The 57,671-nt window shown below is 41.6% G+C and carries 46 protein-coding genes and 1 pseudogene (1 of these 47 cut by a window edge); 22 read left to right on the plus strand and 25 right to left on the minus strand.

Going from position 1 to position 57,671, the window contains the following annotated elements; all coding sequences use genetic code 11:
- Positions 1-56: 56 nt before the first annotated feature.
- On the minus strand, positions 57-1,619 hold the full coding sequence (gene gltX, locus EHS15_RS11330) for a glutamate--tRNA ligase (protein WP_135760678.1): 1,563 nt from the start codon (positions 1,617-1,619) through the stop codon (positions 57-59).
- Entirely contained in the window at positions 1,619-2,479 is an 861-nt protein-coding gene (locus EHS15_RS11335; protein WP_135760679.1) for a hypothetical protein, read from the minus strand. Before EHS15_RS11335 ends, gltX begins: the two co-directional genes overlap by 1 nt.
- An 80-nt stretch (positions 2,480-2,559) precedes the next feature.
- Between EHS15_RS11335 and EHS15_RS11340 the strand changes: the two genes are divergently transcribed.
- Positions 2,560-3,930: a DNA gyrase subunit A gene (locus tag EHS15_RS11340; protein ID WP_135760680.1), complete on the plus strand. Its 1,371-nt coding sequence runs from the start codon at positions 2,560-2,562 to the stop codon at positions 3,928-3,930.
- 3 nt (positions 3,931-3,933) lie between these two features.
- A complete protein-coding gene (locus EHS15_RS11345; RefSeq protein WP_135760681.1) occupies positions 3,934-6,066 on the plus strand; it encodes a toprim domain-containing protein in 2,133 nt (710 codons plus the stop codon).
- A 113-nt stretch (positions 6,067-6,179) separates the two neighbouring features.
- On the opposite strand, the gene EHS15_RS11350 is transcribed toward EHS15_RS11345, so the two are convergent.
- Entirely contained in the window at positions 6,180-6,518 is a 339-nt protein-coding gene (locus EHS15_RS11350; protein WP_135760682.1) for a TRL domain-containing protein, read from the minus strand.
- 2 nt (positions 6,519-6,520) lie between these two features.
- Complete coding sequence (locus EHS15_RS11355; RefSeq protein WP_135760683.1) at positions 6,521-6,877, minus strand: TRL domain-containing protein; 357 nt, start codon at positions 6,875-6,877, stop codon at positions 6,521-6,523.
- A 500-nt stretch (positions 6,878-7,377) separates the two neighbouring features.
- Between EHS15_RS11355 and lsa14 the strand changes: the two genes are divergently transcribed.
- The 3 genes from lsa14 to EHS15_RS11370 are packed head-to-tail and all read left to right on the plus strand — an operon-like array spanning position 7,378 to position 8,487.
- Entirely contained in the window at positions 7,378-7,818 is a 441-nt protein-coding gene (gene lsa14 / locus EHS15_RS11360) for an adhesin Lsa14 (protein ID WP_167884216.1), read from the plus strand.
- 4 nt (positions 7,819-7,822) lie between these two features.
- A complete protein-coding gene (locus EHS15_RS11365) occupies positions 7,823-8,155 on the plus strand; it encodes a TRL domain-containing protein (RefSeq protein WP_135760685.1) in 333 nt (110 codons plus the stop codon).
- On the plus strand, positions 8,152-8,487 hold the full coding sequence (locus tag EHS15_RS11370) for a TRL domain-containing protein (RefSeq protein ID WP_135760686.1): 336 nt from the start codon (positions 8,152-8,154) through the stop codon (positions 8,485-8,487). The genes EHS15_RS11365 and EHS15_RS11370 overlap by 4 nt, the downstream gene beginning before the upstream one ends.
- Before the next feature lie 96 nt (positions 8,488-8,583).
- Here EHS15_RS11370 and EHS15_RS11375 read toward each other — a convergent pair whose 3' ends face one another.
- The 3 genes from EHS15_RS11375 to EHS15_RS11385 are packed head-to-tail and all read right to left on the minus strand — an operon-like array spanning position 8,584 to position 11,106.
- A complete protein-coding gene (locus EHS15_RS11375; RefSeq protein ID WP_135760687.1) occupies positions 8,584-9,906 on the minus strand; it encodes a DUF445 family protein in 1,323 nt (440 codons plus the stop codon).
- 1 nt (position 9,907) lies between these two features.
- Positions 9,908-10,681, minus strand: a complete 774-nt coding sequence (locus EHS15_RS11380; protein ID WP_135760688.1) for an SDR family NAD(P)-dependent oxidoreductase — start codon at positions 10,679-10,681, stop codon at positions 9,908-9,910.
- Positions 10,678-11,106 carry a GNAT family N-acetyltransferase gene (locus EHS15_RS11385; protein ID WP_135760689.1) on the minus strand — a complete coding sequence of 143 codons (429 nt, stop codon included), beginning with the start codon at positions 11,104-11,106 and terminating at the stop codon, positions 10,678-10,680. Before EHS15_RS11385 ends, EHS15_RS11380 begins: the two co-directional genes overlap by 4 nt.
- Positions 11,107-11,157: 51 nt before the next feature.
- Between EHS15_RS11385 and EHS15_RS11390 the strand changes: the two genes are divergently transcribed.
- Both EHS15_RS11390 and EHS15_RS11395 read left to right on the plus strand, forming a co-directional pair.
- The gene (locus tag EHS15_RS11390) at positions 11,158-12,090 is read left to right on the plus strand and encodes a tetratricopeptide repeat protein (RefSeq protein ID WP_246052104.1); all 933 of its coding nucleotides are present in this window, start codon (positions 11,158-11,160) and stop codon (positions 12,088-12,090) included.
- Positions 12,091-12,102: 12 nt separating this feature from the next.
- Entirely contained in the window at positions 12,103-13,071 is a 969-nt protein-coding gene (locus EHS15_RS11395; RefSeq protein WP_246052106.1) for a DNA-processing protein DprA, read from the plus strand.
- Here the strand turns inward: EHS15_RS11395 and EHS15_RS11400 are convergent.
- Positions 13,061-14,095: a sodium:calcium antiporter gene (locus EHS15_RS11400; RefSeq protein ID WP_135760690.1), complete on the minus strand. Its 1,035-nt coding sequence runs from the start codon at positions 14,093-14,095 to the stop codon at positions 13,061-13,063. The two genes, EHS15_RS11395 and EHS15_RS11400, sit on opposite strands and share 11 nt — an antisense overlap.
- On the opposite strand from EHS15_RS11400, the gene EHS15_RS11405 reads away from it, so the two are divergent.
- The gene (locus EHS15_RS11405; protein ID WP_135760691.1) at positions 14,094-14,726 is read left to right on the plus strand and encodes a hypothetical protein; all 633 of its coding nucleotides are present in this window, start codon (positions 14,094-14,096) and stop codon (positions 14,724-14,726) included. The two genes, EHS15_RS11400 and EHS15_RS11405, sit on opposite strands and share 2 nt — an antisense overlap.
- 4 nt (positions 14,727-14,730) lie before the next feature.
- Here EHS15_RS11405 and EHS15_RS11410 read toward each other — a convergent pair whose 3' ends face one another.
- The gene (locus EHS15_RS11410) at positions 14,731-17,055 is read right to left on the minus strand and encodes a hypothetical protein (RefSeq protein ID WP_135760692.1); all 2,325 of its coding nucleotides are present in this window, start codon (positions 17,053-17,055) and stop codon (positions 14,731-14,733) included.
- Complete coding sequence (locus EHS15_RS11415; RefSeq protein ID WP_135760693.1) at positions 17,055-18,314, minus strand: valine--pyruvate transaminase; 1,260 nt, start codon at positions 18,312-18,314, stop codon at positions 17,055-17,057. The genes EHS15_RS11410 and EHS15_RS11415 overlap by 1 nt, the downstream gene beginning before the upstream one ends.
- 158 nt (positions 18,315-18,472) lie before the next feature.
- Here EHS15_RS11415 and EHS15_RS11420 point away from each other — a divergent pair, with 158 nt between their 5' ends.
- The 3 genes from EHS15_RS11420 to cutA all read left to right on the plus strand — a co-directional run bounded on the left by EHS15_RS11420 (position 18,473) and on the right by cutA (position 21,118).
- The gene (locus EHS15_RS11420) at positions 18,473-19,567 is read left to right on the plus strand and encodes a DegT/DnrJ/EryC1/StrS family aminotransferase (RefSeq protein WP_135760694.1); all 1,095 of its coding nucleotides are present in this window, start codon (positions 18,473-18,475) and stop codon (positions 19,565-19,567) included.
- Between the two features lie 105 nt (positions 19,568-19,672).
- Positions 19,673-20,746 carry a hypothetical protein gene (locus EHS15_RS11425; protein WP_167884217.1) on the plus strand — a complete coding sequence of 358 codons (1,074 nt, stop codon included), beginning with the start codon at positions 19,673-19,675 and terminating at the stop codon, positions 20,744-20,746.
- 57 nt (positions 20,747-20,803) lie between these two features.
- The gene (gene cutA / locus EHS15_RS11430; RefSeq protein ID WP_135760696.1) at positions 20,804-21,118 is read left to right on the plus strand and encodes a divalent-cation tolerance protein CutA; all 315 of its coding nucleotides are present in this window, start codon (positions 20,804-20,806) and stop codon (positions 21,116-21,118) included.
- Here cutA and EHS15_RS11435 read toward each other — a convergent pair.
- From EHS15_RS11435 to EHS15_RS11450, 4 genes are all read right to left on the minus strand, one after another.
- On the minus strand, positions 21,088-21,828 hold the full coding sequence (locus EHS15_RS11435; protein ID WP_135760697.1) for a glutathione S-transferase N-terminal domain-containing protein: 741 nt from the start codon (positions 21,826-21,828) through the stop codon (positions 21,088-21,090). The two genes, cutA and EHS15_RS11435, sit on opposite strands and share 31 nt — an antisense overlap.
- Positions 21,829-21,904: 76 nt before the next feature.
- Positions 21,905-22,888 carry a sigma-70 family RNA polymerase sigma factor gene (locus tag EHS15_RS11440; RefSeq protein ID WP_135760698.1) on the minus strand — a complete coding sequence of 328 codons (984 nt, stop codon included), beginning with the start codon at positions 22,886-22,888 and terminating at the stop codon, positions 21,905-21,907.
- Positions 22,876-24,012, minus strand: coding sequence for an NAD(P)/FAD-dependent oxidoreductase (locus EHS15_RS11445; RefSeq protein WP_135760699.1), 1,137 nt, complete (start codon positions 24,010-24,012; stop codon positions 22,876-22,878). The genes EHS15_RS11440 and EHS15_RS11445 overlap by 13 nt, the downstream gene beginning before the upstream one ends.
- Before the next feature lie 241 nt (positions 24,013-24,253).
- Positions 24,254-24,640 (minus strand): hypothetical protein, encoded by a 387-nt coding sequence (locus EHS15_RS11450; RefSeq protein WP_135760700.1) that lies wholly within the window; start codon positions 24,638-24,640, stop codon positions 24,254-24,256.
- Between the two features lie 166 nt (positions 24,641-24,806).
- On the opposite strand from EHS15_RS11450, the gene EHS15_RS11455 reads away from it, so the two are divergent.
- A complete protein-coding gene (locus EHS15_RS11455) occupies positions 24,807-25,940 on the plus strand; it encodes a HEAT repeat domain-containing protein (RefSeq protein WP_135760701.1) in 1,134 nt (377 codons plus the stop codon).
- 7 nt (positions 25,941-25,947) lie between these two features.
- A complete protein-coding gene (locus tag EHS15_RS11460) occupies positions 25,948-26,325 on the plus strand; it encodes a DUF2237 family protein (protein ID WP_135760702.1) in 378 nt (125 codons plus the stop codon).
- On the opposite strand, the gene EHS15_RS11465 is transcribed toward EHS15_RS11460, so the two are convergent.
- Both EHS15_RS11465 and EHS15_RS11470 read right to left on the minus strand, forming a co-directional pair.
- On the minus strand, positions 26,319-27,590 hold the full coding sequence (locus EHS15_RS11465) for a phospholipase C/P1 nuclease family protein (RefSeq protein WP_135760703.1): 1,272 nt from the start codon (positions 27,588-27,590) through the stop codon (positions 26,319-26,321). The genes EHS15_RS11460 and EHS15_RS11465 overlap by 7 nt on opposite strands.
- Positions 27,591-27,595: 5 nt before the next feature.
- The gene (locus EHS15_RS11470) at positions 27,596-28,444 is read right to left on the minus strand and encodes an SH3 domain-containing protein (protein ID WP_135760704.1); all 849 of its coding nucleotides are present in this window, start codon (positions 28,442-28,444) and stop codon (positions 27,596-27,598) included.
- 154 nt (positions 28,445-28,598) lie between these two features.
- Between EHS15_RS11470 and EHS15_RS11475 the strand changes: the two genes are divergently transcribed.
- Positions 28,599-29,462: a hypothetical protein gene (locus EHS15_RS11475; RefSeq protein WP_135760705.1), complete on the plus strand. Its 864-nt coding sequence runs from the start codon at positions 28,599-28,601 to the stop codon at positions 29,460-29,462.
- Positions 29,463-29,465: 3 nt separating this feature from the next.
- Here the strand turns inward: EHS15_RS11475 and sthA are convergent, their stop codons facing one another.
- From sthA to ilvC, 4 genes are all read right to left on the minus strand, one after another.
- The gene (gene sthA / locus EHS15_RS11480; protein WP_135760706.1) at positions 29,466-30,869 is read right to left on the minus strand and encodes a Si-specific NAD(P)(+) transhydrogenase; all 1,404 of its coding nucleotides are present in this window, start codon (positions 30,867-30,869) and stop codon (positions 29,466-29,468) included.
- A gap of 160 nt (positions 30,870-31,029) precedes the next feature.
- Positions 31,030-31,743 carry a tetratricopeptide repeat protein gene (locus EHS15_RS11485; protein WP_135760707.1) on the minus strand — a complete coding sequence of 238 codons (714 nt, stop codon included), beginning with the start codon at positions 31,741-31,743 and terminating at the stop codon, positions 31,030-31,032.
- 163 nt (positions 31,744-31,906) lie between these two features.
- Entirely contained in the window at positions 31,907-33,226 is a 1,320-nt protein-coding gene (locus EHS15_RS11490) for a thiolase family protein (RefSeq protein ID WP_135760708.1), read from the minus strand.
- A 28-nt stretch (positions 33,227-33,254) separates the two neighbouring features.
- Positions 33,255-34,256, minus strand: a complete 1,002-nt coding sequence (ilvC, locus tag EHS15_RS11495) for a ketol-acid reductoisomerase (RefSeq protein ID WP_135760709.1) — start codon at positions 34,254-34,256, stop codon at positions 33,255-33,257.
- A 177-nt stretch (positions 34,257-34,433) separates the two neighbouring features.
- Here ilvC and EHS15_RS11500 point away from each other — a divergent pair, with 177 nt between their 5' ends.
- From EHS15_RS11500 to EHS15_RS11515, 5 genes and pseudogenes are all read left to right on the plus strand, one after another.
- Positions 34,434-38,519 (plus strand): LamG-like jellyroll fold domain-containing protein, encoded by a 4,086-nt coding sequence (locus tag EHS15_RS11500; protein ID WP_135760710.1) that lies wholly within the window; start codon positions 34,434-34,436, stop codon positions 38,517-38,519.
- An 820-nt stretch (positions 38,520-39,339) separates the two neighbouring features.
- A pseudogene (locus EHS15_RS19520) lies at positions 39,340-39,618 on the plus strand (HAMP domain-containing protein); the annotation flags it as partial.
- Between the two features lie 72 nt (positions 39,619-39,690).
- On the plus strand, positions 39,691-40,536 hold the full coding sequence (locus EHS15_RS19400) for an adenylate/guanylate cyclase domain-containing protein (RefSeq protein ID WP_425460642.1): 846 nt from the start codon (positions 39,691-39,693) through the stop codon (positions 40,534-40,536).
- A 2-nt stretch (positions 40,537-40,538) separates the two neighbouring features.
- Entirely contained in the window at positions 40,539-42,971 is a 2,433-nt protein-coding gene (locus EHS15_RS11510; RefSeq protein WP_135760712.1) for a FecR domain-containing protein, read from the plus strand.
- On the plus strand, positions 42,961-44,139 hold the full coding sequence (locus EHS15_RS11515; protein WP_135760713.1) for a hypothetical protein: 1,179 nt from the start codon (positions 42,961-42,963) through the stop codon (positions 44,137-44,139). Before EHS15_RS11510 ends, EHS15_RS11515 begins: the two co-directional genes overlap by 11 nt.
- 38 nt (positions 44,140-44,177) lie before the next feature.
- On the opposite strand, the gene EHS15_RS11520 is transcribed toward EHS15_RS11515, so the two are convergent.
- The gene (locus EHS15_RS11520; RefSeq protein WP_135760714.1) at positions 44,178-45,923 is read right to left on the minus strand and encodes a PP2C family protein-serine/threonine phosphatase; all 1,746 of its coding nucleotides are present in this window, start codon (positions 45,921-45,923) and stop codon (positions 44,178-44,180) included.
- 163 nt (positions 45,924-46,086) lie between these two features.
- On the opposite strand from EHS15_RS11520, the gene EHS15_RS11525 reads away from it, so the two are divergent.
- Together EHS15_RS11525 and epsC are read left to right on the plus strand one after the other, a co-directional pair.
- On the plus strand, positions 46,087-46,686 hold the full coding sequence (locus EHS15_RS11525; RefSeq protein WP_135760715.1) for a glutathione S-transferase family protein: 600 nt from the start codon (positions 46,087-46,089) through the stop codon (positions 46,684-46,686).
- 144 nt (positions 46,687-46,830) lie between these two features.
- Positions 46,831-47,808 (plus strand): serine O-acetyltransferase EpsC, encoded by a 978-nt coding sequence (gene epsC / locus EHS15_RS11530; RefSeq protein ID WP_135760716.1) that lies wholly within the window; start codon positions 46,831-46,833, stop codon positions 47,806-47,808.
- Positions 47,809-47,981: 173 nt separating this feature from the next.
- Here the strand turns inward: epsC and EHS15_RS11535 are convergent, their stop codons facing one another.
- The 4 genes from EHS15_RS11535 to EHS15_RS11550 all read right to left on the minus strand — a co-directional run bounded on the left by EHS15_RS11535 (position 47,982) and on the right by EHS15_RS11550 (position 56,383).
- Positions 47,982-49,595: a family 2A encapsulin nanocompartment cargo protein cysteine desulfurase gene (locus EHS15_RS11535; RefSeq protein WP_135760717.1), complete on the minus strand. Its 1,614-nt coding sequence runs from the start codon at positions 49,593-49,595 to the stop codon at positions 47,982-47,984.
- On the minus strand, positions 49,582-50,517 hold the full coding sequence (locus tag EHS15_RS11540; RefSeq protein WP_135760718.1) for a family 2A encapsulin nanocompartment shell protein: 936 nt from the start codon (positions 50,515-50,517) through the stop codon (positions 49,582-49,584). Before EHS15_RS11540 ends, EHS15_RS11535 begins: the two co-directional genes overlap by 14 nt.
- A gap of 340 nt (positions 50,518-50,857) precedes the next feature.
- On the minus strand, positions 50,858-52,705 hold the full coding sequence (locus tag EHS15_RS11545) for an ABC-F family ATP-binding cassette domain-containing protein (RefSeq protein ID WP_135760719.1): 1,848 nt from the start codon (positions 52,703-52,705) through the stop codon (positions 50,858-50,860).
- A gap of 57 nt (positions 52,706-52,762) precedes the next feature.
- Entirely contained in the window at positions 52,763-56,383 is a 3,621-nt protein-coding gene (locus EHS15_RS11550; protein ID WP_135760720.1) for a PAS domain S-box protein, read from the minus strand.
- 174 nt (positions 56,384-56,557) lie between these two features.
- On the opposite strand from EHS15_RS11550, the gene EHS15_RS11555 reads away from it, so the two are divergent.
- A protein-coding gene (locus tag EHS15_RS11555; RefSeq protein WP_135760721.1) for a tetratricopeptide repeat protein crosses the window boundary here: on the plus strand, positions 56,558-57,671 show its 5' portion. 1,505 nt of this gene lie beyond the right edge of the window; 1,114 of the gene's 2,619 nt are visible here — the first part of the coding sequence; its start codon is at positions 56,558-56,560; the stop codon falls past the right edge of the window.

Raw genomic sequence — 57,671 nt, forward strand, 5'->3', positions numbered from 1 at the left:
CAAAAATGGGGATCCTCCCCTGATTTTGGGGAAAATCAGGGAAAAACTTTCCTGGATTAGGGCGCCAGACCTACGATTTTACCTAGGATCTCCATTCTCTTCTTTAATTTTTCCTGCCCTAGAAGGGTGAACAGAATCGGTAGTTCCAGTCCGTGGGATTTTCCAGTGGTGATGGAACGGATCGGCATAAACAAAGTTCTGCCTTTTTCTCCCGTTTTTTCCCCTACGGAGGCCATCAGATTTTTGTAATCGTCCGGGTTGTTTGGAGCAGCAGCAGTGATCGAGTCGTAAAACTCTTTCGCCACCTTCTTTCCGTTTCCTTCTAAGATTAGATTTTTGGCTTCTTCGTTTTCGAATTGAATGTCTTCTTGAAAAAACTCTTCGATGTAAGGTGGTGCTTGGATGAGTCTATCCAGGTACACTCTTACTGAATCCAAAATGGATAGAAGAGTAGGGTGTGTTCCCGATTTGTATTCCGCAGGTATGTTCGAGTTTACCAAAAAAGGAACCATTTCTTGACCCAATCTTTCTATGGGAACTTCCCGGATGAGTTTATTGGACATCCAGTTCAGTTTCGATTTCTGGTTTAAGTATTCAGATAATCCGATGGCATCTAACTTGTTAAAGTCGACAGTTTCCTTTTCTTCTTCTTTCAATTTTTTAAATACATCGAAGGTCGCAGGGGACTTGGAACATCTTTCAATATCGAATATGCTGCAAAGTTCTTCGTCCGGCATGTATTCTTTTCCGTCGGGAGAAGTCCAACCCAGTAGAGCCATATAATTTCTTAGAGTTTCGGAAAGATAACCTAAGTCTCTGAAGGCGAGAACCGATGTTGCTCCCGCTCTTTTCGAAAGTTTTTTACCGTCCGTTCCTACGATTTCACTTGCGTGAGCGAATCTAGGAAGAGGAAAACCGAATGCTTCGAAAATCAAAATTTGTCTAGGGGTGTTGGAAAGATGACCCACGCCTCGAATCACATGAGTGATTTTCATCAGAGCATCATCGATCACAACCGCATAATTATAAGAAGGGAAGCCGTCCGATTTAACGATGATGAAATCGCCGATCAGTTTCGATTCGAACTTCACCTTTCCTTGGATCATATCATCCACTACCACTAGTTTGTTAGGAGTTTTGAATCGAACCGTAAAAGGAGTTCCTTTGTTGATTTGTTCGTTGATTTCTGATTCCGAAAGTCCGGAACATTTACCGTCGTAAAGATAAGGAATTCCCATGGATTCCGCTTGTTTCTTTTTGCCTTCCAATTCTTCGGAAGAACAAAAACAACGGTATGCTTTTTTCTCAGAAATTAATTTTGCAGTGTATTCTTTATAAATGTGAAGTCGTTCGGACTGAGTGTACGGTCCGTGAGGGCCCCCGACTCCGGGACCTTCGTCCCATTCCATTCCCAGCCATTTAAGAGATTCTAAAATGATTTTGAAAGAAGCTTCCGTAGATCTGTCTTGGTCGGTATCTTCCACTCGGAGCAGAAACTTTCCTTTTTTCGCTTTTGCGTATAAGTAATTGAAGAGTGCGGTTCTCGCTCCTCCCACATGTAAAAATCCGGAAGGAGAAGGCGCGAAACGTGTGCGAACTTCTGTGTAAGGCGTAGTCATTATTTTTCCTCTTTTAGTAAAAAATTGCCGATTCTTCTCAATCCTACAGGCTCCCCTGGTTTGACGGAGAGTGCATTGGCAAGCGGTGGAACGAAAAAGACGCTGGTTTTAGAATCGGAATAAATTTGTTTATAGAACAATTTGTTCGGTTCCGACGAAAGAATCTCGAAACGGTTCTGGGAATATTCGTAATTAGGCGACTGCTTGGGAGATCCGTTCGTTTGTAACAGGGATTGGAATAGTGTGCTCGATTCTTTATCCGTTTCTCCCAAATCATGCTGCCAAATATAAGAAGAAAATTCTGTTTTGATTTGTTCTTCAACTAACAACGCTACATCGGAGCTCATTCGAAAGGTTTCCGTTTCCTGAATTTTGGATGGAACAGGTTTGAAGGCGGCCGCTTTTTGCAGAAGTTCCTCGATGGAATTTGCGGAAACTTCTCCTAGTTCTACGGATTTATAAGTTGTTTTGAAGTTTTTACTTTCTTTTGCATTCGAATACTGGCCCGATTTTTTTCTCCAAGAAAGTTTATATGTGAAAACGGAATCGTTTCCGAACTTTTCTTTGGCGGAAGTAAGGAATTCCTTGTCGAAAGCTAAGAAACTCAGCTCCCATTTTGTGATGAATTTCTCTTTTTCCAGTAGTTCTCTCTCGATCAAAACATGATGATTTGAGCCTTCCGAGAAGAATCTAGGGTTCAATTTTTTGGGAGATTTATTGTAAAGGATGAGTCCGAATTCCTCATCGAAAGTTCGTGTTTTCCCGAAAGATTTTAGGACAGAGCAACCTAGGATTGGAAAAAAAATCAGGATGCAGATGAGCCAATAAAAATAGGGTCTACCTTGAGCTTTGGGTGACATTGTTGGAGCCGTTCCGCCAGTCTAAAAAGGGAAAACGGCTTGACAAGTCAATTCACCCCTTCTCTGTGTCATTTGGTATCATGAAGAACGAAGATCAATATCCTAAACGTCCTTTTGAAGAACAAGTCCACGACGACCAAAGAAAATACTCCCGATATGTTTGCGATTCTCGCGCAATCCCGCATGAAATTGATGGCCTAAAGCCTGTTCAGCGAAGAATTCTCTGGGCTATGTGGAACTCGGACGCAAGAAATAGGCACACCAAAACGGTAAAAGTTGCCGGTCTTGCCATGGGATATCACCCTCATGGAGACAAATCCATCCAAGATGCGTTGTCCCAGATGGCACAAGATTTTACTTTCGCAAATAATTATCCTTTAGTGAGCGGAGAGGGAACATTCGGAGACGTTTTGGATCCTGGTGCGATCGCTTCTCCTCGTTATACGGAAGTGAAACTTTCCGATTTCGCAAAAGATTTAGGTTTTTTCGAGAGCCTTCCCGATATCGATTACGCGAAGAATTACGATGAAACGGAAGACGAACCGATTCATTTTGTGGGAAAAGTTCCTGTCGTTTTACTCAATAATATTCAAGGAATCGCAACAGGATTCCGTTGTTTTATCCCCGGTCATAAGCTCAGTGATGTAATCGATTCTCAAGTTTCCTATCTAAAGACGGGAAAAGCGAAGAAGATCACTCCTTGGTATAAGGATTACAAGGGAGAAGTTAAGTTATCCAAAAACGACAACGGTTCCACCGTTATGTCTACTACCTTCGCATTCAAGAAAGAAGACGGAAAAAACTTCCTCATCGGCGCTCCTATGAACTGGAACCGAGAGAAGGTAGTGAATTATTTGGATGATTTGATCGAGAAAAAGGACAATTGGCTGAAAGATTATGTGGATCATTCCAGCCAAACGTTTAAGATCGAATTGGTTGCCAAAAAGGGTGAAGAACCCAGTGAAAAAGAACTGAAAGAGTTGATTTCCAAGGAAAACAACGAAGTTCTTACGATCAACATCATCACACACGAAGGGAAACTGAAGAATCATACTCCCGAAGAAATCATTAAAAGATTCTGCGATTTCCGTAAAACACATCTTATTCGTAGATTCAAGAGGCTTGCCGGTCTCGAAAAAGAAAAGATCGATAGAAACTCGGAACTCATTCGTTTCATCAAGGAAAAATGGAACGAAAAAGTAACCGGAATCAAATCCAAAAAAGAATTCGAAGAAAAACTAAAAGCAGCAAAATTCGTCTACTTTGAATGGCTCACTACGATTCCTGTTTACCGAATGACTTTGGAAGAAGTTCGTAAATGTGAAGAAGCGATCGTAGAAGCTAAGACAAAATATACGGAATATACTTCTCTTCAGAAAGATGATAAAAAACTTACAGGATTTATGACTCAGGAACTCGACGAATTGAAATTAAAGTGGGATCCAAAATAATTTATGGCAGCAGCAAAACCGGAAAAAAATCAATCATCTAACGGCCGTAATTTTAAGAAACTTTCGAACGTAGAACACGTTCGTATGCGTACAGGGATGTGGCTCGGCCAGAATTCACTTTCCACATTCGAACAGCACTTTTTCACAAAAGACAGTTCGGGTAAATATGACATCACCCACGAAGAGCTGTCTGATATCCCTGCGAAGATCAAATGTCTCGACGAAGCTTGTATGAACTGCGTCGATGAATATCGTAAAAATTTGAATGATAAATCGATTCCTGAAAAGGATAAGATGAATAAACTCATCGTTCAACTTTCCACAGACAGAAAAAGAGTTACTATCGAGGACAATGGTCGAGGAATTCCTGCGGACAATGCGGAAGGTGTTTATCTTCACTTAATGTACGGAGAAAACTTCGATGATAAAGTGAAAGAAGATCATGTTGCCGGTCAGAACGGTGTGGGTATCTCCCTAGTAAGAATGGTGTCTTCCTTTTTTAAAGTGAAAACGATCAACAGCGGCAAAGCTTATAAAAAAATGTTTTCGATCCATGAAGACGTGAAAAAAGTCATCCGCAGTTTCAAACTCTCCAAAGACGATCAGGAAAGAGTGTTTTTGTATTACGATGAACACGGTCATTTTACCGATTGTCCCGAATTGACTCCTGAGCAAATCAAACAATTAAAAGGCCCTTCCGATAAAACGGGAATGACTGCCGTTGTGGAGAACGCCAAAAAAGAAGACCACGGAACCACCGTGGAATTCGAATTGAATCCTGCTTATTTCAATAATCTGGATACTTCATTTAATATTAATTTGGTGAAACAATACCTGCAAGATATCGCCATGTCCAACCCCGGTTTGGAAGTAGTATTCATCCATAAGTCCGGCAAGGAAAAATATAAGTTCAAAAAAGGTTTTGATGAGATTTTCAGCAATTCCGATATGATCTATTATAAGATGGATTATGCGGACAAATCGTCCGCTTCCCAAATCAATATGGATACGTATGCGGTTGTGGGACAAAACAAAACTCTTACTTGGGTGAACTCCATTTTCTGTCCTCAAGGCGGTTCCGCTATAGAGTATTTGGAAAACAGACTTTGCGATGAGGTTCGCAAAAAATCCCAAATCGTTTCTCTGGAAAAAAAGCTGAACACTCAGTGTACTAGAAACGATGTGAGAAGCTGCTTTCACATGTATGTCAACTTACGTATCTTAAATCCTCGTTTCAAATCTCAGGATAAATCTTATTTGATCAACGATTTGAATGAGGACATTCGAAAGGCCGTGGATAAACATTTGGATAAACTTCTGAAGAAAACCGGCTTGATCGAAGAAATCAAGATGGTGATGGAGCGTAGAACCCAGCTAAAACAGCTTGAGGACGCTCAGAAAGGCCTCAGAAAGGCTTCCAGAAACAATATCCCTAAGCTGATGCCTCCTACTGGCAAACCGAACGATCCAGGCCGTGTTTTGTTCGTTGCGGAAGGGGATTCTGCGATCGCAGGTTTGCGTCCTGCCAGAAACCCTAAATTGCACGGACTATTCCCTTTGCGAGGGAAACCTTTGAATTGTAAGGGGATGTCTTTGGCAAAAGCCATGCAGAACGAAGAGCTAAAGAACATCGTAGCGATTTGCGGTTTACCTTTGGACACAAAGGTAAAATCTATCGATGAACTTCATTATGATAAAATCAGCATCATCACGGATGCCGATTTCGACGGTTATGCGATTCGCTCTTTGATGTTGTCTTTCTTTTACGAATATTGGCCTGAACTTTTCGATTTGGGTTTTATCAATATTTCTTCCGCTCCTCTTTACGAAGTGGATGTCAAATGGAAAGATGCTAAAAAAGAAACGGTTTTTTGCATCGATGACAGCGATTATGATAAGTTAGTTGCGAAGGTGAACAAAACCGGTTCTGAAATTACCCGTAAGAAAAGAAACAAGGGTTTAGGAGAAACCGGTAAGGAAGCCATGAAGTTCGCCGTGGAAGAGTGTATGACAAAAATCACGATCACGAACAAAAAGAGCGCAAAAAACATCCAAGATCTATGGTTTCACAAGGATTATGCGGATAAAAGAAGAGAAGCTATCTCCGAGTATGCGATGAGTGTGATTGAGGATTGATTTTACTTTTAATACGATGAAAACACCGATCTTACGATGTAGGGTCGGTGTTTAAAAAAAGCTGGAACATTCAAATGTTGTTAGGCCTTTGCAAACCTAACAACAATTCAAATTTATTCTCCGTAAGCAATGATGCAGGTTCTTGCATAGATGCCTGTCACAATATTCTCTTGTTCGTATTCAACGAGTGAAATTTTAGTAATTCCTCCGTTGTCAGCAGCCGTTTTCACGCTACCGTCTCCTACTAAGAAAAGAGGAAGATAGCCTGCTCCGAACTGAGTGTAACATGTTCTTCCTGATTTCGTTCCGATTTTCTCAGGGAAAACATGCAAAGTTCCTTTGTAGTTTCCGTAAAGAGCCAAAGGAATCGGGTTTGTTACACAAGCAGTGAATAGAAATGGCAATATAAGAAGCGACAATCGCCCTATTATTTTTTTTACATTAGCATTCATGATTACTCTCCGTAAACGATAATGCAATCTCTGTTATATAGCAAACTTAGAATTCTGGTTTTTTCATAAGCAATGTGGTTTACTTTGGAAATTCCACCGTTTCTTCTTGCTTCAGGAAGAGATGCATCTCCGAATGCAACAGCTGTAAAAAGAAACATAGTTTGACAAGCAGTCCCTTTTTTTGAACCGATTGTATCGGATATCGCTTCCGATCTTACTGTGCTTGCAAAAACGGAACCGTTATGATCGAAACCATGAAGCCCTTTTGTAGCAGAGAATTGGTTTAGTAATGTTCCGCAGTTACTTGTTGCAGCGGCTGCAATCAATATAACTAAGGACAATGTGATTTTTTTAAACATAGATTTTCTCCTTGAAAATTCTGAAACTTTAATATACGGGCTAATCGTTTTAAGAAAGAACTTAATGACAAGCTTTTTTTGATTTTGCCTTTGTTCTGCGATAAATAAACGTCGTTAGCTTCTAATTTCCGGATATCCTATTTGTTATATGAGGGTTTACACTTGTATTTTATACAATGAGAACATAATGTCCTAGAAGAGTTCCAAATATACGAATACGGTTGTATTTCCTTGAAAAAACGAAAAAAGATAAGAAAGAAAAAAAAGTATGTTTTTTTTGAAAAAAGGAGGATCCATGCAATAAAAGATGATGCTTGTGAAATTTATAATGCGTATTTCGGCGAATTGGTTAAGGGGCACTTTTGCGTCTATAAAAATGAAATGGTATAGATTGCTTATGTTTTTGGATTTGCTTTTAGATCTTTCAAAGTTTGAACGTATATTTACTTGCCTTGGTTCAACGGTTATTTTAACCTCACTATAATTAAATGAGGTTAAAAATGAGAGCCAAAATTCTTTTGGGATTTATTTTCATAGCTGTTGCTTCTTTACTACCTGTAGTAGGCTGCACTTCGTTAAGTACTTACAATACTTTGGGGGGAACGAATACGAACCCAACTCCAGAGTATTCCACTCCCCTCGGGTTACTAACTAAAGGCGGTTTGTTCGTTCATAACAACGATGTTCCTGGAGCTATTTCTTCCGGTCAGCCTGTAAGTGCGACTTTGTCGGGAAATGCTTGTCAATACAGTATTTTGGCACTTGTATCTTTCGGTGATTCCTCCCTAGAAGCTGCAAAAACTTCCGCTAAAATCGAAAGAATTGCATACACTGAATACAATCAGTTCTCAATATTAGGAATTGTTTTCCATCGTTTTTGTACTTCCGTTTATGGAGAGTCTGCGACTAACGCTGCTGTTCCTGCTAAAGGAGTGAAATAATATTATGAAAAAAATGATCACTATATTACTAATTTTAATGACAATTTGTTTGTTTCAGGCTTGTAACATCACGCAAGGACCTACTCATGGTGCTTTGTTCAGCCATACAAAATTTCCAGGTGATTTTAATCCTTCTAACGAAGTAAAGTCGCAAAGAACTGCGGAAGGTTGCACTTATACCGTTTTAAGTTTATTCTCTTTTGGAGATTCTGGCGCAGGGAAAATTGCTAAAGAAAATGGAATCATTCGAATCGCTTCCGTTGATTATAAAGCAACAATTGTATATACCACTTTATTCACAAAATTTTGTTCCGTCGTAACAGGAGAATCTAAATGAAAAAACTAATAGCTTTGGTTATAATTTTAATTTCCGCTTCTTATTGTATCTCTACTCCGCATCCAGGTGCGCTAGTTACTTATACTTCACAACACGTTTTGGATAAACAAAGAGGGTCACTCCTCGGGACAGGAAAAGTCGAAAAAATGGGAGAGTCTTGCAGCTATTCTTCTTGGATTCTTATGACTTTTTTCTACTTCGGTGGAGGAGCTAGCATTCAAGATGCTACAAAGGAAGCGGGGATTAGCAGGATCGCAGTAGTTGACCGTAGCTCTCTTGCAATTCTAGGACCTGTTTTTTATAGAGAATGTGTTCAAGTGTGGGGAGAATAATATCTTAAGTAAAGGATAGATTCTCTTTCCGTTATATACCATCAAAAGAATTGTAAACTCTCCTTTTGATGGTATAGTGAATCTCTTAACTAAAGTTTACGTATGTTTCTTCTGATTCCTGTAATGTGCGATATAAGTGACTCCTACTAAGGCGCCTACAGGCACTGCAAAATAGATATGGACTTGAATGAGTCCTGCAATCATTCCTAAAATTCCTCCTAAGAACTGAATCACGACAAGGTTTCCTCCAGTATTGTCCAAAATCATTTTTTCCAGATCGTCCGTGTCTAGTTCCATCACTCTTTCCTCGACGAGAGCAGTAACATTGATTTTGTGAACGAATTTTTCTATGTTTTTCTTGAGATAAACCTTTCCTTCTTCGCTGTTCATGAATTCCAACAAGCGGCGCTTCAGCCAATCGACTGCTTTGAAGAAGTTTTTTTCGATCTCTTCCCAATTGTTCGGATCATCCAAATAGGATTGAAGCCGTTCGATTCCCGTAGGGAGAAGGTTTTGGCGCGCATAATCCCCGCTAGCTTCCAGCCAGTCCGAGATTTTTGTAGTGATGAAGTCTTGGGTTTCTTTGGAATTCAATCTGTCTTGCAGACGTTCCATCACTTCATCCATCATATTCATGAATTGATCGGATGTTTCCGGATCTCTGATAAATCGTTCCAAGAGTTCTTGAATCGCTTCATCATTGAAGGAGAATATTTTTTTGACTCCGATTCCGATTTTTCCCAAGGTATTTCTTGTTTTGAGATATTCTTCCAAACCTTCGTTCAACATGTTCGCTAACTTAGGCATCTCTTCTAACAAAACCACTCTAAGCTGACGGCCGATTTCTTCCCTGTTCGTTTCTTCGGTAAGATATTCCATCAGTTTGTTTCTGGTATAAACCCAAAGCTTTTGTACTTCTTCCGGTCTCTGCGCCATTTTTTTGATGGTCTCTTCCGAAAAATCGAATATGACTTCTAGAATTTCGGGCCCTCTTTCTTTCATCAATGAGATGATCTTTGTAACGAGCATCTCTCTGATCTCATCGTTATGAATCGCTTCATCGATTTCCTTTGCGATTTTTTGAAGGCCGGATTCGACTAAATTTCTTTCGTAAATATAAGATAAGATGATGTCGGGGTGGAGTAGATTGTTTTGGATGCTCTCTCCTAAGGACTTTGCGATTTTTTGTTTGTTCTTGGGAACAAGTCCCGACCATCCTAGCACCTTCCCGTGCTTCGGCTGAAATAACATTTTGATGGCAAGGAAATTTGTGAAGTATCCTACGACACCTGCCATCAATACCACAAAACATGCATTAATCCAAATATTCCCTTCCCAGTAAAACTGAAATACTCCCGCAATGATCGAAAATACGACCAAACTTTTTCTATACCAGGCGTCTAATTTTGCTACATCCATTTTATGTTCCGTCGAAGTTCATTAATTTTCCGGCACCTTTTCTGACCCAAGAACGAGGAATGAGTTCTGTAAGTCCCACCATACCTTGGTTCACTGTGCCAGTAATGCAAACTGCTTGGTTGTAACGAAGAGAATGCAAAGATTCTTCCACAACTTCTTCTGCAGTCTGCCACATAAAACCGGGATATTTTGATTTTTCGATTCCCGCTCTTTGGTGGAAGTCGGAATGAGTGAGACCGGGACAAAGTGCTTGTACATGAATCCCGTAAGGTTTTGCTTCTTCGTGAATGGATTCGGTGAATGATTTTACGAAAGCTTTTGTTGCCGCATAAACGGCGCTACCCGGTGCAGGCAGATAACCTGCTACAGATGCTACATTGATCAAAAAACCTTTTTTACTTTTTTTGAATTGACTGAGAGCCGTGTGACTCAATGCGACCAAAGCCTTTACGTTCAAATTGATCTCATCCAATTCTTTGGACAAGTCTAAGGAAGCGAATTCTCCCGTGGTTCCGAAACCTGCGTTGTTGACTAGAAGTTCGAACTCTTTGTCTTTGGAGAGAATTTCGGATAATTCCTCTTGGTCTTTCTTTTTCGTAAGATCGAGAGAAATCGCTTTGAGGATACCTCTGCTTTTGGGTTCGATCTCTTGGATCGCTTTGTTTAAATCGGGTAACGAGCGTGAGATGAGAAATACGTTGTAATCGTGTGCCAAAGCTCTTACGAATTCTTTGCCGATTCCTTGTGATGCGCCAGTTACATAAGCATTTTTCATAGTTCTTTATTCCTCTTCATTATGATTGCAGTGGATCCGTCAGGATAATAATTTTTTCTTTTTTCCAGTATCTGAAACCCTGAAGTTTCATACAACTGTATGGCAGGGATGTTGTTTTCCTTAACTTCCAGAAAAAAATCTTTGGTAGGATAGGTTTGAAAAAGTGAGAACAATAATTTTTTCCCTTCGCCTTGTTTGCGATAGTCGGGAAGGGTTGCGATTCGGAAAATTTCTACTTCCCAGGGAGTTTCGCAGACCAGTGCATAGGTTTTCGGTGTCTCCTGCGGTCGGACAAATGCTTGGTGGTATTCCAAATGAGAGAGAAGCATTTTTTGTGTCCATTCCTCTCCAGGAAAACAGTAAGTTTCCATTTCCTGAAGCAGCGGCAGATCTTCCTCCGAGAGGGCTCGGATTTCATGAGACATAATCTCATTTTTTTCTAGCCAGCCTTAATAAAGAAACTAAATTCGAACCTAATGAGTGGAAAAAAAGAGATCGGTTCTTCCTGGGGGAAGGGGATTTTTGTGGTACCTCCTACAAAAACCCTATCCTTACTCTTCCTTTCCCTTCTTTTTTTCTCTCATTGCGACTTTTGGAACAGCTTAACCGAATCCAAATGGAAAAAAAGATTCAAAGAACAGCCAGCTTCCGAATCGGATCTGGTGAACTGGAAAGAAAAACTTTCTTTGGAAGAAGCTGAGATAGAAGAGTTAGATAAAAAGATCAGAAAGATGGTTCAAAAATCGAACCAAGCAGGTGCACTTTCCTGGAAAATCGCAAGAGGTTATATGCGAGCCGGTTCTTTCGATGTGGGTTCCAAATATTATGAAGAAGCTTTGGGCGAACAAGTGAACCAGGCAGGTTACGAGCTTCATCAATTCGAATCCGCACTTCCTTATTTCGAAAAAGCGATTCAAATCGGAAAGTTAGATAAACAATTATTATATGAAGCGGCTGTTGCATTCGCAAATGCTTCCAAAGATATGGGTTGGGAAGAGAATCGCCGCAAAAGAGCAGTTCAACTATTGAAACAATTATCCCGATTGGACGGAAAAGACACTCGTTTCCCCTTTCAATTGGCACTGATTTATTTCGATTCCTCTTTGAAGGGAGAAACCTGGGCCGGCAAAATGAATTCCGGTTATGAAGATGTGGAAACCGCTTTTACTTTGTTGGATATGATTTTGCAAAAGGAGCCTTATAATATTCCAGCCAGATTCGCAAAGGCAAACTTTCTCTATCAAGTAGGCAAAACCTCTCAAGCAAGTTCCGAATATTTCAAAATTAAATCTTACCTGGAAGAGATGAAAGCGAATGGGGTCATCCGGGAAAATTTGGAAGAAAATTCATCTTATAAAAACGTTCTCAAAAATTTAGAGAAGCTCAAGGACCAGAATTCGAACCCATGACCCCTTGTGTGGGTGCATTCTGAAGTTTTTTTCTCTCATCCTAATATCTCCCGTATCTGCCACAAAACCGGAATTTGGCGCAAATCCTTTTCTCTTTCCGAACTTTATGAAAAGCTAATTCCTTTTTTGGATCGAAAATGGGTCTTTTCTCTTGAGCAGGAATGTTCTCGTTTTTTGGATTCGAGGGAAGCGAAGGGATTAAAATTTATTTCCATATTCGATCCTGCTTATCCTTCCCTTTTGAAGGAAACATTCGACCCTCCCTTAATTCTTGCCGTAAGAGGTTCGATTTCCGTATTTCAAAATAAATTGATTTCCATTGTAGGAACTAGAAAATCTTCTCCTATATCTCGTTTGGCGACTCGATTTTTAGTCGCTCGTTTGTCCGAGGAATTTTCCAATCTGACGATTGTGTCAGGAATGGCTTTGGGAATCGATAGAGAATCGTTTCTTGCCGCTTTGGATTTGAACATTCCCGTCTTAGGTGTGTTGGGAACCTGCCTCGATCAGGAATATCCTCCAGGGAACAGAGATCTTTATGAAAGAGTAAAAAGAGAACCTAACTCTTCTTTGATTTCCGAATTCGTATTTCCTACTCATCCTGCGAAATGGACTTTTCCGAAACGCAATCGTTTGATTGCCGGTCTTTCCTCTCATGTATATATCATGGAGTCAGGCAAAAGATCGGGAACACTTTCCACCGCTATGAGTGCTCTTTCGGAAAACAGAGAGATTCATGTTTTCGATCATATCCTGCAGTACGATAACGAAGGAGGAAAAAGACTTTTGGAGGATGGAGCAGGTTCTATCTCTTGGGAATCATTGTCACAAAACAAAGGTTATTTTTATCACGGGAATGAGGAGGACGGAAGGATATCCGCAAAAGAATGGAAATTGGAGGAAGGAAAAAGAAGAAAATGGATGTATGAGAAAGGAGCGGTGCCTTTGGGAAAAGGCACCTATTGGATGTTTAACCCTTAAAAAAATAACCAGCCACGGTCGCAATCACGTAAATGATGAGAAGGAACACGCCGAAAGGTCTTTTGATTTTATCTTTGGAAAAGAAAATTCCCAAACGGAAGAGAACAAGTACGATGAGCATTGCAGGAAAATAAAATTGAAAGAAGTTCTTCGGAGCAAGTAATCCCGGGCTTGTCACCGCTGCCGCAGCTCCTGTTACAAAAAGAACGTTCAATATGTCCGCACCGATGATGTTTCCCACTGCCAGTTCGGAATGTCCTCTTCTGGAGGCTTGGATGGCTGTCACAAGTTCGGGAAGAGAGGTTCCGAAGGCGACTAAGGTGGCTCCGATAATGGAATCGGGAATTGATAGTCTAATCGCAGTTTCTTGCACGGAAGGGATTAAAATTTTGGAAGAAAAAATCACCACTCCTATCGCAACCGCAAGTTTGATCAGGATTTGCCAGAGAGGAGAACTGTCCATTTCTGTGACATCATCTAATCCTGCTTCTGCCTCTCCCGGTTTGGAACGGGACCATTTGATGCTAAGATAGATATAAAAACCTAACAAAGCTAAGAAGAGAAAACCTGTTTCTCTAGAAACCAATCCGCCTTCTGTCCATGCCGATTTTACATCGAGCCAAGGAAGTGCCGCAAAAAATAAAAGGAAACCGGAACCTACTTGAATCCATCCTTGTCGATTCACCAATCGTTTATCAATATCAGGTGGTGAGATCAGAATGGCGATTCCTAAAATCAAACCTGTGTCACAGATAATGGAACCCACTGCATTGCCCAGGGCGATCCCTGGATTACCGTCCAAAGCGGAAAGTACGGAGACGGAAACCTCCGGCAATGTGGTACCTAAGCTGACGATTGTGGCACCGATGATCATTTTGGGAACTCCCCATCTTGTGGAAAGGGAGACTGCTTCGTCTACAAGTACATCGGCCGCTTTTCCTAGAAATAGGATGGAAGCGATGATCACCAAAATTAAAACGGGAAGAGGAAAGGCTTGAAAGCTGGCTTGTAAGAATTCATCCATGGATAAACGCCAATTTATGATCCGCCTAAACCAAAATCGACTCTTTCTTATTCTTCTTATCACGTTCTCTTTTCCTTTGTGGGCGGATCCGAAACTTCCGAAAGAACCCCTTTCTCCCGGCTTTCCGGGAGAGGAAAAAAAGGAGGATCGGGATGCAAGAGGAGATACGAAACGTTCCGTGGTTCAGACACTGACTCTTTGTGACGGCAGAACCGTGAGGGGGGAAACGGAAGGATTAGGAACCGGAATTTCTTTCCAACATCTTCGAGACGGAATCGAATATAAGAAGACTTTAAAATGGGAAGAGGTGGAATCCGTTCGCATCGATTCTTGGGAATTGAAACAAAAGAAAGAAGAAAAAAAAGGAATCAGTTACGAAGCTCTTCCTAAAAAAGTGCGCATTCGCACTCGATCCGGAGAAACGTTTTATAAGGAAACAGGACTTTCCGATCTTAAACTTTTGAATTTGGTGATTCAAAATCAAAATGGAACCGCAAATTTATTTACTTATTGGATCGATCTCAAGTTTGAAAACGGTGCTTGGTATTCAGGTCTTCCCGCATTGAAGAAAGAAGGTTTGGTGCGGGAAGATTGTTTGAAAGATGTTGTGAGAATGATCGAATGGGAATGAGAGATTAAACTCTTTTCTTTGGTAGATATTTATAATATTCCATTTCCAGTGTATTGATTAGGAAAGTATAATACTTCACTAATTTTTTATCGAATTTCTTTTTGTTCATTTCTTCCCGATAAAAATCAGCCAACTGACTCCGAAAGAGTGCCGTCTTCATATCATTTCGATTGATGAGAATCGTATTCGGCATATCTCTGATTGCAATGTCATCAGGAACGATGATGGTAGAGACAGCTTGTAAAACCGCATACTCGACAGTGGATGCGATTTTATCTTCGTCTTTCTCTTTCGCAAGAGTCATGTTGTTCCGTTTGATGTTGTCTAGGTTTTCGTAGATTCTTTTTTTCAAAGATTTAGGATCCAATACTTTGTCCGTGATCTTATTGAATCGTTTGGGGAATACGAAATTGTCCGCCGCTTTGAAGATGTGAGCGAGTTTTTCTTCTTTCTGTCCTCCGGAAGAATCCTCGTCTGAGGAAGAAAAAGATGTGTTTGCCGATGCAGAAGAAGGTTTCCCCCAGTCGGAAACTCCGGGAAACTTCCCCGAATTTTTGATGTCTTCTCTGATCTCAGAAGTGGTTTTCTCTCGAAAGAAAATGGCGGCGAAAAAACCTGCTGCTATAGAAAAAGGAACTCCGAAGAAAATAGGAACCGCAGATCTCAGATAATAGCCGGCAGTAACAAAGATTAAAGTAGATACGATAAAGGTTAAAATTCCGGGGATGACATTGAATCTGCTTCTGATTTCATCCGATTTCGCCTTTTCCTCTTCTTCCTGCTCCATATTGCGGACTTCCGCATTCATTTTGGCGATGATGTCCGGCTTGAGTTTTCCGTTCAGTTCAGGATGTTTAGGATTGGAAAGTCTATGATTTATAATTTTAGCGTATTCTAATTGTTTTTTGTATTCCGGGTTTGATTTTCCCTCGAAGGCAAGTTTGTGAATGACTGCCGCAAGATAACCGTGATCGACCACATAGTAGGCGCTGGAACCATCGGGGCGTTTTTCTTCATAATAGGAAAAATCGGAAAAAACGTCGTCTTTCAGTCGTTTTACATATTCTGTTGCTTTTTCTTTGGAAGTGATTCCCGCTTTTGCTACTTCTTCTTCGAAATCGATTCGAAACAAGGTATGATTCGTTTTTGTGAATTCTGGAATTTTTGCGACCACTGCTTGTTTGACGGTAGTATAAATGTTGTCGTCTTTTCTATGAATGACGGAACCTTTTTCTTCCGTAAGTCTTTTTAGAATCTTTAAACTTAATTCGACCGTTTCTTTCAGAACCAGGATTTGATTTCCTTTGCCGGAAGGATAAGGGAATGTTTCGATGATAGAGATGAACTTTTTTACTTTTTCTTCCGGGTTCATCTTCTCCGCATTGTTTGCGAATTTAGGCTCTGAGAAATATTGATTCAAACGATCTAAAAAGCCTTCGTAGTTATTTTCTTTCGCCACTTTGACGAGAGTTTCTTTTACGAATGTTTCCAAACCGTCTAACTGAGCTAAGATTTGGTTCACGGTTTCAGGAAGTTTTTTGAAACTTCCGTCGGAATGAATCTCTAGTTCATCGATGACTATATGATAATCGTTCAGAATGGGAAGCGCCGAACTATTGTTTTTTGCATAATTTACGAAATCTTCCAGGAAGTCCGTCATGGGAATATAAGGAACATTCCCGAAACCTTTTCGGATGAGAGAAGATACTTCCGCTTCCAGACTCGCAAGTTTGGGATAAAGCCAGGTTTGGCCTTCCTTGTTTTTTTGAAGAAGAATGCTTCCCGGATTTTGTTCGTCCCAGTTCCGTCCCTTTTTTCCCCGATTGTCCAGGAGCATTTTTGCAAGTTCTTGTGAAAAATGAAAACATGCCTGGCGGTAAGGAATGGTATCGGTTTTGTTTTCTTTTTGAGGAGCGATCAGAGCGATTTTACTGGAGATTTTATTTCCGGATCTGATGAGATAAGGATATGCATAAGCGACTCTGTTCTGACCTCTGTGATCTATATCCAGAATTTGCCTTAACGCTTGATAGATGGCTTGATCGGACTTCGCTTGTCCGCTTAGGTTATTGTATTTGCCCAAAGCCTCGGGGATTTTGTCCAGAGTGAGAAGGTAAGATGCGTGTTTTTCCCTGCTACCGTGTTTTTCGATTCGTTTGTGCCAGTCTTTCAGTTCGTCTAATATACATCTGGCGGTGGGAGTCAGTGTTCCGATCGCATCGGACAATTGGATATAGGACTGGGAACTGGTGTTGCGTACTTCTTCCGCACCGGCTTGCTGGGAAACCGAGGTAGTGTCCGTTAAATCTATATCGTCTTGGTCTGGCATTATGTTTCCGATGAGTTGCGAGCTACTATTTCTGCGATGATTTTCGCCCCACGGGCTATTTCTTCCTTGTCACGGCAATATGTCAAACGTATGCACTGTTTGGTGTGTGAAAAATCAGTGGTTAGGCCGGGAAAGAAATAATGTCCGGAGACAATGTACACATCCCTTTCCTTACAAAGCCTGTACAGTTCTTTATTTGTGATTTTTAACCGAGGAAAATGAATCCATAGGAAAAAACCTCCGTCCGGCTCATGGAAAGAGTATGCTAAATTTTGTGACAAAAAAGCTTCTTCCAGAATTTGGACTGCGATTTTGGATTTTTCTTCGTAATACGGCCGTAAGATGGTATTCGCCGTTTTTACCAAAGTGTTTTCTTTCCAGAAAACCTTAGCAAGAGAAAGTCCCAGATTCCCCACTGCCAAATTGCCGACCGCTCCGAAGGAGGAGAGTAGGGAGATGATTTCCGCATCTGCAATGATGATCCCTGTCCTCACTCCCGGCAGACCCACTTTGGAAAAACTCAGAGACAAAATCATTCCAGGCATCCAATGGATCGGTTCTGCAGCGCCGATCAGATTCGGGAAGGGGTTGCCATAAGCCAAATCCAGCAAAAAAGGGATCTTATATTCCTTTGTTTTTTCATAGAGCCAAAGGGTCTCTTCTTTAGAAAGCACATTGCCAGTAGGATTGGTCGGTCGGGAAAGAACCACGCATCCTGCGGAAGCAAAATCCAAATTTTCTTTATCTAAGCCGTAGCGAAATCTATGAGCCCCAGTGGACAATACTTTAGGAACTACGGATGAGAATACATTGTCTTCCCACGTCTGATCCGCATAACCGATGTATTCCGGGACAATGGGAAGTATGATCTTTTTAAAACTACCGTCCTCCATCGTTCCCGAAAAACAGTTCAATAGGTAGGAATAAGCGTTTTGACTCCCGTTGAAAAAAGCGATGTTTTCTCCTCGAATTTCCGCCCCTAGATGTTCTTTCAAATATTCCGCTGTGGCGTTGCGGATGTCGTCGTTTCCGATCGGAGAAGAGTATTCACCAAACATCGATTCAATTTCGCCGGAGGAAATTAATTGTAAAAGGGCCTCTTTGTAGATCTTTTCCACTTCCGGAATTCTGGCAGGATTTCCTCCTCCCAATAGGGAAGTGGTTCCTTTGGGTTTCCCTAAAGCGGAGCCCAAGTCTTCCATCAAGCTCTGGATTCCGTTCGAACCGGTGATTTTGCGGGCAATTCGGGAAAGAAGCATGGTTTTTGGCCGATTCCTGGGGAAAATGAGCGCTAAAACCTCCTATTTTCCTTTCCTAATCTGTGGTACAAGCAAAAATTATGTTCTCATAACGAAAAAGGAAGTGACATAATTCCAGGAAACCTTAGGAAAGAGACATAATAAAGGAAATATGTTGGATGAGCACGGATACAATACAAAGACCGTTAAAAAAACAAAAAGAAATAGAATTTCACAAACCCACTCTCTCAAGAGAGGATTTAAAAGGGGTTTTGGAGTGTTTGGTAGACGAACATCTCTCCACAGGTGAAATCGTAGAGCGGTTTGAAAAATCGTTTTGTCATACTTTTAAATATAAACATTCAATCTCCTGCAACTCTTTGACTTCTGCATATCATTTAACCTTGCTTGGGTTAGGTGTTGGAGAAGGCGATTCAGTGATTCTTTCCAGCTTCGCACCTGTTGCCGCTTTGGATGCGATTTTTCTAATCAAAGCGAAGCCGGTTCTTGTGGATTTGGCAAAAAATTCTTTTTTCCCTGATGCGGAGGAGTTCCGTAAAAAAAGAGAAGCTCATAATCCTAAAGTTGCGGTTTTCGATCACAGTTTCGGTTCCTTGATCAATATCGCCGACTATGAATTAGGTGAAACGATTGCGATTGAAGATTACAGTGAAGTGATCGGAGCTACTTCCGAAAAAATCACAGTAGGAAGACAAAGCAAAGTTTCCATTTGCGGTTTAACTGCTGAAAATATGATCACTACCGGAAACGGTGCAATGATCACCACAAACGATTCCAGTTTGGCAACCGCTTTACGTTCTTTGAAATCGGATCGTTCTTCCAAAAGAGTTTTAGGAGAACCTAAGTTTGATTACAGCCTAATCGACTATCAAGCCGCTTTGGGAATCGAACAGCTTTCCAAATTGGGAGTGATTCTTGAGAGAAAGAAAAAAATCGCACAGGCTTATCTGCAAGCGGTTCAAAACTCAAGACTAGAAACTTATTTCGCTCAGCCGAATGAGGATACATTTCACCGTTTCCCTATCGTCGTTTCCACTCAAGGATATGAGGAAGTGGAAAGATATTTCAAGTCCATTCATATCGGAACGCAAAGAACGATCACTGAACCTTTACACAATATTCTGGAAGAAAATAAGCTGGATTATCCGAATGCGGAGAGACTCTATCAAAGAGGCCATTGTATTCCCGTCTATCCTAACCTAACAAAGGATAATGTGCAAAGAATTGCGACGGCAATCCGCAGAATTTACTGACGGGTAAACGCCACGCATTTATTCTCTCTCGACCCTTTATTTGAGTATCTCCTCTTAGGAGGAGATTTTCGTCCCGATTCCGCCTTATTACGAAGAAGTTTCTCTTTGGAGAAACTTTTCTTTTTTCTTTCCCGCCCGGAGGATTTGATTTTAGTCAAGGATGGCCTTGATCCTAATCTGCTTGCCGACTGGAAGGAGTTAGGTTGGGAGATGGGAACGGAAACAAAGGAAGGTTTTCTTTTGCCGGAAGATCTCTCCTTAGTGGAGTGGGGGCAACTTCATAATTTTACTGACGGAAGTTTGGTGATAGACCGGTCTCTTTTGGAAAAATCCTCATATCTCAACTCTAAATTGATACAAAACGATTGGAAAGAGGATTCAGGTCTTTCCCCTCTCTGGACCAAACGAATCTCTTCCGAAGATTCTCTCATCGATTTTCTCAATGAGCTGGAATCTCCGGTCGTTTTGAAGAGTGAGTTCGGTCTGGCAGGAAGAAATCAGATCGCTATCACAAGTAAAAGCCAGTCTTGGAAATTACAACAAATTACAAAACGTTTGTTCCGTTATCCGATCTTAGCGGAAGAATGGGTAGGTGAGTCACGGTTTTATGATTTTTCCACTCTTTGGGATTTTTCGAATACAGGGCCTGTTTATTTGGGAAGCACGGAAATGATCGTGGAAGAAGATGGAACCTTTCGAGGTATCAAGATGAGTCCTCAGACGGAAATCAATTTGGTGCCTTATCTGGACCTTTGTTTTCATACCGTCAAAACTGTTTCTCGAACAAGTGAATTTTCTCATTTAGGCCCTGCGGCAATGGACGGTTTTTTATTTCGTTCCCAGGAAGGCAAAACGGTTTGTCAGCCCATGTCTGAAATTAACTTTCGTTATTCGATGGGACGGATTTTATACGAGATCCGTAAAAGAAGATTGGTAAAGGAATTCGAATCGGGGATTTTATTTTTACCTCTTTCCAAAATCAGATCCTGGTCGGAATGGGCATGGATTTCCAAACTAAGAAACGATACGAACTCTGTTTTGTTTTATGTGACTCCCGCCAGAGATGAAAGAGGAAAATTATTTCAAAACGTAGGGTTGTATTATGAGGCGAACGAACAGATGGACGGACCTTCTCTCTTCGCTAAGATAGCGGAAGAGTGGCAGGCTTTGGGAATGTAATTTGTTCATAATTTTTGCGATGGTTTTATTTGTTTTTAGGAAGGACGGGAAATGGAAATGAACGATTTAAAATTAATCTATGTTACCGTAGGCAGTTTGGAAGAAGCCAAAAAAATCGCTACAACAATCGTTTCTGAGAAAAAAGCTGCTTGTGCGAACATTTTGCACCCTATGACTTCTTTTTATTTTTGGAAGGGGGAACTTCAGGAAGATTCCGAAATCGTTTTGATTTTTAAAACCAAAGAGGCTACGGTTGGATCTTTAACGGAAAGGATCAAGGAACTTCATTCTTATGAAGTCCCTTGTGTGGTCAGTCTTCCGATCGAATCGGGTAACACTGCTTATTTGGATTGGATTCGAAATTCAGTATAAAAATCGGAAACTTTTTGATAGAGAGACTCTGCGCCTAAAGAATTTTTCCAATCGATAAACGGTTGGGGCATATCCACGGAAGACAACCAAGGAGTGCAAGGGCATTCCTTAGGTAATACCATATTTCCTAAAAGGCTAGCAACTGTTAAATCAACTCTTCCGAAAGATTTACCGTTGAAGAACTTGCGTTCTGAATAAATTTTCTTCAACTCGTCTGTGCTTTGTCGAAAAACCTCTTTCACTGCTTCCGTGTTTTTAGGAGTCACTTTGTACCTTTTTCTGAGAACAAGTGATATGAGGTCGAAATGTTCCGGGGGGCCGACAGTCACAGGTTTAGGCAGGGGAGTCAATTGAAACAATTTGCCTATGATCTCAGGATGTTCTAAGATAAAACTATAGAGAATGGTTTGCAGACTTTTTCCGATTTGTGTATCGATTTTGTTTTCCCATTCTTTTTCTTCTTCCGTAGCCGGTTCGGCAAAAGCTTGTCGTTCCACTAAATCAAGAATTGCACCTGATCCTTGTATTACGGTCTCGCCGTTTTGTAACACCGGGACATAAGCTTCCGATACGATCGGTTTTAAGATTTGGACATGGGTTCCGGGAATCAAAGGTTTCAATTCGTAGTCGTAAGAGGCAAGATCCAAACCCCATCTGGCCTTTTCTGAGAAGTGGGAAATCGGGAATATGTATAGCAGTGGTTTCGTCATCAAGAGATGAGCCTATTCCTCTTTTGGAAAGAGTCAAGTTCTAAATACGAGGCTTGTTCGATCTGCATTGGTCGTTTTATAATAAGGTCCATCGAACCAAAGAAACCAGAGGTTTGCTCCAGACAGGGATCGGTTTTTTGAAGAAAGGTCTTTTGGGAAATAGAATGAACAATTCCAAAGGATAAAGTTTATTTTCTTCTATTAATTTTTGTTTGTCGGTAAATGCGGATAGTTTGTCCGGATTTACCACAGTATACATGGAAACTAATCCTGAATCTTTCCATTGAAAGGATCTAAATCCGATCGGTCTGCCGTTTTCATAAGCCAAGATGGATTCGGAGCCGTTCGCTTGCACCATATAGTATTCTAGTTTGCGTCCTTTTTGCAGCTCGTTCGTTCTGATTAAGTAAGCAGCCACTCTGAGTCTTCCGAAGAGAGGGATTCTTGCCGCATGCACTTTGCCTCCTCCGTCCGACCAAATAGCGATTTCTTCTTTTAAGTAAGGGATGAGTTTTTCAGGATTCCCTTCCGAGGAGGCGATGAGGAAGCGATGCATCAGGCTTCTTCTTTCTTCTTGGCCGGTTACGAATTTTTTCTGAGACGATTTTAACGTCTTTTTTGCTCTAGTCAATGTTTGGCGACAAGCGTCTTCCTTTTTGGAAACCGCTTTTGCGATGAGGGAATAATCCAATCCGAACGATTCTCTCAAAAGAAAAACAGCTCTTTCCACAGGATTTAACTTTTCCATCAAATGCAGAAAAGCCAGATCCAAACTTTCCGGATTCACTTCTTCCTGAGGATCGGGGATCGGTTCTGCAAGCCAAGGACCTATATAGGTTTCTTTTTTTCTTTTGGACTTGCGGATCGAATCTATGGAGAGTCTTGTTGCGATCGTACACAAAAACGCCTTAGGAGACTTGATTTTTCCCGTAAGGGATTTTTGCCACCTAAGGAACGTTTCTTGGACAATATCTTCCGAATCGCTGATGCTTCCCGTCATGCGGTAGGCGATTCCGAAGATAAGTCCTTTGTGTTCTAAAAATTCTTTTAGGCCTTCCATAGATAGAAGTTAAAGTATTTTTCCATTTTCATAGAGAAGATGGTTAATTTGCAAATGGTTTCTTTGATTCTCGCAGCAGCTTTTGCTTTCCAAACGATTCCAATGGGAGTGTCGTCCCGCAAAGAAGATTGTACGACTCCGTCTTTTCTTCCCAAACTTACGTTTCTTCCCAGGTATGCCAGTGAAAACGGTTTTTCACCTAATTTTGATTTTGCGCCTAGAAGAAAACTGAGTCTTTCTGCCGCATAGATTCCCATCGGCATGGCGGAAGCACATGCCATTCTAAGATGGCTCCCGCTAGGAGAATCGACTTGAATTCCGTCTCCCGCCCCGATGATTTCAGGATGAGATTTACATCCCAGAAATTCGTTCACCAGAATTTGTCCTTTGGGATTGACAGGGAGAGAAGATGCCGAACCCACAGGCGAGGCTTGCAATCCGTTCGAGAATATGCATATATCGTGTTTGAGTTGGAATCCTGCGCTTGTATGTATGCTTCCTTCGCTGAAACTTGTCACTTTGGTATCTTCCAAAATATTTACTTGATTCTTTGTTAGATGGTCGATCATCCAATTTCGTGCCGCATCCGAAAACCCGCTTCCTAGTTTTCCGTTCTCTATGATAGAGAGTTCCGAATGGGGAAATGTTTCCGCAAGTTCCGCCACCGTTTCGATTCCACTGAGTCCCGCACCTATAATGGTGATCTTCGGTTTGGAAATTTGACGCAATACCTGGTTCATTTTTCTGCAATCTTCCACTTCCGCTATGGAAATATAATTAGGCAGATCGGGATTTGACGGTAGTTTTTGAACACCTAACGCATAAATCAGATAGTCGTAGGAGAGGGTTTCTTTGTTCTCTAAAAGAATTTCTTTTTTATCTCCGTTGATTTTATCGATTTTTCCCAATTTGAGGGTTATTTTTTTATGTAGCAAATCGGAGATAGGGTATTCTTTTTTTAGGTTACCAGCTAACAACTGATGGTTGCGAATTCTTTCCTGAAAATTAGGTTTGTCCGTAATGAGAATCAATTTGAGGGGCAACTTTTTTCTAGCGAGTCGGTTGGCTGCAAGAATTCCTGCGTAACCTCCTCCTGCAATGATGATGGTTTTTTGGTTTTCCATGTGATTTCCTCTGTTTGCAGTAAAGACGTTTCTGTTTTCTTTTTGTGACAGAGGTTAGAAAAAAAATCTAAATTTTTTGCACAATCGTTTGACAAGTAAATTTATGTTTAGTATATTGGCTATGGGCTTTCCAACCAACCATTTTGATCGGAGGGAGTGTCTTTTGGGTTCGCTTACTTTCTCAAAAGAGCTTCTCCCTCCTATTTTTTTACATTTCCCTGCCATCCAATTGAATCGATTTCTACCTTCTTCCTCCGTAGTAATAATTATTGTAGCGTGAGTGGGCCTGAGGGTATCCCCAGGCTCCTCCTCGACTTCCTTGCGAATAAAATCCTCTTCTGGAATATCTATGATTGTAGTAATCTGCCTGTTCTCCCATTCGAATTTCGTATTCGATTTTTCCCCTTTCCTGTGCATCCATACTGGCGACTGCATTTCTGAATGTTCTATCTCTCAAAATCGTACAGGGCTCCATTCTGGGGAATGTGTAGTATCCATCCGGTGGAAGTAAACATTCCGTCGTATAATATATTCCCGAATTCTTCCTTGAGTTTTCGATGTATGTTTTGATTTGTTGATCCTGCCAATCGGCTTTTTTCATCCATCTATCATTGAATTGTATGGACATACATCCTGAAGAAAAGCCTTGAATCAAAATGCTTAGGAAAATAAAATATTTCCTCGTTGGCAATGAAAAGCACATGGATTGAATTTAACAGTTTGTTCGGAAATTTCCATAGGGGATTGCCGAAATTGCGGATTACCACTATAAGAGGGTTTAGGTTGATTTCAAAATGAATAGAAACGTGTTTTTATATATTCTGATCTTCTTTTCTTTCTCGCTTTCCGCACAAAATGCAAATAAGGAAAAGGCGAAACAAATTTATGATAAGATTCCTCCTAATGTTTGGTTGGAGGAAAAAAAGAATTTAGGAGTAAGTCTGGGTAGGATAGGAAAGGATGCGGAAGCTTACATTCATTTACTATTTAAAGCGGATAGTTATTGGGATCGTTTGGCGGGAGTTTCCGCAGCTTCTGTTTATTCTTCCGACTCAATAGACTCGGCATTGGTTCAATTGCATTTAACGGATCATATGGTGGAAAGAGAAACGAAAGATTTGATCGCTTCTCAGCCGAAGCGTTTTTCGAAATTTCTTTATTCTATTTGGAATGGGAAAGGAAAAAAGGAAGATCGATCGAAAGTTCTTTATCTGCTTGCCGAGTCAGATGCTTCGGATGTGATCTCTCTTTTGAAAAAGGAATCTTCGGATTTGAATTCCGAATTTAGAGAAACTGCATTTTCTCTTTTGACCGATAAAAAGAATTTTAAGGATGAGGGATTCATTCGCTCTTTTTTAGAAGATAAAAAGCTGCGTTTGCTCGTATTGCAGCATATTTACGAAACGGGTTCTCCTTCCGACAAAACCTTGATGTATGAGATTCTCAGAAAGAAAAAATCGGAATGGGGAGAGTTCACCATAGCTATCAGCGCTATCAAAAAATGGGGAAAGTATTCGGAACAAGAATCTGAATATTATAAAACTCTGACGGAAGAAAAAGACGAATCTAAAAAACAATATGCGATCCATTTGCTCGGAGAGATCAGATCCGAAGCGATTAGAAAAGAATTATGCGAACTGGCGGGATTCGGAGCCGAGCAAGAGTTAAGATTGGTCGCTGCAGAAACTTTAGTTCCTTACCAGGACATTGGCAATCGTCCCTGCTTGAAAAGAATTATCAAAGAAAAATACGAATCCAGAAGAAGATCTCCCGATGTAATCGATGTATTTGCTACGATCATTACCGCAGGTTTTTCCAATATCATTCAAGGAATGAGGGAAAACAAATCCCAATCCGATTTTTTAGGGAGACAAAATGAGATCAAAAAACATCTTCAATTCTTAGAGTTAAAGGCGGAAGGGAAGTAATTAATTTATGGATAAATCAATCAACGTTTTAGGCGGCCCTTTGCAGCCTTGTTCCCACGAACCTATGACAGGTTTCTTTCGTGACGGATGCTGCAATACTTCGGATGAAGATTTGGGTTCTCATACGGTTTGCATCCAAGCGACGGAAGAGTTTCTGGTCTCTCAAAAAACTTCTGGCAATGATTTGATGACTCCTAGGCCGGAGTATTCTTTTCCCGGAGTCCGACCTGGTGAAAAATGGTGTCTCTGTGCCAGCAGATGGTTGGAAGCGTATCGAAACGGAGTTGCTCCTTTGGTATTTCTGGAATCCACCCATAAACGGGCGTTAGAGATTATACCATTGGAGCTTTTGGAAAGATTCGCTGCTGAGACGGAATCTTACTGAGTTTTAATAAAATTTTTCGCATACATCCTTGTTATATAGGATGTATTGCTGAGGAGTCTCGCCAATATCCCGTGAATAGGATGTTCTACCGGGTATATCTCCCGATACTTTTGGATTTCCAAGTTTTCTATTTCCTTGTCAGCCTCTTCCGCCGCTAAATATGCTTCTTTAGTGATTACATTTCGTACGTAATCGAAATCCTTCCATTCGTCCAGACTTCTGGATGGTGCGGTTGTTAGTGCAACAGATACCGGATGGCTGTTTTGTTTTTTGCCTATGATTTCTTTGATTAAGTAGTATTGGTATTCTTCGATCAAAGTGTGTCTTTCCGTTATGTATTCGATCATGTTTACTTTCGCAGAATCGAATCCGATCATCGATAAAAATTGAACCCCTACTTGTTTTCCGAATCCTACTCTGGGCAATACGGAGGAATGGTATGGCTGTGTGAGGTCTTGGAGATAATGGAGAGCCCATCCTGCAAAACGATGTCCCCAGTAAGGATGGCCCGTCTGAAATGCATATTGTGAAAGTTTGGTGAACTGATGGATTCTATATTCGGGATATGTTCTTTTTAGGAAACCCGCCAATGCGAATATCATTTTCGATTCATGAAAGAATCCCATGTGAAACGGTGCCTGAGAAGAATATTCTATTTTAGGATTTCCAAACGGTTGTTCGCCGAACCCGTACACTTGGCCGAACTCTGACTCATTGTCCTTGAATAGATATAGATCTAAATCGTAATCGGGTTCGTCTACTGCAGTGACAAGAATGTCCAGAGGGGAAACGGATTCCCCTTCCCTGAGCGGTAGAAATGCTTCATAAACTAATTTCCCTTTGTCATTCAGTGTAGTTATATTAGGAAGTTCTTTAGATGGTTTGGAAACGGGAGACTTCTCGACGGACTGTATGTACAAACTCGCTTTGTGCTGGGGGTTCACCCGAAGAGCGGTGAAAAATAGAAAAGGAAGATTTTCTTTTTTAGTTCCTGTTGGAGGTGTGAATTTTAATTTCGGATCCGGCTTGGGGCAGTGGGGAAGTCTTTCCGCAGCCCATTCGTCCGATTCATCCAATATCGCTTGAATTCCTTTACTTTCCTTACTTAAAAAAGAAGCCAGACTTTCCGCTTTTACTTTAGACGGAGGTGAAGTTTTCCAGTGATCCTTTAGGATAATGTGAGTGAGACCTGCATGATTGCTCCAAGCAAACATTGGTAAGGTGAATGTCAGCAGAAACGCAGCGATGGTTATATTTTTTTTCATTGAGTTTAATCTCCTCGTTTTTCTTGAAACGTTCTTCCGTTCCAAATATGATGCCTTTCATAATATTCGGTGGCGGATTCGTCTTCTATATCATAATTTCTTGATACTTCCAGTATGGTGTTCGGATGACCTTTATAGGTTTTTCTTTTGATTTTTGAATCTGCAGGTAATGTTTGATTGGGAAATACGAGCCAGGATTCAGCACAAGCAGGCGGATCGCAAGAACCGGCTAACCAAGAAAAATGGCCCGATAGTTTTCCTTCCTGGTCGATGCTGATGATGGTTTCATTTGTATAACCGTATTCTATTTCAGAAAAAACGAAATGTTTTAATCCGAACAATGTGCCCGGATTCGGTTTGAATGCGACGGACTCATAGGAAACGACTCCCCATGCTTCATTGCCTACCGGGCCAGGTGCCAGTTTGAGCTCGGAAATTACTTTCCTATCTTTGACGGACTTAAGTTCTATCCCTTCTCTGATGGGGCCTAGATTTCTTGCCAGGATCGTATGTTTGCCTACTGTGAATTGATAGTCGGCAAGTAAGGAGCCCCATACGTATCCTTCTTCTTTGTCTGTTTTTATTTTATACCAGTATTCTTTGATTTTATCTTGGGTAAGAAGGGATTTTGTTTTTTGCAGCACTTTGACTTTGTCGCCTGGCTGTAACTTTTTGATGACTTTTGATTTTAGATCCGTTTTTTCTCTTATATTTACATTTTCACCAAACACGAAATAATCGGTGTTCTCTTTTTTTTCCGGAAGGATGTTGTCCCAGTGTCCTTCCGCAAAAATGGGTGTGAGAGAATGAAGTGAAATAAATACGCAAACTAGAACGAAACGAAAGGAAGACATAGCACTAAAAAAGATGATTTTCCTATGTTTCGTCGACTTCTTTTCCCTGACGAAGGTTTTTTTTCGTCTTCTCTCATCCGAAAATAATAATATGGATACCTAGATCGAGTGATCTTCGTCCAGGTATGGATCTCTCTGATGGAATGGTTTTAATATGATTTTAGCGCAACTTGCGAATCCTTATTCAATCGAGCAGATCAAGGTTTTGGAAGATAGGGTTAGTTCCTACGAGACCTGGGTATTTGTCCTAGTATTTTTTTCCGCCGTTCTTGCTCTTATTTCCATCATGCAGCGATTAACAATTGCTAAGTTAAAAAGAACTCATTCTTCACCCGAGAATACCGATTCTAAAACGAACAGTTTACCTGAAATTACTTCTCTTCCTGACGTTCATACGATCACTCAAACGGTTCCTTTGGGCACTGATTTTCCTAAAATCCAAGATTTATTGGAGCCTGGACTCGTTTATAAATTCGTTCTGCCCGGTAAATCCTTCGAAAAGATCATCACCATCGGTAAAAACGAAGGTACAATTCGTACTTTTTCTTCCGATCTTGTAGACTACCACTTAACCATTGTCATTAGAAAGACGGGTGAATTCGAGGCCGATTCCGAAGAAATCGCTGAATCGTATCATATAGAGCTACGCAGAGAGGGAAAGGTTTTGATTTCTTTGCCAGGTGAGTCCGGGTTGAGAGAGATGAATGCGAAAGAAAAGATATATGTCCAGAATTTTCCTGCGGAGGACGAGATTGTTTCTTATTCCGGAATTGAGAGCAAAGATCCGATTCGATTTCGTTTAGGGGAAAGATGGAATTCCGAAAATCGATTCATAAAAGGCTATTTTGAATTTCATTTTTTCAGTAAGGATGTGAATGGAGTGTCTCCATCCGGCAGTCATTCTCTTGAAAAACAATTTTTCCTCAGAGTTTATAAGGTTTATCCCGGTTATGATACCGCCAAACAACAACAAGATGGGTCCTTCCCTATGAAGGACTCTTTCGTAAAATCGGTTTAGTTTTTATTTCAGTTTGTGTCCGCTTGCATTTCCTAATCCATCGTAGGCGGCGTATTTATATAGATCGTGCAGAGTCGGAAAATTGAAGGCAATGGAGATGATGTCGTTCAAGGTTTTTTGGGATTCCACAAGACTCAATCCGAAGTGTATCAGCTCCGTTGCCTGAATTCCTATGATATGAACGCCTAATACTACTTGAGTTTTTCTATCGAAAACTAGTTTTAGATACCCTTCGTTCGCTCCCAGGATTTTACCTCGGGGCATATTCGCATAAAAGGCTTTTCCCGTGAGAATTTCTTTCCCTTGAGAAGATGCTTCTTTTTCGGAAACTCCCACCATGGAAACTTCGGGGATGGTATAAATTCCATAAGGAAAAATTCCTGCAAGTTTGTCGAATCCGTCCGTTGAGAACATATGTGTGACTGCGATCCTTCCTTGGTCCATACTTGTGCTGGCAAGTGCAGGAAATCCGATCACATCTCCTACTGCATATATATAATCGATGTTTGTTTGGTAATGTTCGTTGACTTCCACGGCTTCTCTTTTTCCTACTTTGACTCCGTTCTCTTCCAATTTGAGCCCGGCAGTTTTTCCGCTTCTTCCCGCTGCGAATAAGAACATATCCACTTCCAAGATTTCTCCTGACGTTAGGTGGATTTCGAAGTTCCCTTCCTGATCGGCCGGAGAATCTATTTTTTCTAGTCCGGAATTGAAGATCACTTGGATTCCGTCCTTTCGCATTTGTTCTACAAGGCTTGCTGAGATTTCGCTGTCTAGGAAGGGAAGAATTTCATCTCGCGTGTCTACCAGATAGATCGGAATTCCTATCGTTCCGAAGATGGTGGTGTATTCGCATCCAATCACTCCTGCACCTAATACGCATAAGGATTTTGGGAAACGTTTCAGATTGAGGATCGTGTCCGAGTCGTGGATTCTTTCCCCGTCAAAAGGTATGTTAGACGGACGGAACGGATAGGAACCTGTTGCGATTAGGATGAAGTCTCCTTCTATTTCCGTATTGGATTCTCCTGAGATTTTTACTTTATGGTTCCCTGCGAATTCGGCATGTCCGTAAAAAAGAGTTATTTTATGTTTGGTGATGTTTTGATTGATTGCATCCACTTCCGATCGGGTTACGTAATTTCTTCGGAAGTAAAAATCTTCGATGGAGGCGTTTCTACGCAGATCTTTGTCCACCCCGAAGATGCCTTTGTCGTTTTTGCCAGAGAGGAAGAGGGCGGTTTCTTTTAAAGTTTTGGAAGGAAGGGTTCCCGTGTGGACTCCCGCTCCTCCTGGAGCAGGTGCCATTTCGATGAGAGCCACTTTTTTGCCGAAGTAAGAGGCTTTGGCGGCGGCTTTTTCTCCGGCAGGGCCGGCCCCAATGACGATGAGATCGAAGTGCAGCATGCAGGGCTCCCTGGGTGAGAATCTTCGATCCCCGCCCTACATTGGGTGGGGCTGACCGCCCGCCACCCAATGCGTCTCTACTAACATGGTTTGTGTTGTTTGGCGATCCCGATTTTCGGTTTGGAAAAAATTATTCGAAAATGTTCACCTTTTTGCCCATTTAGTTGCAGAATTCTTTGATCGCCTCGTAAGCCTTCTCAAAACCCAGCTCCCCCGATTTGCTTAGATCCAAACAGCCTGTCTCTTTTTTCTCGAGAAAGATTTTAGACAGTCCTAAAAAAAGATATGCATCTGGAATTTCGGGGGTTAATTGAATCACTTTGCTATAATCTGCGATCGCTCCTTCATTATCTTCTAAGTTGTTTTTGGTTCTGCATCGGAAGACGAGATGACTGTCGTCATCAGGGTCTAGTTGCACTGCTAAATCTATATCTGTGAGAGCACCTGCAAAATCGCTTAAGCGCTCTTTTGCTTTGGCCCGGAATGCATAGGTTTCTGCGGTTTTTGGATCATACAAAATCGCATGATCGAAATCGGCGATAGCTTCCTTGTTTTGATTGAAAGCATACTTCAAAATACCACGTAATAGATAAGCATTTCCGTTTTCTGGATCTAATGCGATCGCCTTGTCGTAATCAACCAAAGCTCCTTCATAATCTTTGGTTTCGAATTTTACACTTCCTCGCGCAGAATGAGTGTCCGGGTTTTTCGGATCTAGTTTGATCGCTTTGTTGAACTCTTGAATAGCTTCTTTATAATTTCCTTCATCTAACTTAGAAACTCCTTGGCTGAAAGAATCTGTCGCTTGAGAGTGTAACGAATGAATGTATATTAGGAAACTAAGTAGCGATAGAAGGAGCTTTTGTCGGTTCATAATGTTCGAATTTACCTTATTCCTCTCATCTTTAGAGTTAGGATTGGGTGCGGGCTATAAATAAAACTTAAATAGGTTATAAAAAAGCCCGAGAGATTTCCCGGGCTTTTTGTTTTGCATCGATTCGTTTGAGTTCGGATCGATCGGTTTGTGAAAGAGTCGTTTATGCTCTTTCTACGATCATTGTTCCTGCGATTCCACCATGAGCGCAAGCAGTCACTAGAACTTTCTTTGCGTCTTTGTTTTCTTCGAAGTCCATGATCGCGTTGTGAAGAAGTCTTACACCTGTCGCTCCGAATGGGTGACCGATTGCAATGGATCCACCGTTCGGGTTGATTTTTTTCTCATCGAATTTTTTCTCCCAATCCAAACCTGTTCTGGTTTTGATTTCTTCGAGAGCCGCAACTGCAGTAGCAGCAAAAGCTTCGTGGATTTCGATGATGTCGATGTTTTCGATTTTTTCACCCATCTCTTCCAATAGAGATGTAGTCGCTTCCGCTTGTCCAAGACCCATAAGGTTTGGATCCACTCCGCGCATTTTAAAACCGGTTACATAGGCTTTCGCTTTCAATCCTAGTTTGTTGGCAGCTTCTTCGGAAGCTACGATCAGACCTGCTGCTCCATCGGAACGAGGGCTTGCATTGAAGATGGAAAGAGTTGGTCCGTGAGACTTTTTCAAGTAAGTGCCGTATTTCTCTTTGAATTGGTCAAATTTCATTTGAGGGTTATCAAAGAGGAGCATCGCACGACCCATACGAGTAGGGTTTTTTACAAGACCTTCTCTGAGTAGTACAGCTTCGTCCGCTTGCAAAGGATTTCCTTCGTCGTCTTTTACTTCCATAATGTACGGTTTGTAGCGACCTTCTTGCGTTGCTTCGAAAGCTCTTTTGAAAGATTCGTAAGCCACTTTATCTTGTGTTTCACGAGAAAGTGCATAGTTTTGAGCGAGGATCTCAGCAGTTACCTGCATACCGAAACTGGTTTCTCCATCGCCTAATCCGTCTTCAAGTGTATCACGAAGTTCTACACCTTCCGGAAGGTCGTTCGGAAGAAGTTTTACTAGAGAGTCTATGCTGTTTGTCTTTTTGTTCAAACGAGCATTTCTAACTACGAAAGGCATAGAAGTTTGGGATTCTTCCCCGATGACTAGGAAAACTTTTCCTTCGCCTAATGCTATTCTTCTTGTAGCTTCTGCAACCGCTTCCAAACCGGAAACGCAGTTGTTTGCAACAGTAAGGCAAGGAATTTCCATAGGAAGGCCGAGAAGGTTTGCGATCACTCTTGCAGAGTTAGGTGCATTAGAAAAACCTTCTCCTACGATCACTCCGTCGATGTCGGAAGGCTTAAGGCCGCTTCTTTTCATCACTTCTTCGCCTACTAGTTTTCCTAGATGGTGTCCAGGGTATTGAGCAAGAGCCTTGCCGATTTGGGCAAAAGGAGTTCTTGCAGGAGCTGCGATAACGACTTTTTGAGTTACTTTCATGTTCTGTCCTTTTGTTAAAAAATCTAAATTATTTAGCCAACCACTTCATCATAGAACGTAGTCTTTTACCTACGTCTTCGATCGGGTGAGCGGCATTCTTATCTCTTAAGTTTTTGTATTCAGGATAACCTGCTTTCGTATCTGCCATCCAACGTTTTGCAAAAGCTCCGCCTTTGTCTTTTTGGATGTCGTTTAACACTTCTTTCATGCGGGCTTTTACGCCTGCATCGATAATGCGAGGACCGCTTACGTAGTCTCCGTATTCAGCAGTGTCAGAGATGGAGAAGCGCATACGTGCCAAACCACCTTCATAAATTAAGTCGGTGATGAGTTTTGCTTCATGAAGGCATTCGAAATAAGCGATTTCAGGATCGTATCCTGCTTCTGTCAAAGTTTCGAAACCGTTCATGATCAGGTTGGAAATACCACCGCACAGTACAACTTGTTCGCCAAATAGATCCGTTTCCGTTTCTTCACGGAAAGATGTTTCTAAAATTCCTGCTCTTCCTCCGCCTACTCCTGCTGCATGAGCGAGTGCGCGTTTTTTAGCGGAACCTGTCGCATCTTGGTAGATAGCGATGAGGCAAGGAACCCCGCCACCTTCTGTAAATACGCGGCGAACTAAGTGTCCTGGACCTTTAGGTGCTACCATATAAACGTCTACGTTTTTAGGAGGAGTGATGAGATCGTAATGAATGTTGAATCCGTGAGAGAATACGAGAGCTTTTCCTTCCGCAAGATGAGGTTCGATCTCGTTTTTATACATATCCGCCTGAATCGTGTCAGGTGCAAGGATTTGGATGATATCCGCTTTTTTTGCCGCTTCTGCAACGGAATAAACTTCAAAACCGGCTTCTTTCGCTTCTGCAACCGACTTGGAACCGTCTCTGAGACCAATGATTACTTTTAAGCCGGTATCTTTCATGTTTTGGGCTTGAGCATGTCCCTGGCTTCCGTAGCCAATGACTGCGATGGTTTTGCCTTTTAATATATTTAGGTCGCAACTGTCGTCGTAATAGATATTTGCCATGGAGGGGCACACTTCCTAAGGAATGATTTTACTGATTTTTCCATTTTTTTGTAAACAGGGGTGGGAAACAAGAACGAATTAGGCCAAGTTCTTAGGCAGTTTTCTGAATCCGGTAATTCCCGAATAGTGGTTGCACCGAACGATTCCCGAAAAAGAGAATGGGTTTGGAGCGAAACAATGAAGTTGCGTGCCATTCAGATTCTTGTCATTTCCCTTTTGCATGCAGGCTGTGTAGGCGGTTTTTCTGCCCAACTTTCCAATGACCTTGATTTCATCGCTTCGATCTTCGGATTTTCCAATTCTAAATCCTACTATTTGGGAGGGACTGTTTCCGGGATGTCCGCCTCTATGTCCGGATTGCAATTGGAAACCTCCGGAGAGATCGTCACTATCAATGCAAACGGAACATTTAGGTTCACAAAGGAATTTAAAAAAGGGGATCAATTTGTAGTTCGAGTCTATCAGCAGCCCAGAGGAAGCGTAGGAGGGCAGTCTTGTCTCCTTGGAGGGAATGAGAGTACTTTCGGAGATGCTGATATTATGTCTGTTGTCGCCTCTTGTTCGGATGCAGCTCTTATCGAAATTTCTGTTACAGGTCTTGCCGGAAGCGGTTTCACCTTACTTAACAACGGCGGAGATTCTTTGACAGTCAGTGGGAGCGGAAATGTCACTGCCGCTTTTTCACAAACTATGACCGAAGGAACCTATAACGTCACAATGCAAACGCAGCCTTCGAATGTATGGCAAACTTGCACTCTTGACAGTGCAGGATCAAATACTGGAACTGCGGCACCTCCTTTCCCCCGTAAATACACAATCGCATATACTTGTGTGACCAATCAATACGCGGTCAAAGCGTACGTTACCAATCTTGTAACGACTCCTGCGCCTACGGGAACTTTGGTGGTTCAGGAATCCGTAGGAGGAGGATCTGCGGTAGACATCACTTCCATAACCACTTCCGCAACTGCAGCAACCCTCTCCACTTTATTCAGCGGATCTTCCTATAATATAAGCATCAACAGTTCTCCTTCCTATCACAACTGTAATGTGGTGGGAGCGACAGGAACAGTAGGAGGAGGAGATGTAATCGTTCAGGTCGACTGTGCCGCAAATAACGTTAGTGTCGGGGGAAGTATCTCCGGCCTTTTGGGAACAGGTTTGGTGATCACTGCGAATGGTGGAGGCGGACAAAATCAAACCATCACGGCAGGAAGCAGCACCTATGCCTTCAGTCTCGCACACGGAACAAGTCTTACTTTGACGATTTCTTCTCAACCGCAAGGGCCTACTTATTGGCAGACTTGCACTTTTACTGGGACAGGCACTGCAACTTCTTCGTCTTATACGATCGATGCGGGAAATGTCGCCGCGACCAATGCGATCAATATCCAATGTGTGAATAATGAATATTTGGTGAACCTTCAATTCACCGGAATCAGTGCGACAGATACCGGTACCATCAGTTTTGCGACCGGATCACAGACGTTAACTGCTGTGGATAGCACATCTGCACAGGGAATCGTTTCCTTTCCCACTGCCGTTTCCAGCGGTTCCACATACGGCGTCGTAATTACAGGAATCAGTTTTGCTGCGGCAGGTAATTCCAAATCCTGCACGGTGGTTGGCGGAACCGGAACCATTCAAAACTCTGCGGTCACTGTTACGGTCAACTGCAGTAATTTCCCTAGCGTTCACGTAACTGTGGCAGGTCATTATTCCAACTTTACCTTAACAGAAACGGCATTCAATAATTCCAGTCCTAGGACGGTTAATGCGAACGGATTGTATTCTTTTGTTATTCCGCAAAACAGCACTTATTCGTTAACTATGAGCACTCCTGTGGATCAAACTTGTACTTATACGAGTGGTTCCGCCTCTGCGATGATCGGAACCACATCTGCGAATGTCACAATCACTTGCAGTCCGATTGTGGCAGGAGTCACACCTGCGGACGGAGCCACGAATGCCGGTGGGAACGTAAATGTGGTCGTTATTTTTAATAAGGCGATCGCTGCCGGTTCTTTGACCTTCAACGGAGGAACCAAAACTTGCAGCGGAAACTTTCAGGTCTCTGCGAATGATTTTCTCAGTTGTGTTCCTATCGCCTCCATATCCGGAGGGGGAACGAACACGATCACTTTGAATATCAATGCAGGAACTCTTTGGTATGGAAGATCCTATAAGACTAAGGTATTGAATTCAGTGGCGGATACAGGCGGTATTTCCATGTCCTACCCTGCATCACCAAGCAATGGATATTTATCTTTGAACGGATTTAATACGGGTTATCTGCTCCATTCTTATGAAATGAGTGGAGGGAGTTTGACGAATGCAGGAAGTGCTGGAGGAAGTTTGGCCAACCAAGGTGGGTCTCCTCCCACAAGAGGTGTAGACGGAGATTCCGGTTCTGCGTATCGTTTCGATGGAAGTTCTCAGTATTTATCCGGTTCCGATTCCGGTCTTCCAGCGGGGGCATCTGCTAGAACTCTTTGTGCTTGGATGAATTTGGATAAACAACCTGTCCTTGCATCGGAAAAATTTCCTATTATCAGTTACGGAACCCAAAACACCGGCGAGGGAAGTGAATTAGTATATTCAAATATATCGGGAACTACTCTTTCTTTGTCTTTGACTGGATTCGGTTCTCCTAATTTGGATAGAGCTGTGACGATTCCTTTAAATACATGGGTACATACCTGCGTCAAATACGACGGCTCGAATGCTACTTTTTATGTGAATGGAAAGAATATCGCGATGCCTTCTGCGATCACTTTGGGAACCGTGCTCGGAGGAGGTTTGCAGATAGGAAAAAGAATCGGTACTTCCGATTTTTTTCCGGGAAGACTCGACGGGGTAAAGTTATTCGGAGCTTCTCTTCCTGACGTTCAAATCGGTTATCTTTCTACCCAGATTCCCGCAAATTTAAAAGCAAGATACAATTTGAACGGCAACGGACAAGATGTGAGCGGAAACGATTTCGATTTATCTTCCTCGGGAACGGTCACAAGTGTAGTGGATCGGTTAGGTGTGACCAACGGTGCTGATCTATTCAATTCGGGAAAGTATTCCTATCCTTCCGTAATTTCCACGTCCCTTTCTAACGTAACCATGACTGCTTGGATTCGACCAGTCGGTAGTTCTTATCCTGGAACGGAGATGGACGTCATCATCAATGGAGACAATAGCTTTAACGGATATGCGCTTTATTTAGATGGTGGGGCAGTCTGTGCCATCCGAGGTTCTATCTCCCTTACTTGTTCCACTGCTATCCTTCCTTTGAATGTTTGGAGTCATGTTGCGATCAGAGGATCCGGCAACACATGGGAAGTTTTTATCAACGGGATCAAAGCCAAAACCGATCCTAACCCGGGGAATGCTTCTTTGCCTACGAGTCCGGGAGTGTTTGCGATCGGAAACAATGCCCCCAATACCGCACCTTTTCCGGGAGAAATCGATGATGCGCGTCTTTATGAAACGGCTCTTTCTGATGCCCAAATACAAATGTTAGCTGGTTATTATCCTCATCAAACCACTGGCGCCATTGATACTGCGGCATCTAATCATAATTTATCCCTTCATCTACAGGCGGAACGTTTCGGTTACACTGCGGCTACCGGTAGCATCACTGCTGGAACAATTTGGAGAGATTCCAGTCCTGGAGCCAACGGTCATTCCACATCCACAGGCACTCTTTCTTATAATTTAACAGCGGTAAACGGGAAGATAGGGATTCAATTTGCTTCCGGTGGTTATTTTGGAAGCAATACGAACGGGTTTACGGGAGGCTCTTCCGTTGCGACCGCATATTATCTGTTCAAGACTCCTGCCACTTTGGCATTAGGGGCGCTCGCTACTTTTCAAGCTACAGCAAGCAGTTGTTCGGACGCACAATATGCATACATAGACGATTCCACTTCTTCCTTTGCGACCGGAAAATGTTTTTCTTCCGCTTCTTCTTCGAATGGACTTGCGGGGGGACAGGTATATATGGGAGAGTCTTTGTATGATGCGACTACTGTCAGTTCATTGTGGTACGGAGTGAACGGAGGAAGTAATTCCAGTGGACCGATTACCGTCGGGGCATTCAACGCGCCTTTGAATTATACGATCGGGTTCAATCACAGCGGACAGTATTTTGTAGACGGTTATATTTCAGAAGTGTTGTATTTTAAATCGGCGTTAAGTACTGCTGACCGTAATCTCGTAAGATGTTACCTTTCTTCTAAATACAATATTCCCGTGGGAAATATCTGCAATTAAAAGGATTTCAAAACTAGAAATGAACGACCATAATTTCAAACCTTCCCGTTGGACCATTCGGCTCAAATTGATTTCCATCATTTCTGTCATCATCATACTCGGCCTTTCCTCGATGATCTTTCTGGCTTCCGCCTATTTTAAAGATGATTCGGAAAAAAGAATCCAAGAAAACAATCTTCAGTTAGCGGACATTATCGGGCAAAAGGTGGAAAACGAATTTTACTCCATAGCCTATAAGATCAACAATATGGCGACCATATTGAAACAATCCTTAAAACAAGATCAAACTTCCGTTTTTACGGATTTGTTTTTTAGAAACAATCATGACTACATCTATATGGCTGTGGCGCAGGCGGATGGAGATAAGTTACTGGTCCGCAAAACCATTCATAACGAAAAGTATCTGAACGAGAACAATCTGACATTGGAAACGATCGAGCAGATGAACATCGCTTATGCGAACGATTTCCTGAGATCGGGAAGCGGTGCGACCTCCGTCATCAATGTAAGTTCCAGTTGTTTGAGTCCTTGTTTGGGGATGAGCATTCCTTTTGGAGATCCGAAAAATTCCGAATTTGTCATTTTGTATCTGGACGCTGTGGAATTTATGAAAGCGTTTCAATCCGCAGGAATCACAACTACTTATCTTGTGAATGATGCGGGAGATCTTTTGGCTCATCCCGATAGAGATTCTGTTTTAGCATCTAAAAATTTCATCAATGTTCCGATCGTAAAAACTCTTTTGGAAAGTAAAATCGACAACGGACAAAATAGATATTTAGGAACGGATGGTTTTTATCATTTAGGCTCTTTCAAAAAGATGAGTCTGGCGGGACTCGGAATCGTTTCCACGGTCAAGGAAGATGACGCTTTCGAGCAGGTTTATAACATTCAAAGAAGAAACATCTATATACTTCTTATCATTCTGAACGTTTCCGTCATTATAGTGTTCTTTTTTTCAAGAACGATTTCTTCTCCTATCATTCGTTTGGTGAGTGCCACAAAACAAATCGAAAGCGGAGACTTTCATGTGGAAATTCAGCCAGCCAGTAGGGATGAAGTTGGGATCTTAACCAATTCCTTCAAGGGGATGGCGCACGGTCTGGAAGAAAGGGAAAAAGTAAAAAGCATTTTAGGGTCGATGATCGATCCTACCGTGGTGCAGGAAGCAATGATCGATCTTGCCGCTTTGAAACGAGGAAGTGAAAAAACGATCACTGCCTTTTTCTCCGATGTGGCGGGGTTTTCCACCATCAGTGAACAGTTGAAATCGCAAGATCTTGCGGCCTTATTGAACGAATATCTCTCCGCAATGACCATCATCTTGAAAGAACATGACGGAGTTTTGGATAAATACATCGGGGATGCCATCGTAGGAATTTTTAACGCTCCTGTTGATGTCAGCGAACATCCGCTCAAGGCAGGAAAGGCGTCTATCGAAATGGTGAGAAAGCTGAAAGACCTTCGGCAGTATTGGATCAAAAACGATCTCTATACTCAAGAAGCCAGAGAGATGGATGCACGTATCGGTTTGAATACTGGACCGGCTAAAGTCGGTTTTATGGGAACGGATGCTCTCGCTTCCTATACGATGATGGGTGATACTGTGAATCTTGCTGCGAGATTGGAAGCAGCAGGAAAAGATTACGGAGTGAACATTCTTATCAGCGAAAGCACTAAGGCTTTGGTCGATCAGGAATTATTTACAAGAGAGTTGGATCTTGTGCGAGTGAAAGGGAAAAACGAGCCCGTGCGTCTTTACGAATTGATCGCTTCCCATTCGGATATAGATCCGATTCTAAAAGAAAGTGCGGAAGCTTATGAGAAAGGTTTCGAACTTTATTTGAAGAAAAATTTTTCCAAGGCAATCGCGAAACTCAACGAAGCGGTAAAAATCAAATCCCAAAAGTTCGGAAAAGACAAAGCGGCGCTGATGCTGATCGAACGTTGCGAAGAATACAAACAAACCCCTCCCGAAAAAAATTGGGACGGAGTGTTCACTAGAACTCATAAATAAAGATGAATTACAGTCGCAACGAAAAATTCTGGATCGTAATACAGCTCGCACTGCTGTTCGTATTCTCAGGATTGTTATACTATGATTTGAATAAAAGACTGGATGCAGGTGACGGAAAGATCATCGGCACGATCACTTTCAAACAAAGAACCGTACAAAGAAAATATTCCAGCAGAGTCGTTTGGGAGGATATGGAACAAAGTTTCCCTCTTCGCAACAGGGATTCCATTCGAACCGCAAATGCGGCAGACGCAGAGATTACGTTAAACGACGGAACGAAGATCAATCTGAGCGAAAACAGTATGATCTTATTGAATCTGGACGATGAAAAAACAAACATCGATTTTGCTTACGGTTCCGTATCAGCCAACAGTTCCGACTCACAATCTCCTTCAAAAATCAGCATTCAATCGGGAGACACTGCCGTTACTGTCGGAAGCGGGGATGTGAAATTATCCAAAGAAGAGAACAAAGAGCTATCGATTGCGGTTCAGAAAGGGGAAGCACAAGTTGTGTCCTCAGGTAAAGAGAGTTTAAAAATCGGTTCTGACGAAAAAGCAGTGTTAGGTGCAGGATCGGAAAAGATAGAGATAAAAAAATCGGAACTTAAGCTTGTCTCTCCTTCCGATCATTCTCGCTTTTTTACAACGGCGGCTTCCGTGCCGATTCAATTCGAAGTCCAAAAAGATTCTTCCCTTTCCGATTTGAAATTGGAGGTTTCCAACTCCAGCCAATTCAAACAGACCGTCGCAGTGCAGGCAATCACTGACAAACCATATTCTTTGTCTTTGAAAGAAGGAATTTATTATTGGAGAGTTTTGTCCGGCAAGGAAGTCAGCATCGTTCGGAAATTCAGTGTGATTCGTAATGTTCCTGTGAATCTGATTTCACCAGGTAACAATGTTAAGCTGAAGTCCGCAAATGAGAATGCATACGTTTCTTTTTCCTGGACGAAAAACGATTTAGCTTCCAATTATAAGTTGGATATATCCAGTTCTTCCGATTTCTCCTCAAATTTACAATCGACTACTTCTGTGACTCATTCTTTGTCTCTTTCTCTTCCTAAGGGCAAGTATTATTGGAGGGTGGGAGCATCGGTTCCACAGGGAGAAGTAAATACCAGAAGTTACCTGAATTCTATTGTTTCTTCTTTCGAAATCACGGAAGAAGACAAAAGAAAACCTCCTACACTTTTTAATCCTGCTCATAAGTCTTCCGCCTATACGGCGCTAGTGGAAAAGAAAGGACTTCCGTTCAATTGGTCTAAGGATTCTTATTCTTTGAGTTACGAGTTTTTTCTTTCGAACTCATCTCAGTTCGATTCTATCCTTCTTCAGAAAACGCTTCCCGGAAACTTCTTCGAACTGAAAGAAAAATTAAAACCAGGAATCTACTATTGGAAGGTGATCGGCAAATCGAAGGAAGGGATAGAGTCGGAATCTTCTTCCGCAAATTCTTTCGAAATCAAAGATATCCAATCTTTCCGAAGTTTTTCGCCTGAATCGGATGCGAATTATTCTTTGCCGGAAGTGACTGCGAACGGAGTGAGTTTCTCTTGGGAAAAACTTCCTTTTTTGGGGAACTATCAACTGCAGATTGCGGAAGATCCCGGCTTCACCAAACAATTAAAACCTAGCTTCGGAGCGAATACGAAAGTCATTCGGAAAGATATTTCAGCAGGATTGTATTATTGGAGAGTTTTTTTCGTGAACGAGTCTGGAGAAACTTTGCTTTCTACCAAAGAACAATCGTTTGTTGTTAGATATCTTCCCGAAGATCCTAAACCTTACTCTCCCAAAAACAATATCGTTCTTGCGGATACTTCCAAATCCGTTTTGTTTCAGTGGTCTAGGACGGGCGCGCTCCAATATGAATTTCGTTTGAGCAAAAAATCGAACGGTAAAAAAACAGAGATACTTACCAAGAATATCAATGAAAACGAATATTCTTATCCTGAATCAGGGACTTGGGAAAACGGAGAATACGAATGGTCTGTCACTTCCTTAGGAGAAGGGGGAGTAAAAAGTAAATCTGTTGTTTCCCGCTTTTTCGTCGGAGAAAGTACGGAACGAAACATAAGCGGAAGTTTGGTGGAGGGAATCGGTGCGGAATTGATTTATCCGATCAACGGACAAATCGTAAATCTAACTCATTCCAGTTCCATTCGATTCCGTTGGGCTGTTTTGCCAGGAATTAAAAAATATAAATTCTCCCTATCCGACGGTAAAAAGGAAATTTTATCCGTTCAAACAGGAAAACCGGAATATGTGTTAAACAAGTTAGATGTATTGGATTCTAAAGAGTTCCGATGGACAGTGGTTCCGTTAGACGGCGATACTCCATCTTCCGAAAAGTCCGGCACCTTCAGGGTTGAGTTGGATGCGATCAAAGAAGAAGTGGAAGTTCTCTCTCCGGATGTTCAGTATGGCGAATAAAAAAATTAAGGTTCTTATTTTTCTATTCGCATTCATCAATTATGCGATTTTTGCAGATGCCCCTCATACGATCCGATGGAGAGAAATTCCCAGTGCTTACGGATATGTTGTCGAATTGAAAGATTCTTACGGCAATCTTCAAACGAAAGAAGTAGAGATTGCGAATGTGAGTTTTACCCTGAGCCATGGAAAATATAAATACAGAATCGGTGTCATCAATAAGTTCAAAAAGGTGGCGAAATGGTCGTATTGGAACGACTTGGAAGTGCGTCCTGTCGCCAAACCTTCCGTTCGCACTGCTTCCACCGAACCTAAAAAGGAAGGGAATCAAAGTATTGTTAGTTTGGAAGGCGACAATATTTACGAAGGCACAAAAGTTTTCGTAGTCCAGGAAGGGAAAAAAATCCCTGTTCCGATGGAGACGACAAGAGAAGGTAAAGCGAATATCTACGTTGATCATAATCAAGTCGATCAAACAAAAGACTATAAACTGGTATTGGAGAATGCGAATTTCGAGCCGACGGAAGTTCCTATTTCAGCGAAACAAGTCGCTCAGCTGGAGAATCAAACAAACGATCCGAATTCGATAGATACCCAACATACAAACGTTACAGAAACGACTGCGACAGAAACTTCTTCTTCCGGAGAGACGGACGATCCGTCCTCTAAAAAAATCGCGATTTGGCCTTTGTTTTGGAGACAGGCTCTTCTGCCTGGTTGGGGGCATGTGTATATGGGAGAAAGCAATATAGGATATTCTTATATGGGGGCGTTCGTTTTGACCACTTTATATACGTTTGAGCGCCATAGACAGTTTCAATCGATCCTATCCGATTATAGAACACATGAGAATTATTCCAATAGTTTAAGAGCGATGGATTTGAATGCGCAAGTGTTCCCTTATTTGGCGGGAACCCTTTCCAATGATTATTTTGCGCATCGTGTGGATGAAAAAGCGAAGCAGGTCAATTCTGCTGCAACTCTGATGGGATTGGTTTATACCGCATCTCTAATCCACATAGTGATTTCCGGTTATAATCAAAAACGTTCCGAACCCAGCAGACAAGGGATGAGTTTCGGTCTTAGACCGGATGAAACACCTTTTGCAACTAGAACGTTGGATCCTTCTCATGTGAAAGTGGATGTAAAGTTCCACTTTTATTATTAAACTTTCGGAAAGTAGCAAGTTGATCCGGCAAAGGAAGGCTAAGCGAGAACTCCTTCTCCTTTGTATCGTAGCAGAACCAAGGTTAAATCGTCTTGAATCATTTCCATGCCCCCTGAATAATCCAAGATCGTATCGAAAACCACATCTCTGATGTCTGTTAACTTTTTGGATCGATTGGAAGATATCAATTCCAATAATTTATCTTCGCCGAACATTTGTATGGAGTCTGGTTGTCTTGCTTCCGTCAAACCGTCCGTGATTAATACGATCAAATCGTCTTGTTGTAGAGGATAAGTTTCTTCCTCCGACATGGTAGAGAAGAACGGAGTTATGATTCTTCCCATAGGTTTTAAGCTCACAAGTGTTCCCGATTTTTTTATGATAAACAAAGGAAAGTGGCCTGCTCTTGCGAATTGAAGTTTCCCTGTGCTCGTATCGATATGAACCATACTTGCCGTTACGAAATGGTCTTTTAGGTTGGGAGTGATTTGAGTGCGGATATGTTCGAGACTTTGTGTCAGATGACCTAATTTTCTGCTCCAATGGTCCAAGGACATTTTCACCAAAGCGGACAGAAAGGCTGCGGGGATTCCATGACCGGATACGTCGCAGATAAAAACCCCCAATTCCTTGGTTTCCGGTCTCCATTGTATATCGAAGAGATCCCCTCCGACTTTCATCATCGGAACGTTTCTGAATGCGATCTCCATAGAATCCGCATCTATTACTTTATTCGGAAATAATGATTCTTGAATTCGTTTGGCGACATCCAATTGTTTATCGATTTCTTGTTTTTGTTGTTCGATAACTTTCGTTCTTTCTTGGACTTTTTTCTCCAGAACTTCGTTTGCAATCTCTTTCAGTCGGTTCAAGACTTCTAAAGATTCAACGGCTTCTTTCTGAGCTCTTTCTCTTTCTTTGGAGATAGTGACTAGAAAGTAGGAAATTCCGTTGATGCTGAATAAAAACGCATCCAGATAAATAAGAGAATCGTTGATAGACAAATCTCCCGCATTCTTCATCGCAAAAACACCTTCTCCTCTGACGGTTTGAGTGACTGCGGTGAAAGATAAAATTGCGCTGGCAAGCGTTGCGCCGTATTGACTGAACCTAAGACTTGTTAATATGACAAAAGGAATCGGCAGGAATAATAAAGGCAATGCGTCGGAAAATGCGATTCTCCCTGCAATGTAAATAATGATGCACCAAAAAATTAACTCTACTTTGGCGAATAAATTCGTTTTGAAACGTTCTGAAGGATGGAGCCATACATAAAGTAATGGAGCGACGATAATAAACCCTTGCAGTTCACCGGAGAACCATGTGAAAAAAGTGTTCCAATAAGCTTCCGCAGGAACAAAACCCCAGAAGTAAAGACTGGATACCCCTATAACAGTGCTTAGTGCGGAACCGGGAACGGTACAAAGAGTCAAAAAGTAGAGTAAACCTTTTGTCGAATAAAGAGGGTCTCTTCTTCCTGTAAGTCGGAATAAAAGATAGAAGTTTAAAACCGAACTGAGAGTGTTCCCTATCCCGATGAGAAGGGCTGTGGGAATATGGGGATTGTTGAGATAGTTTGCCGTAAAGGCACCTAGGAAAATCCCAGGAACCGAGGTTTTTCCGATCAGCATAATGGCTGTAAGACCCATTCCTTCCGGCGGCCAAACAGGTGAAACCTGGCTGTTCAAAAAAGCCAATTGAAAGCCGATCTTCGAGCAGATAATATAACCGATCGTTAATACGGGAGTCCATATCGCCAACTGCCAGATTCGTATCGATTTCATAGGGAAATCAAAGAATAGCTTTCCAATCGATTCAGTCTAGCCTTTCTTCAATGTATTGTCTCCAATAAATAAAATATTTCCCAGCCTTTGTGGAAAGTTTATACTGGTTCTAAGCTTGGTGCTTCCCGTCGGTGAAATCGAGTGCCGGGAAAGGATGATGATTATGAAAATATACGGAATGAAAGCTTCTGGGAACTGTTATAAAATTCAGTTGCTTTCCCATCTTTTAAACCTTCCTTACGAATGGATAGAAACGGACGGAAGAAAAGGAGAAACTAAAACCCCTGCTTTTTTAGAGAAAAATCCGAATGGGAAGGTTCCCATCATCGAACTTAAAAATGGTGAAATATTAAAAGAATCTAATGCAATTCTATTTTATCTGGCTGAAGGATCCGAATACTCTTCAAAAGATCTTTGGGAAAAGGCTAAGATTTTGGAATGGATGTTCTTCGAACAATACAGTCATGAACCTTATATTGCAACGAACCGTTGGATCATTAAATATCTTGGTAAAAAAGAGGAGCAAAAACAAAAGATCGCAGAAAATCATCCTAAGGGAGTTCATGCTTTGCAAATCATGGAATCGCATTTGAAGACCAACGATTGGTTTGTCGGCAATCGATTTACCATTGCAGATATTGCTTTATTTGCATATACGCATAAAGCAGAGGAAGGGGAATATGACCTAAAGAATTTCCCTCGCATTTTAGAATGGATTCAAAGAGTTTCTAGCGTCAAGGGATTTGTTCCGCAAGAGAGTTAGGCGGCTTATCCTCTTGTAGCGGGAAGACTTCCCCTATAATTTTCCTAAAATTGTGCAATAAACTGGGCGGATAGGGTGATATATTAAACCTAGCTTCTATTAGTGTTTGTTATCTTGGATATTATTTCGTGATATTGGACTATTATGAGCGCACCCCTTCCGAAATCAAATGGCCATTTTCAGAATCAGGACTCGAATCGAACGGGCTCCTTACTTTCCTTAGGTGCTTCTGCACAGGGTCTGACCCAAGAGGAAAAGGACGAATACAGTCATTTTGTAGAGTCCATCTATCGAAAACAATACGACGATGTGCATAGATACGGGGGAAGGCAGGTTGCGGAAAGTTTCATACAGGAATTATTCAGTATTCTTTTTGCAGGTTATTTCTCCGAATTGACTTTCCGTGATTTGGCTCAGGTGGAAGACAGTTTATCTTTTTTTTTCCTAGGAGCTAAGAAAAAACTTTCTCCGTATCTGACTTTGAGAGAAGAAAAGTCCATTCAGCCATCATTAAATGCAAATGATCTAATTTATGAACTAAAAAGAAGTCTGCCTCGAATCTATGAATTGATTTGGGAAGATGCTGCCGCTGCTCATGCGGGGGATCCTGCTGCGGAAAGTATTAAGGAAGTTGTTCTCGCATACTCCGGATTTTATGCGATTGCAGTTCATAGGGTATCTCATGTTTTGTACGAGTTAGGTGTTCCTATCTTTCCAAGAATGTTAAGCGGTTATGCTCATGAAAAAACGGGAATTGATATTCATCCCGGTGCAAAGATCGGAGGTTCCTTTTTTATGGATCATGGCACAGGGATTGTGATCGGAGGGACTACCACGATTTCGGATAATGTCAAAATCTATCAGGGGGTAACATTGGGAGCGTTATCCGTCAGTAAAGATTTAGCTAAAGTTAAACGACATCCTACCATAGAAGAGAATGTCGTGATTTATTCAGGTGCAACGATCTTAGGTGGAGACACAGTGATCGGAAAAAATACGATCATCGGAGGAAACGCTTGGGTGACTCATAGCATACCTCCTTATTCCATCGTTTATCAAAAAAGCGAAGTGAGAGTTCGGAATTCTCAAGAATTGGATAACCAAATCGATTTTACGATATAAAAGGGAAGAGACATAATCCGACGGGAGGGTACTCGAACCCCCACCCGAGTTAGGGTGGAGGGGAGTGGCTCGTGGGCCATCCGCCTTTCCGTCTAGCAGATATCCCTCCTTTCGTAAAGGAAGCTTTCGGTTGTGAAAAAAAATTCTTCCGAAAACTTCACCTTTTTGCCTAGTTAGGCGACCGGTCCGCCTATTCTTCTTCCGCTTGTAATCTTAAAAAGCGCTTCGATCAGCGCATCGATATCCTCGCACGTATTGTAAAACGCCAAAGAAGGTCGAACCGTTGCTTCTAGACCGAATCTTCTCAAAATCGGCTGCGCACAATGGTGGCCGGATCGAACTGCAATGCCTTCTTGGCTCAAAGCTTTTCCGATTTCTTCCGTTTTATGACCATCCAAAACAAAGGAAAGAACTCCCGCTTTGTCGGCTGCGGTACCAATCAGACGTAGGCCAGGAACATTTAATAATTGTTTGGTTGCATATTCCAACAAAGAATGTTCGTAGTCGGAGATGTTTGCCATCCCGTAGCGGTTTAGATAGTCGATCGCAGCACCTAATCCTACCGCATCGGCAATGTTTCCTGTTCCTGCTTCGAAACGAAAAGGAGATTTTTGATAGACCGTTTTTTCGAAAGTGACGTCCTCGATCATATTTCCTCCACCTTGCCAAGGAGGCATGGATTCCAAAACTTCCGCCTTACCGAAAACGACTCCGATTCCCGTAGGTGCAAAAACTTTGTGACCGCTGAAAACATAAAAATCGCAATCTAAAAATTGAACGTCTACGGGTAGATGAGAAACTGCCTGCGCACCGTCTACAAGAACCTTCGCTCCGTAGCGATGTGCCATATCTACCATTTGTTTGGCGGGAGTCACAGTTCCCAATGCATTGGAAACTTGCGTGAGCGAAACGAATTTAGTTTTTGATCCTAATAGTCTTTCGTATTCGCTCAGGATGATCTGACCGGAATCGTCTACAGGAACTACTCTTAGTTTTGCGCCTTTTTTAGCACATAACATCTGCCAGGGAACGATATTGGCATGATGTTCCAACCAAGTGATGATGATCTCATCGTCCTTGGTAATGTTTTTTTCTCCCCAAGTGTTCGCTACGAGATTGATTGCTTCCGTAGCTCCTCGGACAAAAATAATCTCTTCCACGCTTGGAGCATTTAAGAATTGTTTTACTTTGGTTCTTGCCGCTTCATAGGCATCCGTAGCTCTTGCAGCCAAAGTATGTGCGCCTCTATGAATGTTGGAGTTTTCGTGCTGATAAAAATAGGAAAGTCTGTCAATCACCGCTTGCGGTTTGTGAGTGGTTGCGGCATTGTCCAGCCAAACAAGATTTTTACCGTTTACTTTCTCACTTAAAATGGGAAAATCTCGTCGAACGCTTGCTATATCAAAATTTCCGGAAGAAAGTGATACGGAAGGCACAACAGACGGTGAGAATATAAAAGGGTCTGCCGTTTTTTCGTAAGAAAATTCCGAAATGTCTCTTCGTATTCCTTCAAGAAAACCGAACCCCGGAACTTGGGCAATCCCTGGAATGTCTTGAAAATTGGGAAATTCTTGTGGAATGCTTTGTTTTGTGGTTGGTAGGATCGGATCCTGCTGTAACAAAAGTTCATCCACTCCTAAAGAAGCAGGAGCGGCAGAGGATGATGGCAGAGATCCGAAGATCTCTTTCGCCATGGACTCCAAAGCTTTTGTATCGAAAAGCCCCTCTACATTGTGTTGGAAAGGGATGTTTCCGAAATCACCCGAAAAACTATCATTTGTAATCATAATAATTTCCCACATCGACATTTTCCAAAGCGGCAATCGCATCGTCAGTGAGAACCGCAGCAGAACAATAGAGAGAAACTAAATAAGATTGAATGGCAGATCGATTGATTCCCATAAAGCGTACGGATAGTCCGGGAGTTTGTTCACCAGGAAGGCCTGGTTGGAATAATCCTACGACACCTTGTTTTTTTTCACCCACTCTGAGTAGAAGGATATTCGTAGTTCCCGAATTGGATTTCGGATTCGTTTCTCCGTTTACCAAAAGTTTATCGGTAGGAATCAGAGGCAAACCTCTCCAAGTAAGAAATTGAGCACCGAACAAAGATACTGTGGCAGGAGGAACACCTCTTCTGGTACACTCTCTTCCGAAAGCCGCAATGGCAAGAGGATGGGCAAGAAAAAAGGAAGGTTCTTTCCAAACTTTGGTGATGAGTTCGTCCAAATCGTCTGGAGTAGGAGCGTTTTTTCTAGGTTGAATTCTTTGTTCTTTGGGAACGTTTTTTAAAAGACCGTAATCTTCGTTATTGATGAGCTCCAATTCTTGTTTTTCTTTTACACTTTCGATAGTGAGTCTGAGTTGTTCTTTGATTTGATCGTGAGGAGAGCTGAATAGGTCGGAGACTCTTGTTTGAACATCTAACACCGTAGAAATGGCACTGAGGGTATATTCTCTCGGTTTTTCTTCGTAGTTAACGAAAGTTTCAGGAAGTTGTTGCTCCCCTTTTTGTCCGCAGAGAACTTCTACTTGACTGTTTTTGGCAACTTTATTGACTCTTAAAGTTCCTGATTCGAGAGGCTTCCAATCCAATAATCGAACCAGCCAGCGAGGAGTGATAGCACCGTATTGAGGTGCGGTTTTGGTTGTGTTTGCGAGCTGTCTTGCCGCAAGGTCTCCTAAAGAATGCTGAACGGTCTCTGCCATGAAAGAATCTCCTAAAAATAGTTACGTAGAGAAAACTTGTTGGCATCGGTAGGAAACGACTATTGAAAAAAATCTTCGATTTGCACTCCGCTTCTTTTACTGAATCAATTAATATTATATATTAACAGCTTGGCTAATATATTGAGCAGAAGGAATTGTTAGCTGTTTTGCGGATCGGTAAAAACTTCTGCTTTGACTGCTTTTCACCTAATTTAAGATAGTTTTCGATCAAAAGATTGATTCGAATCGGAAGTTTCCTATTCGTTATACTGGAAACGAACTCTAATCTAATCGAAAATCAGTGGGATTTTCATGCGGAAAGATTTACTAAATGGAAAAATCAGACTTTTTCCCATTGTGCATATTTCTCTTCGATGAGCAGGTCTAACCCTTCTATTTCTTTAGAAATTTCCGCCAATTTGAGATGGTCTTGAGAGAAGGATTCTAAGGATAAATGAAGGGTTTCCTTTTGCTTTTCCAGTTTTTCGATCTCTTCTTCCAACTTCTTTCTTTGTTTTTCTTCTTTCGAATTCTTTTTAAAGTCGGATACCGGCTTCTCTTGCACTTGAACTTTGAGTTCTTCCTGTTTTTCTTTAGGTGCCGATTCTTTCTCCAAATAAGAGGAGAAACTTCCTATATAGGTATCGATCTGCCCGTTTTCTTGAAAAACTAGCAAAGATTCGGCGACTCTATCCAGAAAATAACGATCGTGCGATACTGTAACGACTGTTCCAGGAAATTCGTTTAGAAAATTTTCCAAGATGGATAATGTTTGTATGTCCAAATCGTTTGTAGGTTCGTCCAAAATCAAAAAATTAGGGCCGCACATAAGGATTTGAACCAAATACAATCTTCTTTTTTCTCCACCGGAAAGCTTTGAAATTTGAGTGTATTGTTGTTTGCCGTCGAATAAAAATCTTTCCAATACTTTGGAGGCTGTGATTTTTTCACCTTCTTCGTTGGTAATGTATTCCCCTGAATATTCCTTAATGTAATCGAGAACGTTCATCTGGAGAGGGAGATCCCTGCTGATTTGATCGAAATAACCGATCTTAGTGTTTAATCCTGGTTTGACGAATCCCGAATCGGGATCTAGAACTCCTGCAAATAAGTTCAGCAAAGTCGACTTTCCGACTCCGTTCGGACCTACGACGCCTAACCTTTCTTTGGCTTTGAAATAGTATGTGAAATTTTTTACGATAGGTCTGCCGGGAAAGGATTTATGAAGAGAATGAATTTCTAAAATCGTTTTTCCTTGTCGTTTAGAGGCAACGCTTAGTTCCAGTTCTTTTTGTAGTTCGAATACTTCTCTATTCTTGAGATTCTCCGCTCTGTCGATTCTGGCTTTTTGTTTGGTGGTTCTCGCTTTTGGCTGACGTTTCAGCCATTTCATTTCCTGTTTTAGAAATTGTCTGTTTTTATCTTCTTGTTTCAGAAGCGTTTCTTCTCTTTCTACCTTTTTTTCAAGGAATTCGGAGTAGTTCCCTTCGTAAGTATAATGGCTACCTCTATCGATCTCCAGAATTTTGGAGACGACTCTGTCCAAGAAATAACGATCGTGCGTGATGAGAAGAAGCGCTTTTTTACATTGGATCAAATATTCTTCCAACCACAGGATCGAATTCACATCCAAATGGTTTGTAGGCTCATCCAAAATAAGAAGATTACTTTCTTCGATCAGCGTTTTGGCAAGTTCTACTTTTTTCAGCATCCCTCCGGAAAGAGAAGACATTTTTCTTTCCAGCCTATCGACACCTAGCTCTCGTAATATGGAGGTGATTTGAGATTCGTATTCCCAAGCGGAGAGCCTGTCCATCTCCTGCATAAGGCGAGTGTAGTTTGCTTCCGATTCTTCTGTTCCTGTTTCCAGTTCTGCACAAGCGATCGCATAATCGTGAAGTAGATTTACTAATTTCCCTCCGCCTCTGTAGATATGATCGATGATTTTTTCTTCCGGATCAAAAACAGGATTTTGTTCCAATACGGCAATCTTTAACTGTTTGTTTGCGATGACGCTTCCTGAATCTAACTCCTCTTTGCCGAGAATGGTTCTGAGAAGCGTCGATTTGCCGGATCCGTTGGTCCCTACGATTGCCACTTTCTCTTCTTCGGAGATTCCGAAGTCTAAGTTTTTGAATAATACTTTTTCGCCGATTGTTTTGGAGAGTTTGGAGATGGATAATAACACGATTTAGCGCCCAATGACTATGGAAACCAAACCCTGATTAAAATCTATTGGAAAAATCTAAGAAACAGAAGCGGTTTTTCGGATCCACTTGTCGATCGTATCTTTGATCCTGAGAAAAACAACAGGCTTGGAAATATAATCATTCATCCCCGCTTCCAAACAACGGTCTTCTTCTCCTTTTAAAGTTCCAGCAGTGATGGCAATGATAGGAACCGACTTTCCTTTTTCCATTTCTCTGATTTTGCGAGTCGCATCGTATCCGTTCATTTCCGGCATTTGGATGTCCATAAAAATTAATTGCGGAAGATATTGACTGAATTTTGCAACAGCTTCTTTTCCGTTGACTGCTTCTATGATTTCCGCACTAGGGATGCATTTAAGAATGATTTTTTTGGAGAGTTGCATGTTCACGCTGTTATCTTCCACAATCATCACTACATAAGGTAATTTTGATACATTCGACTCATCGTTGTTATTTTGTTTAGGAAAGTTCAGTTTTTCGGATAGGATCTTGTCGCGGGAATCGTTTGATTTGAAATAGGAGTTTTGTTCCTCTGAATGGGATTCGGAAGGAAGTTCCAGTTTGAAAAAGAAGGCACTTCCTTTGCCGACTTCACTCTCTACTTCCAAATATGAATTCATCAAACCCAAAAGTTTGTTGGATATGGATAATCCTAGGCCGCTTCCTCCGTAACGTCTTGTTGTGGAAGCGTCTTCTTGTTCGAAAGCTTCAAAGATCTTTCTGCGATTTTCAGAAGAGATTCCTATTCCGGTATCCTTGACCATAAAGAGAAAAACTTTTTTAGCTTCTCGGATGGACGGGTTTAAACATTCGATTTTGATCTCTATCTCACCTTCGTGAGTGAACTTAACCGCGTTGCCGAGAAGGTTTAACATAACTTGTCTTAAGCGAATAGGGTCTGCCCATATATATCTGGGAGTTTCCTCGTCCATCTTCAAAGACATTTTCAGTTGTTTTTCGAAGGCTTTGTATTTGATTATATCCATGATTTTGCCGATTAACTCGCGTAAATCGACTTTCTCAGCGAAGATTTCCATCTTCCCCGCCTCAATTTTGGAGAAGTCCAATATATCGTTCAAAAGATCCAAAAGAGATGAGGCGGATTGGTAAACTGTAGACATGTATTCTTTCTGTAATTCGTTTAAATCCGTTCTGAGAAGCAGATCCGTAAAGCCGATCACTCCGTTCAAAGGAGTTCTGATTTCATGACTCATATTTGCCAAAAATTCGGACTTAGAACGATTGGCTGCTTCCGCTTTTAGTTTTGCTTCGATGACGCTTCGTTCCAGGTTTTTTCGGTCGGATATGTCTGTAGCGATCTCTAAAAAGCCGATGATGTTTTTTTCCGAATCTCGGATCGCCGTAGTTACGGAATGAACGGGAAAACCTGTTCCGTCCTTTCTGACAAAAGTCCATTCTCTGGCATCGTATTTTCCCAGTTTGGCATAGGTCACGAATGTATCGAATCCTGAAATTTTTTGCCCGAATTCACGAGAGAGTTCTAGCCCTCTTGCTAAAACTTCCTCTTCTTTATGGATGGAAACTGTGGACTTGATTCCTACCATTTCATTTGCAGAATAACCTAATAATGTTTCGGCGCCTCGGTTAAAGTTCGTGATTAAACCATTACAATCCGTACTGATGATGGAAACTTGAGTGCTTGCGTCCAAAATACTTTGTAGGTTCGCGATGGTTTCCTTTGTGATTTGATTCGATCTTACGCGTTCCGTAGTGTTTTCCACTTGTGCTACGAAATGATGAGGTTTCCCTTCTATCGTTTTGATCACGGAAACACTCAGCAAAACATAAACAATTTGTCCGTCTTTACGGATATAACGTTTTTCTCTATTGAATGATTCTATCCTGCCTGCAAGCAATTCTTCCCTATAATTCAAATCTATAGTGAGGTCTTCCGGGTGTGTGATGGATTGAAACTGTCGACTCAACATTTCTTCTTTCGAATAACCTAACATATCGCATAAACTTTTGTTTACTTCCTCGAATTTACCCGATAAAGATATAATCGCCATTCCAAATGCGGAAGAATGAAATGCTTTCTTGAATTGTTCCTCTTTGAGAGCCTTCTCAAAGCTGTCTAACTTCCTTTGATTGATGTCTTGTAGGGAGCCGTGAATTCGAACACATTGTCCGTTTACATATTCTGGATTTCCTATGGCACGCACCCATTTCGGTTTACCTGTGACGGTTAAAATTTGAATTTCTATATCGTAAGGAACTCCTGTTGCAATCGATTCTTCGAATATTTTAAGAAAGTATTCCTTGTTTTCTCCTTCTTTGATCAACTCCATCGCCATATCCAAAGTAGGGCTGTAAGAAGGAGAGGTTTCATACAAAAATCTCATTTCCTGGGACCACCAGATCGTGCGATGGATGAGATCCACATCCCATCCTCCTACTTGAGCGACTCGGTTCGTATCTTCCAAACGTTTGTGCACTCTTTGGATTTCATTTCTTTGTCTGACTATCTGTTCTTCAAAACTTTTCCTTTCCGAATTGTCTTGGATATAGGCTAGAACCGTTTTGGGAAAACCGTTTTCATCATAGATCGGAGTGGAATAGTCGATCACAAAAATGGAAGAGGAATCTTTTTTAAGGATTCGATATTCTTGAGTGAAAAAAGGGAGTTTTTGTTTCAGATAAACGGATATTTCCAATTCGATCCTTTCTCTGTCTTCAGGATGAATTAAATCCAGCAGTTTGATGTTTCCTGATTGAATTTCTTTGGCGGAATATCCGTTCAGATTATCTATATTAGGTGATACATATTGGACCGGCCAGCCGGGGGAAAAACTCCAGCGGAAGACAACCATCGGGCCGTTTATGAATATTTTGTTTCCTTCTTCTATTGCGGACTGTAAATGTAATGTTTCGGTTACATTTCTTGCTACTGCGATCACTTCCGTGACGTCTTTATTTTCGTAAAGTATGGGAGAGATCAATAAATGGAAATATCTTTCCCCATCAGGGAAGGGTATCGAATAATCCACGTAAGTTTTTTCTCTAGTCTGAAACGTTTTTTCGATCGCTTTGACGATTTTCCGTTTCGTATCTTCCGCAAACGGAATGTCGTAGATCGACTTACCGATGTAATTCTCTTGTTTTACTATATGATCAGCGGAGTCATATTGTTTCAACTCTTGAAACACATACTGTCTGTCCAAAAGAAAGACCATATCTCCCACGTTCATTAAGATGGATGAGAGCCTGGCAAGAAGAGTGTTTGTCTCTGTTTCTCTTTCTTTTACTTTTGTGATATCTATATTGCTTCCTAGAAGACGGATGGGCACTCCTTGGTCGTTACGTATGCATTTCCCTCTGCATCGAAACCAGGAAGTTGTACCTAATGCATGTTTGTATCTAAGAACGGTTTCGAAATATTCGGATCCATCTTCCAGATGTTTATAAAATGCCTCTCTGACGGCGCCTTGGTCATCCGGAAAAAGAACTTCTTTCCAATGAGGAGGATTCTTCGGATCGTACCCTAAGGCGGACCAGAATGTGCCATTCATCCAGCCTTCTTCCCTATTTTCCAGATTCCAGAACCAAATTCCGTCCAGTGAATGATCGAGTAAAAAGGAGAACAGAGATTCATCCTTTTTGAGGTGGGAAAAAAATTCATCTCTGAGTCGATTCACTGTTCTTTAAACCCGCTTTAGTGGAATTGGACGAAAAAAAAATTACACTTGAGACGAGTTATTTTTCTAAAATCCAAACAGGATGGACGGAAAAAGTAAAAGTTTTTAGATTTTGGAATTCCGACTTATGTCACTTGACCAAATTTCGGCAATTTGAAAGAATACTGGATATATATGAGTTTTGCCGGAAAATGCGTGAAAGTCGCAGTTCTTCTCTGTATTTCTTATTTCTACGGACCGATTTTCGCCCAAAGCGCGCGCAACCAAGGCTGGTCGATACATTCTAACGGCTCCAAGCTGATGATCCAGGGAAATGAAGCCCTTTCTTCCAGGGACGACTATCGTTTTAAATCTCCTCAAAATCTTTCCGTAAATCAAGAAATTGACTACTATTTAATATTAGGTGAACTTTATCTCCGAAGAAAGGATAAGATCGGAGTCGCCAATGTTCTTTACGATCTGAGAACCAAAAAAGGAGATTATAATTTTGCAGACGCACTTTTGACTTCCTTGTGGAAACAGGCACAAGGTGATGATGCACAAGCTTCCAAAGTGATGGATGCTTACATTCAAAAAGAACCGAACACTTATTTTCGTAATCTAGCAAAGAATATGCGGACAAATCTTTTCCAAGGAGGAGAAGACGAAAAAAAAGCGATGATTCGGATGGATTGCATCAAATCGAAACCTTATTATTCCTTGTGCAGGGTTTTCCGACTTCAGTATTATATCGATCTCCCGAACGGAAAAGACAAGGAGATGCATAAACATTATGTGAACATCATGAGAGTCGCTTCTCCTTTTTTCGAGGATCCTCTCTTGGAATGGATTCCTCTTTTGGATAGAATCGACGAAGATCTTCCCGCCAAACTTGCATTTCTCGGACTCATCAACGAAGCTTTTTATTTCCAGAATATGATTATGGACTTCGAAAGAGTCAGCGACGGAGAAGTGAGCGAAAACTCCATGGAGAGACTTTCCTTTTTTCAGATACTGAGTGGGGATTATACTTCTGCGGAAGATTCCCTCCTTCAGTATTTGCGTTTGTCCAAAGGAAAAAAATCTTCCATTACGAATCGAATTTATCTCAAGTTAGGTGTGATTGCCTATCTCCAGAAGGAATATAAAAAATCCATCGACTATTACTTGAAGTTGGATCTTTCCAATTGGTCTTCGAACACACTTCATCCCGTTTTAAACGAACCTTTGAGTATCACGGGAGTAAAAGATCTAATCGCTGTCAGTGTCTGGAAAGGACAAAACTCGGATAATGCGGTGAGAGCTTTGC

This window comes from Leptospira idonii, assembly GCF_004770995.1.
Taxonomy (GTDB): domain Bacteria; phylum Spirochaetota; class Leptospiria; order Leptospirales; family Leptospiraceae; genus Leptospira_A; species Leptospira_A idonii.

Excerpts from the sequence above, each read along its gene's own strand:
- EHS15_RS11440 (WP_135760698.1), bottom strand. The coding sequence starts at position 22,888 with ATGGAAGGCCTAAAAGAATTTTTAGAACACAAAGGACTTATCTTCGGA.
- EHS15_RS11540 (WP_135760718.1), bottom strand. The coding sequence starts at position 50,517 with ATGGCAGAGACCGTTCAGCATTCTTTAGGAGACCTTGCGGCAAGACAG.
- EHS15_RS11415 (WP_135760693.1), bottom strand. The coding sequence starts at position 18,314 with ATGCTTCTTTCCCGAATTGCCCGCAAAATCACCGGTTCGAACGGAATC.
- EHS15_RS11455 (WP_135760701.1), top strand. The coding sequence starts at position 24,807 with ATGAATAGAAACGTGTTTTTATATATTCTGATCTTCTTTTCTTTCTCG.
- EHS15_RS11500 (WP_135760710.1), top strand. The coding sequence starts at position 34,434 with ATGAAGTTGCGTGCCATTCAGATTCTTGTCATTTCCCTTTTGCATGCA.
- EHS15_RS11535 (WP_135760717.1), bottom strand. The coding sequence starts at position 49,595 with ATGATTACAAATGATAGTTTTTCGGGTGATTTCGGAAACATCCCTTTC.
- EHS15_RS11485 (WP_135760707.1), bottom strand. The coding sequence starts at position 31,743 with ATGAACCGACAAAAGCTCCTTCTATCGCTACTTAGTTTCCTAATATAC.
- lsa14 (WP_167884216.1), top strand. The coding sequence starts at position 7,378 with ATGAGAGCCAAAATTCTTTTGGGATTTATTTTCATAGCTGTTGCTTCT.
- epsC (WP_135760716.1), top strand. The coding sequence starts at position 46,831 with ATGAGCGCACCCCTTCCGAAATCAAATGGCCATTTTCAGAATCAGGAC.
- EHS15_RS19400 (WP_425460642.1), top strand. The coding sequence starts at position 39,691 with ATGATCGATCTTGCCGCTTTGAAACGAGGAAGTGAAAAAACGATCACT.
- EHS15_RS11380 (WP_135760688.1), bottom strand. The coding sequence starts at position 10,681 with ATGAAAAATGCTTATGTAACTGGCGCATCACAAGGAATCGGCAAAGAA.
- EHS15_RS11335 (WP_135760679.1), bottom strand. The coding sequence starts at position 2,479 with ATGTCACCCAAAGCTCAAGGTAGACCCTATTTTTATTGGCTCATCTGC.
- EHS15_RS11515 (WP_135760713.1), top strand. The coding sequence starts at position 42,961 with ATGGCGAATAAAAAAATTAAGGTTCTTATTTTTCTATTCGCATTCATC.
- EHS15_RS11405 (WP_135760691.1), top strand. The coding sequence starts at position 14,094 with ATGGATAAACGCCAATTTATGATCCGCCTAAACCAAAATCGACTCTTT.
- EHS15_RS11400 (WP_135760690.1), bottom strand. The coding sequence starts at position 14,095 with ATGGATGAATTCTTACAAGCCAGCTTTCAAGCCTTTCCTCTTCCCGTT.
- EHS15_RS11390 (WP_246052104.1), top strand. The coding sequence starts at position 11,158 with ATGAGTGGAAAAAAAGAGATCGGTTCTTCCTGGGGGAAGGGGATTTTT.
- gltX (WP_135760678.1), bottom strand. The coding sequence starts at position 1,619 with ATGACTACGCCTTACACAGAAGTTCGCACACGTTTCGCGCCTTCTCCT.
- EHS15_RS11420 (WP_135760694.1), top strand. The coding sequence starts at position 18,473 with ATGAGCACGGATACAATACAAAGACCGTTAAAAAAACAAAAAGAAATA.
- EHS15_RS11445 (WP_135760699.1), bottom strand. The coding sequence starts at position 24,012 with ATGGAAAACCAAAAAACCATCATCATTGCAGGAGGAGGTTACGCAGGA.
- EHS15_RS11370 (WP_135760686.1), top strand. The coding sequence starts at position 8,152 with ATGAAAAAACTAATAGCTTTGGTTATAATTTTAATTTCCGCTTCTTAT.
- EHS15_RS11465 (WP_135760703.1), bottom strand. The coding sequence starts at position 27,590 with ATGAAAAAAAATATAACCATCGCTGCGTTTCTGCTGACATTCACCTTA.
- EHS15_RS11490 (WP_135760708.1), bottom strand. The coding sequence starts at position 33,226 with ATGAAAGTAACTCAAAAAGTCGTTATCGCAGCTCCTGCAAGAACTCCT.
- EHS15_RS11450 (WP_135760700.1), bottom strand. The coding sequence starts at position 24,640 with ATGTCCATACAATTCAATGATAGATGGATGAAAAAAGCCGATTGGCAG.
- EHS15_RS11470 (WP_135760704.1), bottom strand. The coding sequence starts at position 28,444 with ATGTCTTCCTTTCGTTTCGTTCTAGTTTGCGTATTTATTTCACTTCAT.
- EHS15_RS11385 (WP_135760689.1), bottom strand. The coding sequence starts at position 11,106 with ATGTCTCATGAAATCCGAGCCCTCTCGGAGGAAGATCTGCCGCTGCTT.
- EHS15_RS11475 (WP_135760705.1), top strand. The coding sequence starts at position 28,599 with ATGATTTTAGCGCAACTTGCGAATCCTTATTCAATCGAGCAGATCAAG.
- EHS15_RS11460 (WP_135760702.1), top strand. The coding sequence starts at position 25,948 with ATGGATAAATCAATCAACGTTTTAGGCGGCCCTTTGCAGCCTTGTTCC.
- ilvC (WP_135760709.1), bottom strand. The coding sequence starts at position 34,256 with ATGGCAAATATCTATTACGACGACAGTTGCGACCTAAATATATTAAAA.
- EHS15_RS11350 (WP_135760682.1), bottom strand. The coding sequence starts at position 6,518 with ATGAATGCTAATGTAAAAAAAATAATAGGGCGATTGTCGCTTCTTATA.
- EHS15_RS11520 (WP_135760714.1), bottom strand. The coding sequence starts at position 45,923 with ATGAAATCGATACGAATCTGGCAGTTGGCGATATGGACTCCCGTATTA.
- cutA (WP_135760696.1), top strand. The coding sequence starts at position 20,804 with ATGAACGATTTAAAATTAATCTATGTTACCGTAGGCAGTTTGGAAGAA.
- EHS15_RS11375 (WP_135760687.1), bottom strand. The coding sequence starts at position 9,906 with ATGGATGTAGCAAAATTAGACGCCTGGTATAGAAAAAGTTTGGTCGTA.
- EHS15_RS11435 (WP_135760697.1), bottom strand. The coding sequence starts at position 21,828 with ATGACGAAACCACTGCTATACATATTCCCGATTTCCCACTTCTCAGAA.
- EHS15_RS11525 (WP_135760715.1), top strand. The coding sequence starts at position 46,087 with ATGAAAATATACGGAATGAAAGCTTCTGGGAACTGTTATAAAATTCAG.
- EHS15_RS11365 (WP_135760685.1), top strand. The coding sequence starts at position 7,823 with ATGAAAAAAATGATCACTATATTACTAATTTTAATGACAATTTGTTTG.
- EHS15_RS11410 (WP_135760692.1), bottom strand. The coding sequence starts at position 17,055 with ATGCCAGACCAAGACGATATAGATTTAACGGACACTACCTCGGTTTCC.
- EHS15_RS11345 (WP_135760681.1), top strand. The coding sequence starts at position 3,934 with ATGGCAGCAGCAAAACCGGAAAAAAATCAATCATCTAACGGCCGTAAT.
- sthA (WP_135760706.1), bottom strand. The coding sequence starts at position 30,869 with ATGCTGCACTTCGATCTCATCGTCATTGGGGCCGGCCCTGCCGGAGAA.
- EHS15_RS11340 (WP_135760680.1), top strand. The coding sequence starts at position 2,560 with ATGAAGAACGAAGATCAATATCCTAAACGTCCTTTTGAAGAACAAGTC.
- EHS15_RS11355 (WP_135760683.1), bottom strand. The coding sequence starts at position 6,877 with ATGTTTAAAAAAATCACATTGTCCTTAGTTATATTGATTGCAGCCGCT.
- EHS15_RS11510 (WP_135760712.1), top strand. The coding sequence starts at position 40,539 with ATGAATTACAGTCGCAACGAAAAATTCTGGATCGTAATACAGCTCGCA.